Source organism: Rhizobium sp. TBD182 (assembly GCF_001950375.1).
GTDB classification, from domain to species: domain Bacteria; phylum Pseudomonadota; class Alphaproteobacteria; order Rhizobiales; family Rhizobiaceae; genus Agrobacterium; species Agrobacterium tumefaciens.
In genome coordinates, this window is the sequence record NZ_BDLN01000005.1 from 1 (window position 1) to 45,499 (window position 45,499).

Annotated in this window: 50 protein-coding genes, 3 tRNA genes and 1 pseudogene; 24 read left to right on the top strand and 30 right to left on the bottom strand. The window is 58.0% G+C overall.

What is annotated here, in order from left to right; genetic code table 11:
• Positions 1-73: pseudogene (locus tag T18_RS27260) on the bottom strand (elongation factor Tu); the annotation flags it as partial.
• A 432-nt stretch (positions 74-505) separates the two neighbouring features.
• On the opposite strand from T18_RS27260, the gene T18_RS15915 reads away from it, so the two are divergent.
• On the top strand, positions 506-1,138 hold the full coding sequence (locus T18_RS15915) for a TerC family protein (RefSeq protein ID WP_003513029.1): 633 nt from the start codon (positions 506-508) through the stop codon (positions 1,136-1,138).
• Positions 1,139-2,184: 1,046 nt separating this feature from the next.
• On the opposite strand, the gene T18_RS15930 is transcribed toward T18_RS15915, so the two are convergent.
• Positions 2,185-2,634 (bottom strand): hypothetical protein, encoded by a 450-nt coding sequence (locus T18_RS15930; protein ID WP_003513030.1) that lies wholly within the window; start codon positions 2,632-2,634, stop codon positions 2,185-2,187.
• A 324-nt stretch (positions 2,635-2,958) separates the two neighbouring features.
• On the opposite strand from T18_RS15930, the gene T18_RS15935 reads away from it, so the two are divergent.
• Positions 2,959-3,285 carry a BA14K family protein gene (locus tag T18_RS15935; protein ID WP_038491463.1) on the top strand — a complete coding sequence of 109 codons (327 nt, stop codon included), beginning with the start codon at positions 2,959-2,961 and terminating at the stop codon, positions 3,283-3,285.
• Positions 3,286-3,404: 119 nt separating this feature from the next.
• The gene (locus T18_RS15940; RefSeq protein WP_013636443.1) at positions 3,405-3,599 is read left to right on the top strand and encodes a hypothetical protein; all 195 of its coding nucleotides are present in this window, start codon (positions 3,405-3,407) and stop codon (positions 3,597-3,599) included.
• A gap of 69 nt (positions 3,600-3,668) precedes the next feature.
• Here T18_RS15940 and T18_RS15945 read toward each other — a convergent pair.
• A tRNA-Gly gene (locus T18_RS15945) sits at positions 3,669-3,742 on the bottom strand.
• Positions 3,743-3,768: 26 nt separating this feature from the next.
• Positions 3,769-3,853, bottom strand: a tRNA-Tyr gene (locus tag T18_RS15950).
• A gap of 209 nt (positions 3,854-4,062) precedes the next feature.
• Between T18_RS15950 and rlmB the strand changes: the two genes are divergently transcribed.
• The 5 genes from rlmB to T18_RS15975 all read left to right on the top strand — a co-directional run bounded on the left by rlmB (position 4,063) and on the right by T18_RS15975 (position 7,948).
• On the top strand, positions 4,063-4,950 hold the full coding sequence (gene rlmB, locus T18_RS15955) for a 23S rRNA (guanosine(2251)-2'-O)-methyltransferase RlmB (protein WP_003513033.1): 888 nt from the start codon (positions 4,063-4,065) through the stop codon (positions 4,948-4,950).
• 76 nt (positions 4,951-5,026) lie between these two features.
• Positions 5,027-5,419 (top strand): acyl-CoA thioesterase, encoded by a 393-nt coding sequence (locus T18_RS15960; protein ID WP_038491466.1) that lies wholly within the window; start codon positions 5,027-5,029, stop codon positions 5,417-5,419.
• 6 nt (positions 5,420-5,425) lie between these two features.
• Positions 5,426-6,019 carry a hypothetical protein gene (locus tag T18_RS15965; protein WP_003513035.1) on the top strand — a complete coding sequence of 198 codons (594 nt, stop codon included), beginning with the start codon at positions 5,426-5,428 and terminating at the stop codon, positions 6,017-6,019.
• 99 nt (positions 6,020-6,118) lie between these two features.
• Positions 6,119-6,535 carry a DUF2946 family protein gene (locus tag T18_RS15970; RefSeq protein WP_038491470.1) on the top strand — a complete coding sequence of 139 codons (417 nt, stop codon included), beginning with the start codon at positions 6,119-6,121 and terminating at the stop codon, positions 6,533-6,535.
• 48 nt (positions 6,536-6,583) lie between these two features.
• Positions 6,584-7,948, top strand: coding sequence for a PepSY-associated TM helix domain-containing protein (locus T18_RS15975; protein ID WP_038491473.1), 1,365 nt, complete (start codon positions 6,584-6,586; stop codon positions 7,946-7,948).
• A gap of 176 nt (positions 7,949-8,124) precedes the next feature.
• Here the strand turns inward: T18_RS15975 and T18_RS15980 are convergent, their stop codons facing one another.
• A complete protein-coding gene (locus tag T18_RS15980) occupies positions 8,125-8,601 on the bottom strand; it encodes a nuclear transport factor 2 family protein (protein WP_038491475.1) in 477 nt (158 codons plus the stop codon).
• Between the two features lie 12 nt (positions 8,602-8,613).
• Positions 8,614-9,225 carry an NAD(P)-dependent oxidoreductase gene (locus T18_RS15985; protein WP_038491478.1) on the bottom strand — a complete coding sequence of 204 codons (612 nt, stop codon included), beginning with the start codon at positions 9,223-9,225 and terminating at the stop codon, positions 8,614-8,616.
• 154 nt (positions 9,226-9,379) lie between these two features.
• Here T18_RS15985 and T18_RS15990 point away from each other — a divergent pair, with 154 nt between their 5' ends.
• A complete protein-coding gene (locus tag T18_RS15990; RefSeq protein ID WP_038491481.1) occupies positions 9,380-9,763 on the top strand; it encodes a winged helix-turn-helix transcriptional regulator in 384 nt (127 codons plus the stop codon).
• Positions 9,764-9,824: 61 nt separating this feature from the next.
• Here the strand turns inward: T18_RS15990 and T18_RS15995 are convergent, their stop codons facing one another.
• A complete protein-coding gene (locus tag T18_RS15995) occupies positions 9,825-10,178 on the bottom strand; it encodes a DMT family protein (RefSeq protein ID WP_003513041.1) in 354 nt (117 codons plus the stop codon).
• 241 nt (positions 10,179-10,419) lie between these two features.
• On the opposite strand from T18_RS15995, the gene uvrB reads away from it, so the two are divergent.
• Positions 10,420-13,401 (top strand): excinuclease ABC subunit UvrB, encoded by a 2,982-nt coding sequence (uvrB, locus tag T18_RS16000; protein WP_038492873.1) that lies wholly within the window; start codon positions 10,420-10,422, stop codon positions 13,399-13,401.
• A gap of 4 nt (positions 13,402-13,405) precedes the next feature.
• On the opposite strand, the gene T18_RS16005 is transcribed toward uvrB, so the two are convergent.
• The 5 genes from T18_RS16005 to T18_RS16015 all read right to left on the bottom strand — a co-directional run bounded on the left by T18_RS16005 (position 13,406) and on the right by T18_RS16015 (position 16,428).
• A complete protein-coding gene (locus tag T18_RS16005; protein ID WP_038491484.1) occupies positions 13,406-14,074 on the bottom strand; it encodes a uracil-DNA glycosylase in 669 nt (222 codons plus the stop codon).
• Positions 14,071-14,673 (bottom strand): hypothetical protein, encoded by a 603-nt coding sequence (locus T18_RS26670; protein WP_167381493.1) that lies wholly within the window; start codon positions 14,671-14,673, stop codon positions 14,071-14,073. Before T18_RS26670 ends, T18_RS16005 begins: the two co-directional genes overlap by 4 nt.
• Complete coding sequence (locus T18_RS26675) at positions 14,674-15,066, bottom strand: hypothetical protein (RefSeq protein WP_139322512.1); 393 nt, start codon at positions 15,064-15,066, stop codon at positions 14,674-14,676.
• 4 nt (positions 15,067-15,070) lie between these two features.
• Positions 15,071-15,904 carry a nucleoside triphosphate pyrophosphohydrolase family protein gene (locus T18_RS16010; RefSeq protein ID WP_038492875.1) on the bottom strand — a complete coding sequence of 278 codons (834 nt, stop codon included), beginning with the start codon at positions 15,902-15,904 and terminating at the stop codon, positions 15,071-15,073.
• Positions 15,905-16,002: 98 nt separating this feature from the next.
• Complete coding sequence (locus tag T18_RS16015; RefSeq protein ID WP_038491487.1) at positions 16,003-16,428, bottom strand: DUF1801 domain-containing protein; 426 nt, start codon at positions 16,426-16,428, stop codon at positions 16,003-16,005.
• A 140-nt stretch (positions 16,429-16,568) separates the two neighbouring features.
• On the opposite strand from T18_RS16015, the gene T18_RS16020 reads away from it, so the two are divergent.
• The gene (locus T18_RS16020; RefSeq protein ID WP_003513045.1) at positions 16,569-17,024 is read left to right on the top strand and encodes a PRC-barrel domain-containing protein; all 456 of its coding nucleotides are present in this window, start codon (positions 16,569-16,571) and stop codon (positions 17,022-17,024) included.
• 157 nt (positions 17,025-17,181) lie between these two features.
• On the top strand, positions 17,182-17,793 hold the full coding sequence (locus T18_RS16025) for a DUF922 domain-containing Zn-dependent protease (RefSeq protein ID WP_038491490.1): 612 nt from the start codon (positions 17,182-17,184) through the stop codon (positions 17,791-17,793).
• A gap of 19 nt (positions 17,794-17,812) precedes the next feature.
• Here the strand turns inward: T18_RS16025 and T18_RS16030 are convergent, their stop codons facing one another.
• Positions 17,813-18,415, bottom strand: coding sequence for a J domain-containing protein (locus tag T18_RS16030; RefSeq protein WP_003513049.1), 603 nt, complete (start codon positions 18,413-18,415; stop codon positions 17,813-17,815).
• Between the two features lie 317 nt (positions 18,416-18,732).
• Between T18_RS16030 and T18_RS16035 the strand changes: the two genes are divergently transcribed.
• Positions 18,733-19,086: a nuclear transport factor 2 family protein gene (locus T18_RS16035; protein WP_025593977.1), complete on the top strand. Its 354-nt coding sequence runs from the start codon at positions 18,733-18,735 to the stop codon at positions 19,084-19,086.
• A 55-nt stretch (positions 19,087-19,141) separates the two neighbouring features.
• On the opposite strand, the gene T18_RS16040 is transcribed toward T18_RS16035, so the two are convergent.
• Positions 19,142-19,217: transfer RNA gene (locus T18_RS16040), tRNA-Thr, on the bottom strand.
• Between the two features lie 207 nt (positions 19,218-19,424).
• Here T18_RS16040 and T18_RS16045 point away from each other — a divergent pair.
• Positions 19,425-21,164: a sensor domain-containing diguanylate cyclase gene (locus tag T18_RS16045; protein ID WP_038491496.1), complete on the top strand. Its 1,740-nt coding sequence runs from the start codon at positions 19,425-19,427 to the stop codon at positions 21,162-21,164.
• 18 nt (positions 21,165-21,182) lie between these two features.
• Here T18_RS16045 and T18_RS16050 read toward each other — a convergent pair whose 3' ends face one another.
• The 5 genes from T18_RS16050 to T18_RS16070 form a co-directional block, all read right to left on the bottom strand.
• Positions 21,183-22,292 carry an endonuclease/exonuclease/phosphatase family protein gene (locus tag T18_RS16050; protein WP_038491498.1) on the bottom strand — a complete coding sequence of 370 codons (1,110 nt, stop codon included), beginning with the start codon at positions 22,290-22,292 and terminating at the stop codon, positions 21,183-21,185.
• A gap of 166 nt (positions 22,293-22,458) precedes the next feature.
• Positions 22,459-23,487 carry an ABC transporter ATP-binding protein gene (locus tag T18_RS16055; RefSeq protein WP_013636457.1) on the bottom strand — a complete coding sequence of 343 codons (1,029 nt, stop codon included), beginning with the start codon at positions 23,485-23,487 and terminating at the stop codon, positions 22,459-22,461.
• Entirely contained in the window at positions 23,475-25,169 is a 1,695-nt protein-coding gene (locus T18_RS16060) for an ABC transporter permease (protein WP_038491501.1), read from the bottom strand. The genes T18_RS16055 and T18_RS16060 overlap by 13 nt, the downstream gene beginning before the upstream one ends.
• 9 nt (positions 25,170-25,178) lie before the next feature.
• A complete protein-coding gene (locus T18_RS16065) occupies positions 25,179-26,162 on the bottom strand; it encodes an ABC transporter substrate-binding protein (RefSeq protein WP_013636459.1) in 984 nt (327 codons plus the stop codon).
• A 307-nt stretch (positions 26,163-26,469) separates the two neighbouring features.
• Entirely contained in the window at positions 26,470-27,714 is a 1,245-nt protein-coding gene (locus T18_RS16070) for a PLP-dependent aminotransferase family protein (protein ID WP_025593984.1), read from the bottom strand.
• 265 nt (positions 27,715-27,979) lie between these two features.
• Here T18_RS16070 and T18_RS16075 point away from each other — a divergent pair, with 265 nt between their 5' ends.
• Positions 27,980-28,432 carry an RbsD/FucU family protein gene (locus T18_RS16075; protein WP_003513061.1) on the top strand — a complete coding sequence of 151 codons (453 nt, stop codon included), beginning with the start codon at positions 27,980-27,982 and terminating at the stop codon, positions 28,430-28,432.
• 109 nt (positions 28,433-28,541) lie between these two features.
• Entirely contained in the window at positions 28,542-29,573 is a 1,032-nt protein-coding gene (locus tag T18_RS16080) for an endonuclease/exonuclease/phosphatase family protein (protein WP_038491504.1), read from the top strand.
• A 73-nt stretch (positions 29,574-29,646) separates the two neighbouring features.
• On the opposite strand, the gene ilvC is transcribed toward T18_RS16080, so the two are convergent.
• The 3 genes from ilvC to T18_RS16095 form a co-directional block, all read right to left on the bottom strand.
• Positions 29,647-30,666, bottom strand: coding sequence for a ketol-acid reductoisomerase (gene ilvC, locus T18_RS16085; protein ID WP_003507583.1), 1,020 nt, complete (start codon positions 30,664-30,666; stop codon positions 29,647-29,649).
• Between the two features lie 44 nt (positions 30,667-30,710).
• A complete protein-coding gene (locus tag T18_RS16090; RefSeq protein ID WP_003513063.1) occupies positions 30,711-31,364 on the bottom strand; it encodes a TetR/AcrR family transcriptional regulator in 654 nt (217 codons plus the stop codon).
• Positions 31,365-31,516: 152 nt separating this feature from the next.
• Positions 31,517-32,425: an AraC family transcriptional regulator gene (locus T18_RS16095; RefSeq protein ID WP_038491507.1), complete on the bottom strand. Its 909-nt coding sequence runs from the start codon at positions 32,423-32,425 to the stop codon at positions 31,517-31,519.
• Between the two features lie 187 nt (positions 32,426-32,612).
• On the opposite strand from T18_RS16095, the gene T18_RS16100 reads away from it, so the two are divergent.
• Complete coding sequence (locus tag T18_RS16100) at positions 32,613-33,659, top strand: NAD(P)-dependent alcohol dehydrogenase (RefSeq protein WP_003513067.1); 1,047 nt, start codon at positions 32,613-32,615, stop codon at positions 33,657-33,659.
• A 144-nt stretch (positions 33,660-33,803) separates the two neighbouring features.
• On the opposite strand, the gene T18_RS16105 is transcribed toward T18_RS16100, so the two are convergent.
• On the bottom strand, positions 33,804-35,069 hold the full coding sequence (locus tag T18_RS16105; RefSeq protein ID WP_046205568.1) for an NAD(P)/FAD-dependent oxidoreductase: 1,266 nt from the start codon (positions 35,067-35,069) through the stop codon (positions 33,804-33,806).
• Positions 35,070-35,140: 71 nt separating this feature from the next.
• Complete coding sequence (locus T18_RS16110) at positions 35,141-35,896, bottom strand: pyridoxine 5'-phosphate synthase (RefSeq protein ID WP_038491513.1); 756 nt, start codon at positions 35,894-35,896, stop codon at positions 35,141-35,143.
• Between the two features lie 234 nt (positions 35,897-36,130).
• Here T18_RS16110 and T18_RS16115 point away from each other — a divergent pair, with 234 nt between their 5' ends.
• Positions 36,131-36,826 (top strand): MerR family transcriptional regulator, encoded by a 696-nt coding sequence (locus tag T18_RS16115; protein ID WP_003513073.1) that lies wholly within the window; start codon positions 36,131-36,133, stop codon positions 36,824-36,826.
• A gap of 107 nt (positions 36,827-36,933) precedes the next feature.
• On the opposite strand, the gene T18_RS16120 is transcribed toward T18_RS16115, so the two are convergent.
• Positions 36,934-38,061: an ATP-dependent DNA helicase gene (locus T18_RS16120; RefSeq protein ID WP_003513075.1), complete on the bottom strand. Its 1,128-nt coding sequence runs from the start codon at positions 38,059-38,061 to the stop codon at positions 36,934-36,936.
• Between the two features lie 124 nt (positions 38,062-38,185).
• Here T18_RS16120 and T18_RS16125 point away from each other — a divergent pair, with 124 nt between their 5' ends.
• Together T18_RS16125 and T18_RS16130 are read left to right on the top strand one after the other, a co-directional pair.
• A complete protein-coding gene (locus T18_RS16125; RefSeq protein WP_038492877.1) occupies positions 38,186-39,472 on the top strand; it encodes an SDR family oxidoreductase in 1,287 nt (428 codons plus the stop codon).
• The gene (locus T18_RS16130; RefSeq protein ID WP_038491516.1) at positions 39,472-39,954 is read left to right on the top strand and encodes a DUF2269 family protein; all 483 of its coding nucleotides are present in this window, start codon (positions 39,472-39,474) and stop codon (positions 39,952-39,954) included. The genes T18_RS16125 and T18_RS16130 overlap by 1 nt, the downstream gene beginning before the upstream one ends.
• Before the next feature lie 6 nt (positions 39,955-39,960).
• On the opposite strand, the gene T18_RS16135 is transcribed toward T18_RS16130, so the two are convergent.
• On the bottom strand, positions 39,961-40,443 hold the full coding sequence (locus T18_RS16135; RefSeq protein WP_038491519.1) for an SRPBCC family protein: 483 nt from the start codon (positions 40,441-40,443) through the stop codon (positions 39,961-39,963).
• A complete protein-coding gene (locus T18_RS16140; protein WP_019565324.1) occupies positions 40,440-40,799 on the bottom strand; it encodes an ArsR/SmtB family transcription factor in 360 nt (119 codons plus the stop codon). Before T18_RS16140 ends, T18_RS16135 begins: the two co-directional genes overlap by 4 nt.
• Positions 40,800-40,932: 133 nt before the next feature.
• On the opposite strand from T18_RS16140, the gene T18_RS16145 reads away from it, so the two are divergent.
• From T18_RS16145 to T18_RS16155, 3 genes are read left to right on the top strand one after another with little or no spacing between them, the layout of a single operon-like run.
• Complete coding sequence (locus T18_RS16145) at positions 40,933-41,313, top strand: hypothetical protein (protein WP_075807749.1); 381 nt, start codon at positions 40,933-40,935, stop codon at positions 41,311-41,313.
• Positions 41,297-41,854 carry an RNA polymerase sigma factor gene (locus tag T18_RS16150; protein WP_003513086.1) on the top strand — a complete coding sequence of 186 codons (558 nt, stop codon included), beginning with the start codon at positions 41,297-41,299 and terminating at the stop codon, positions 41,852-41,854. Before T18_RS16145 ends, T18_RS16150 begins: the two co-directional genes overlap by 17 nt.
• Positions 41,851-42,639 carry an anti-sigma factor family protein gene (locus T18_RS16155; protein WP_038491522.1) on the top strand — a complete coding sequence of 263 codons (789 nt, stop codon included), beginning with the start codon at positions 41,851-41,853 and terminating at the stop codon, positions 42,637-42,639. Before T18_RS16150 ends, T18_RS16155 begins: the two co-directional genes overlap by 4 nt.
• A 59-nt stretch (positions 42,640-42,698) precedes the next feature.
• On the opposite strand, the gene T18_RS16160 is transcribed toward T18_RS16155, so the two are convergent.
• A complete protein-coding gene (locus tag T18_RS16160; RefSeq protein WP_013636470.1) occupies positions 42,699-43,292 on the bottom strand; it encodes a LysE family translocator in 594 nt (197 codons plus the stop codon).
• Positions 43,293-43,454: 162 nt separating this feature from the next.
• On the opposite strand from T18_RS16160, the gene T18_RS16165 reads away from it, so the two are divergent.
• The gene (locus tag T18_RS16165) at positions 43,455-44,300 is read left to right on the top strand and encodes an aldo/keto reductase (RefSeq protein WP_038491525.1); all 846 of its coding nucleotides are present in this window, start codon (positions 43,455-43,457) and stop codon (positions 44,298-44,300) included.
• Between the two features lie 154 nt (positions 44,301-44,454).
• Here T18_RS16165 and T18_RS16170 read toward each other — a convergent pair whose 3' ends face one another.
• A complete protein-coding gene (locus tag T18_RS16170; RefSeq protein WP_038491528.1) occupies positions 44,455-44,985 on the bottom strand; it encodes an SRPBCC family protein in 531 nt (176 codons plus the stop codon).
• Complete coding sequence (locus T18_RS16175) at positions 44,978-45,346, bottom strand: ArsR/SmtB family transcription factor (protein ID WP_003513097.1); 369 nt, start codon at positions 45,344-45,346, stop codon at positions 44,978-44,980. Before T18_RS16175 ends, T18_RS16170 begins: the two co-directional genes overlap by 8 nt.
• Positions 45,347-45,499 lie beyond the last annotated feature (153 nt).

The window sequence follows — 45,499 nt, forward strand, 5'->3', positions numbered from 1 at the left end:
TGCCGTGGTCGACGTGACCGATCGTGCCAATGTTGACGTGCGGCTTATTGCGCTCAAACTTGCTCTTTGCCATGTGAATTGCTTCCTGTGAACGTGAAGTAGTTTTCCCGGCGAACCGGTTTGGTGTCGCCGTTTAAGGCTTTGTAAGCGAATGCGCAAGACTTAATTGTCAAAGCACGGTCGCGCACGCCTAAGGCGCGCCTCAAGGTGCATATATGGTGCGTTCCGCGCGATATTCAAAGCTGGCTCAGCCTTCCCACGCGACGGGCAGACGGGACGCACGGACGGGACCCTGCCTGTACCCCTCTTCGCACAATCGGATCGTTAAATAAGCTTTTTCTTTATCACAACTTCTTTACCTGGACCCTCATCATGGCTTAAGGAAATTTCATCTCCGGGGGGAGACGGGCGAGCGGGACGATGCGCCCAGGCGCAAAACCTCTATGCCACATATTGATCAGCCGCGCTCTCCGGCGCGAAATTACATCCGTTTCAGGACCGCTCAATGGAAATCTTCACAGCCGCCGGCTTCACGGCATTCATGCAAGTCATTGCGATCGATCTCGTTCTCGCAGGCGACAATGCCATCGTCATCGGCCTTGCCGCCGCCGGTCTTCCCGCCCATCTTCGCCGCAAGGCGATCCTGGTCGGCATCATCGCCGCCACCGTATTGCGCATCGGCTTTGCCGCCGTCACCGTGCAGCTTCTCTCCATTGTCGGGCTTCAACTCTTCGGCGGGCTTCTGCTTGCCTGGGTTTGCTGGAAGATGTGGTCCGAACTGCGCGAAGCCGCAGGCTCCATCGAAGACGAGGTGACGGACGAAGAGGCTGACCTGACCAAAGGTCACAAGACCTTCTTTCAGGCCGCAACCCAGATCGTCATCGCCGATGTGTCCATGTCGCTGGACAACGTGCTTGCCGTCGCCGGTGCCGCGCAGGACCATGTCACGGTGCTGATCATCGGTCTCGTCGTCTCGATCGCCCTCATGGGACTGGCCGCCAATTTCGTCGCCAAGTTGCTGCACCGCTACCGCTGGATTTCGTATCTTGGCCTGATGGTCATCATCTATGTGGCGCTCAACATGCTATATCACGGCGTGATCGAAGTCCTGCCCTACATCAAGCCATATTTCGGCTGAGACTGGCAGTCACATATTCGTCCCGGAAGGCCTGGAAACGAGAGTTTCCGGGCCTTTTCTTTTCGTACCCACACAAATGCACCCTTGCCTGCGCAGCATTGCAAGCGCACGCGCAGGTGAAATCGGCGCACAGGGGAATCGGTCTCCGCATCCGCTGCAACATTCGGATAAGACAGGGAAATCGTGATTTTTTGCCTATGGATTTTGGCAATTGAGGTCAGCCACGGGCAAGCCTAGTGAGCTAGTTAATAAGTCATAAAAATAAAAAGAAAGGTAAAGCTGCCAATGGCTTATGACTGGACCGGCGGTCGCACCCGCCGCCTTCGCAGGATGAAGCTGGGCGCTGTTGCAAGCTCACTAATCCTGCTGGCGCTCTTAACAGCGCTCGTTCTAGGCTGAACGCGCTGCGCGCAATTCAACGCTGACCGGCGGCATGGCAAGGTTTCCCAAAACCGCCCTGCCGCCGCTCCTTCGGGGGCAACGTCCATTCTTTGTTGGCAAGATTTGCCGAATATCAGCCGCGAAGGCATGTCCTGGTTATGCCGCCGATTGAAGCGGGTTCATTTCGGCGCTGAAGCTGCGGCAAGAGCTATCGAAACAGCCAATAAATGACGCCAAGCACCAACGTCCACATCAGTAATGATATGGCGAGTACGGCGAGGTAGTTTCGAAATCGTCTGGTCATCCGCCCACATTGCCGGCCAGCCGCCAAGGGACAGCCGTAACCGTTTGATTGCTGGATGCGGATCAAGCCGCAAGATCAACTCTTTCTATCAAGATGCTGAATCGCAAACCATTCGCAGATTTTACCCGCCCGAAACCGGGGTTGCCTGACCATGTGAATATCAACCCGCCGGTAAGCGTGAAAACGCTGGGCCACGCTTGCCGCAGGATTTGCAGGGCACAGGAAAAACCGCACGTCGTTCTGGACGTGGCTCAGACACGCTCCGGTCAACCGAATCGACAAATTAAGTCCTTCGGTATGATGTCTGATGACGCGTCATTGCTGGGGCAACGGCGATCAGCCGCCGCCCCAAAAAAGCGCGTCAGCTCTTCAAAGCCGTATTGCACAGGCTCCAGTAACCGCCACCCTTCTGAATCCACTTGAGATCGCCGAGCGTGCCGTCATCCTTGTTCTTACGATAAGAATCGACGCAGGTCTTCAGGCGGGCCTTGCCAGGAGTCTCGCTTGAATATTTCTTATCGACAGCACTCGGAAATACGACGCTCTTCGGAGCCTTTATCGTCGCCTTTTCGGGTTCTTTGTCGGTGGTAGCCGCAACTTGCTTGTCGTCGGCAGCGCTTTCGGCAGCAGCATCGCTACCGCAGAACTTGGCGCGATAGTCGTTCCACTTGACGTCCTTCGCGGACCCGTCGGCTTTCGCCGCCTGGTATTTCACGCTGCACTCTTTCATGGTGAGCGCCGCTGCGGGGGAGACAAACGCCGCCGATGCGAGCAGCGCTAAGGATGAGAGAATTACAACCCTGTTGATCATCGAAGACTCCCGTGTGCATGATTGCCGGCAGACTATCCGACCGGACTTTCCGCTTGTCAACGAGCAGTGCAACAAGCACTGAAAGTCGAATTGGCGGGGAGCAAAATGTGCTCATCGGGCGTGGCGTTTTCGCGGTGAGGACGGCATCACACAGTGACCATGGATATCCACAATCAGCCCGCCGCCGGGGGCATCTCCGCCTTGCCACGCGAACGACGGCAAGCACCGCACAACGAATCACGTATTCGTGTGACGTCAACCCTGCATCGGAACGAAATTCCTTAATTTTCGTTAGCATCTCGAACGAATAACGAGGATTTATCGATGTTGAGGATGCCGAAGACTATCTCCGCGCTCGCTCTTGGCGTCGCAATATCTACCGCTTCTACCGTGCCCGCCAGTGCGCTGAGCCTCATACAACCGGCCTACGAACAACAGGAGCAGGCGCAGAATTCCGACGGTCGCGGCTATCCCGCATCCGCCTTTGCCGCGGGCAAGGGTGAAGAGGCGTCATCCAACGGTTACGCCCTCTCAGAATCGGAAATAAACCACGTAAAATGGTGTGCAGCGCGTTACGCATCATACCATCCAACCGACAACAGCTATATGGCAGCCGCCGGCATACGGACGCAATGTCGTTCTCCGAATTGATTCAGCCGTGCCGCAGCGCACCGCGTCCCAGCCAATAAGATAAAATTTACTTTAAATTCTATTGACCTGAACCTTTATCCGGGTTGGCCGTTTGAAGCGCGTGCCAGCGAGGAAACGCGATGATGTGGAATCTTGAAAAACTTGAGCAAGAGCGACTTGATCTGATCGAGGTCATTACTGCCCTGCGCCACACTGAACGCCTGTCGACAGCGGATCGCACCTCGATCTTTGAGAAAATTACGGCGCATATGGTGAGGTTAAGCGAGCTCGACGCAGAGAAAATGCGGATTCAGTCGGCCTTGGAGGCGAGCTGAAAACAGCCAACGCTGATTGGAGTCTGCACATCGGCGCGAGGCAAAATTATCGATCTTTTTGAGAAGTTTTGGAGCGGGTAGCGGGAATCGAACCCGCGTATTCAGCTTGGAAGGCTGCTGCTCTACCATTGAGCTATACCCGCGGTGGTGATTTTGATCCTGCGCAGAATGGTGGAGGGAGTTGGATTTGAACCAACGTAGGCGTAGCCAACGGATTTACAGTCCGTCCCCTTTAACCACTCGGGCATCCCTCCAGCTATCTGCTAGGATCGAGCAACCAAGCTCTTCAGATTTCTCTCCGGCGAAGCGCCGTTGCGTCGTCTGTGGCGCGTATATGACGGCCTCGTTCGCTTCTGTCAACACGCCGTTTCACGAATTTTCGGGAAAAAATTCAAACCTCTTTGCAGGCCTGTGGATTATCGCGGGGGCTGGTGTGCGTCGCGTCCCGGAGATATAAGGCGCCATGAGCAAAGACGATCCAAACGACAAATCCACCCGCGACACGCACTACGCCACCCTGCGCCGTGCCGTGCGCGATGCCAAACGCGAGAGGGGCGAAATTCCGACCCCACAGCAGCCGAAGCGCCGGAATCGTGGCGCGGAAGACTGGAAGCCGCCGCAGCTTGCGCCGGATCAGGTCCACCTTTACGGCCTTCATACCGTGCGTGCGGCGCTTTCCAATCCCGAACGGCAACTCATCAAGCTGTCGGTTACCCTGAATGCCTTTGCGCGTCTGGATATCGGCGAAGCGGATGCGCAGCCCTTCCCGGTAGAGATTGTCTCACCGCAGGATATCGACAAGGTGCTCGGCCCCGAGGCGATCCATCAGGGCGTGATGCTGGAAACCAGGCCGCTTCCGGTCAAGAAACTCGACGCGCTGAAGAAAAGCCCGTTGATCCTCGTGCTCGATCAGGTCACCGACCCGCACAATGTCGGCGCCATCATGCGCTCGGCGGTCGCCTTCAACGCCGGCGCCGTCATCACCACCATTCGCCATAGCCCGACGGAGTCAGGCGTGCTTGCGAAGTCTGCGTCCGGCGCACTGGAACTCATTCCCTATATCCAGATCACCAACCTTGCCGATACATTGGGCGAGCTGCACAAGCTTGGCTTCTTCTCGGTCGGTCTGGATTCGGAAGGCCCCGCCCCCATCGAGCAAACCTTCACCGGCGCAAAGATCGCCCTGGTGCTGGGAGCCGAAGGCAAGGGTCTGCGCCAGAAGACCCGCGAAACCGTTTCGGCGCTCGCCCGTCTCGATATGCCGGGCGAGATCAAATCGCTCAACGTATCTAATGCGGCAGCCATCGCCCTTTATGCAACGCAGCAATTTCTGGGCAAAGCGTCGTCCTGACGCTTACCCTTCCTTGCGAAATCACAAAGCGCAACGCATGCTGCGCCTTTGACATTCGCAAGGAGCAAATCTCGACATGACCGACCTGCCCATCAAACCGACCGGCGAGCTGACGCTGCGGACGCTCGCAATGCCGGCCGACGCCAATCCGGCCGGTGATATTTTCGGCGGCTGGGTCATGTCCCAGATGGACTTGGCCAGCGGCATCCGCGCCGCGGAGCGGTCTCGCTGTCGCGTGGTCACTGCGGCGGTCAAGGAAATGGCTTTCGAGTTGCCGGTGAAGATCGGCGACACGCTGTCCATCTACACCGATATCGCCCGGCTCGGCCGCACCTCCATCACGCTGACGGTTGAGGCCTGGGCGCAGCGCTCCCGTTACGACAAGCTGGAAAAAGTCACCGCCGGAACCTTTATCATGGTGGCGATGGACGAAAACGGGCAGCCGACGCCCATCCCTCCGGCGGAGTAGGGTGCGATGGAGGCCGCCGTCAACGCCGCGGAAGCCTATGCGCATATCCGCGCCGTCATGGGCATGGTGGTCGGCCTCAGCCTCGCCCGCTTGCTGACCGGCCTTGCCGGTTTCGTGCAGCATCCCAAGAAGGAGCGCATCTATCCCTTGCATATCGGCTGGGTGGCGTTCCTGTTTCTGATGCTCGTGCATTTCTGGTGGTGGGAACACCGGCTTTCCGCCACCAGCCACGTCCTCGGCTTCGGCGCGTTCCTGTTCCTGATCCTGTTCTGCTCGCTGTTCTATTTCCTGTGCGTGTTGCTGTTCCCCTCAGACATGAAGGAATACAAGGGATACGAGGACTATTTCTTTTCCCGTAAAAGCTGGTTCTTCGCGTTTCTCGCCGCACTTTTCGTCACGGATATCGGCGATACGCTGCTGAAGGGACAGGACTACCTCTCCTCGCTGGGCGCTGAATATCTCATCCGCACAGCTATTTACGTTGTTCTGTTCACACTGGCGGCTTTCATCGGCAACCGACGCTTTCACAGGTTTCTCGTCATTTTCGCCCTGATTTATCAGGTAGTCTGGATATTCCGGACCTACGACCTGCTGGCCTGAACATTCCCATCCCGACGCCGGGTGACAATTGAAAACAGGCCTCGTCTTTCGCCATCGTGTCGCGGTGACACGGCCCGATAAATATGGCATTTCGCTGCAATGGGATTCATTCGCAGGATAATGCAGGACAGAAGTTCGGCTGGCGCCATCGCCACGCTGGCGGTCCTGCTTTTTCTCCTGCAAGGGCTCGTGAATGGCCTGACCAGCGGCAATATGGCCTCAGCCGCGCTGGCGACCGGTGAGATCATCTGTTCCAGCCACATGCCCGAAGGCGGTTCGGGCAAACCGAACCCGGCCTCCAACCCTGCGGGCAAGCTCACCGACAATTGCTGCGGCACGCTCTGCCGTCTGGCCTCCGTTACCATCGCCGCTCTTCCCGTTACTCCCGTCGAGCGTGCGGACGGGATCGTCCGGGCCGTCGAAGTCGACTTTCTCGACCGCGACACGGCATTGCCGCCGCCACCACCCAATCTGGAATCGCGCCCACGCGCACCGCCTCCCTCTCTGCAAATGTGAAGAGCGATCCGGCCCTGCCGGAAAATCAACTTTTCTGCGGAGACATCCATGTCCGTTACGACCTCTTTCGAGGGCGAGCGCGCGCCTGCGCAATCCTCGTCCGTCAACCTGTACCGCGCCGTATGGCGCTGGCACTTCTACGCTGGCCTTTTTGTACTGCCCTTTCTGATATCGCTGGCCGTCACCGGTGCGCTCTATCTGTTCCGGGACGAATTCGACAATCTCATTCATTCGGACCTGAAGCGCATCGAAGTGGCGCAGAACGTGCCGAAAGCACTCCCCTCCGATATTCTCGCCGCAGCCGTTGCGGCAGTTCCCGGCACTGCTGTGAAATACACCACGCCAGGCGATCCGGGTGCCTCGACGGAAATTACCGTCAGTACGGCCGAAGGGAAACGCGCCGTCTACGTCAACACCTATACCGGGCAGGTTGCCGGTTCACTGCCGGATCGCGGCACCATCATGTGGACGATCCGCTACATCCACAGCCTGAAATATTTCGGTACCTATACCCGCTATCTGATCGAGATCGCCGCCGGCTGGTCCATCCTGCTCGTCGCCACCGGCATCTATCTGTGGTGGCCTAGGAAGCAGAGCGGCGGTGTTTTGACCGTGCGCGGCACGCCGAAAAAACGCGTCTTCTGGCGCGATACCCATGCCGTCACCGGCATTTTCGTCGGCTTTTTCATCGTATTTCTCGCAGTCACCGGAATGCCCTGGTCGGGCGTGTGGGGCGCCAAGGTCAACGAATGGGCAAACGGCAGCAATTTCGGATATCCGGCAGGCGTGCGGACCGATGTTCCAATGTCCGGCGAACATCTCGATCACATGGCCAAGACCAGCTGGTCACTGGAGCAGGCGAAAATCCCGGAATCCTCCGCATCCGCCACCGGGCAACCAATCGGCATAGATGCGGCCATCGCGCGTTTCGACGGGCTCGGTCTTGCCCCTGGTTATACCGTCGTGCTGCCGACCAAACCGACAGGCGTCTATAGCGGCTCCGTCTATCCCGATGACCTTTCAAAGCAGCGCGTCGTCCATCTCGATCAATATAGCGGCAAACCGCTGATCGACATGAGCTATTCCGACTACGGTCCGCTTGGAAAGGTGCTGGAATGGGGGATCAACGTGCATATGGGCCAGCAATTCGGCCTCGCCAACCAGATCGTGTTGCTGGCAGCCTGTGTCGGCATCGTCCTGCTTGCCGTTTCCGCCGGCATCATGTGGTGGAAACGACGCCCCAGAGGTTCGCTCGGCGTGCCACCATTGCCGCAGGATAAACGCGTCTTGCGCGGCCTGCTGGCGCTGCTCGCCATCGGCGGCATCCTGTTCCCGCTGGTTGGCGCAAGCCTGCTGGTGATGCTTGTTCTCGATCTGATCGTGCAGTCCCGCGAAAAGCAACGCGCTGCCTGACAAAAAACACGGCCGGGAGATATCCCCCGGCCGTGTCCTTCTGAATTCCGGGCGGTTGGCAGAAGCTTGGCCTTAGAGCACGTCCTGTTTAAACAGAATTGTTTGACGTGCTCTAACTGTTTGTTTCTACGAATTTTCCGGACGTAAAACCGCTACGCACTCTTACTGGAAATGCTCTAGAACATCGTGTTATTGTTTGCAGCCTTTTCCGGAACCGGCTGGATCACGTCCCAATGTTCGGTGATCTTGCCGTCGGTGACCCTGAAAATATCGACGATGGCGGCTCCGCGAGCACCTTCTTTATCCGTGGAATGGATGTGCAGATAAACCAGATCTCCATCCGTGGCGCTACGCACGATCCGGGATTTCGCCTGCGGGTTTTCCTTGAAGAAGCCGGTGAAATAGTCGACGAATGGCTTCTTGCCATCAGGCACCATCGGATTGTGCTGTTTGTAGCTGTCGACGATGACGGTAGCGCCCTTCGCCACCTCGTGCTGGTTGAAGACGGTGTCGTAAAAATCGATCACCAGCTTGCGGTTGGCTTCTTCCTGAACCAGATCGCGCTTGGCGGTTTCCGCCAGAACGGGCGCGGCCATCAGCGCGGGCGCGAGGGCAAGAGCAGCGATGGCAAGACGACGTGTCATGAAATTCATGGATGAGACCTCTCAGTAGCCGACGGTGAAACGCTGGCGGGAATGCTGCGGCTTTTCGATTTCATCGACAAGCGCGATGGCGTAATCCTCGAAAGAAATGCGGCTGCCAGCTTCGTTGCCCAAAAGGCTGTCCTTGCCGATACGGAATTTGCCCGTTCTTTCCCCCGGCACGAATTCGGCCGATGGCGACAGGAAGGTCCAGTCGAGCTGCTTTTCCCCTTTCAGACGGTCCAGAAACTCCGCTCCCTTGGTCGCCTCGGCCTTGTAGGCGGCCGGGAAGTCCGGCAGGTCAACCACGCGTTGGCCCGGCGCAATTTCAAGGCTGCCGGCGCCACCCACGACGAGATAACGGGAAACGCCCGAGGCACGGACGGCCTCGATCAGCGTCACCGGATCGCTCGCAGTGAAGTGCACGGCGCTGATCACGGCATCGTGACCCTTAAGCAGTTCCGAAAGCCCTGCCTGATCGAAGACATCGCCCTTTTTTGCCACTACGTTCGGCAGGCTGGCGATCTTTTCAGGGTTGCGGGCGATCGCCGTCACCTGGTGCCCCCGGTCGGAAAGTTCCTTCAGAATACGGGATCCGGCATTGCCGGAGGCTCCGATGAGCGCGATTTTAGCCATGGCTTTTTCCTTTATGGGCATCGTTGTAGGTCTAGATAATAGACCGCTAGGGGAAGCTATGGTATCGCAGCCCCGGCTGCAAGAAGTCAGCCGACGCTGATCAGGTCACACGGCGATGACCTGAAAGGGCACGAAAATGGAAAGAGCAGGGAAAATGCCGGATACGCAAACCAAGGAAATCTTCGCCTTCGACCAGCCCTGCCCCATCCGCGACGCGCTGGATCGCATCGGCGATCAATGGAGCCTGCTGGTTTTGGAAGCGCTTCAGGGCGGGGTTCTGCGTTTCAACGAATTGAACCGCAAGATCGACGATATTTCCAAGCAGATGTTGTCACGCACGCTGAAACGGCTGGAGGAAGACGGTTTCATTCGCCGCACGCTCTATGCGCAGGTGCCGCCGCGCGTGGAATACGAACTGACCAATCTCGGCCGTTCGTTTCTGGTGCCGATGCAATTGCTGGTGCAGTGGGCGGACGAGAACCACGTCCGCATTTGTACGGCGCGGTTGGACTATGCCAATGGTGGAACGGGATCGTAATACCGTTCCTCGTGCCGTGGCGAAACCTGTCCGCCACGGCAATAGAAAGGCACTATGGCAATCAGGAGCGGAAGATGAAGGAAGCGCCGAAAGCGATGAGCGCAAAACCGATCACGTGGTTGATCGTGATGCTTTCCTTCAGCCAGAAGACCGAGAACAGCGCAAAGACCGCAAGCGTGATAACTTCCTGAATGGTCTTGAGCTGCGCGGTCGAATAGACCTCCGATCCCATGCGGTTCGCGGGGACTGCGAGCATGTATTCGAAGAAAGCGATGCCCCAGCTTGCGACAATCGCAAGGAAGAGTGCGCTGCCCTTGTGCTTGAGATGCCCATACCAGGCGAAAGTCATGAAAACATTGGAGACGATGAGCATCAGGACAGGCCAGATGTGGGCAGGGCTGATCGAGAACGGCATGATTGTTCCTGAATGAAGAAGGGAGGGATGTCACGAAAGGCAGTTTGAAAACGCAACCGTCATTTTTGTCTTTGCTTTAACTTACCGCCGTATGAAACGGAACCGGTTTCTATCAAAGCGTATTCGGCCGCTATGCAACGTATCCGGCCAAATTTTGTTCCCCGCGCTTCGTTTCCTTTTTGTACTCATTTTTTCTTGGCCTCCCCTTCCCTTTGCGCGTGACTCCCTCCATATTTCGCGCATGGCCAGATCACCCAAAAATTCCAAACCCTCGAATTCCGGCTTCGAGGAAGCTCCGCAATCGTCGTTCGAAGGCGCGCCGCTCAGCGGCAGCGTTGCCGATTGGGTAAAGCAGCTCGAGGCGGAAGCCGAAGCCGGCTCGGTGGAAACCCAGCGCGAAGTCGCCTCGAAAGCTGGCAAGCACCGCAAGAAGATCGAGATCGAAGCGCGCAAGGAAGCGGAAAAAGCGGCCAACAAAACGGCTAAAAACACCACGGCTTCCAAGACAGCGCGCGGCGTTTCCATCGGCGCGTCGAGCGATCCAAAAACCCGCGCCGCCGCCGGTCTCAATCCCGTGGCTGGCATGGACGTTTCCCTGGAGGAGGCGGCCAATCTCGCACCGGGTGCCGTCACCGCCACCGTCGAGGCGCTATCGGCGCTTATCGAGAGCGGCAATCCGCTGTTCAAGGACGGCAAGATGTGGACGCCGCACCGGCCGGCCCGTCCGCCGAAATCCGAAGGCGGCGTTACAATCCGCATGGACTCGGAGTATCAACCGGCAGGCGACCAGCCAACGGCGATTGCCGATCTCGTGGAAGGCATCAATTCCGGCGAGCGCAGCCAGGTCCTGCTCGGCGTCACCGGCTCCGGCAAAACCTTCACCATGGCCAAGGTGATCGAGGCAACCCAGCGCCCGGCCGTCATCCTTGCGCCCAACAAGACGCTGGCCGCGCAGCTCTATTCCGAGTTCAAGAACTTCTTCCCCGACAATGCGGTAGAGTACTTCGTCTCATATTACGATTATTATCAGCCGGAAGCCTATGTGCCGCGCTCCGACACCTTCATCGAGAAGGAATCCTCGATCAACGAACAGATCGACCGGATGCGCCACTCCGCCACCCGCTCGCTGCTGGAACGCGACGACTGCATCATCGTCGCTTCGGTTTCCTGCATCTATGGTATTGGCTCGGTGGAAACCTATACCGCCATGACCTTCCAGATGCAGGTGGGCGACCGGCTGGACCAGCGCCAGCTTCTGGCCGACCTTGTGGCCCAGCAATACAAGCGCCGCGACATGGATTTCCAGCGCGGCTCCTTCCGCGTGCGCGGCGATACCATCGAAATCTTCCCTGCCCACCTTGAGGATGCCGCCTGGCGCATCTCGATGTTCGGCGACGAAATCGATTCCATTACCGAATTCGACCCGCTGACCGGCCAGAAAACCGGCGATCTGCAATCCGTCAAGATCTACGCCAATTCGCACTATGTCACCCCGCGCCCGACGCTGAACGGCGCGATCAAGTCGATCAAGGAAGAGCTGAGGGTCCGCCTCGCCGAGTTGGAAAAGGCGGGACGCCTGCTGGAAGCCCAGCGGCTGGAACAGCGCACACGTTACGACATCGAAATGCTGGAGGCGACCGGCTCCTGCGCCGGTATCGAAAACTATTCGCGTTATCTCACCGGCCGCAATCCCGGTGAGCCGCCGCCGACGCTGTTTGAATATATCCCTGATAATGCGCTGCTTTTTATTGACGAAAGCCACGTATCGGTTAGCCAGATCGGTGGCATGTATCGCGGCGACTTCAGGCGCAAGGCGACGCTGGCCGAATATGGCTTCCGCCTTCCCTCCTGCATGGATAACCGCCCGTTGCGCTTTGAGGAATGGGATGCGATGCGGCCGCTGACGGTCGCAGTTTCGGCCACCCCCGGCTCGTGGGAAATGGAACAGGCCGGCGGCGTCTTCGCCGAACAGGTCATCCGCCCGACAGGACTCATCGATCCGCCGGTCGAGGTGCGCTCCGCCCGCAGCCAGGTGGACGATGTTCTCGGCGAAATTCGCGAGACCGCCGCTAAGGGTTATCGCACACTCTGCACCGTGCTGACCAAGCGCATGGCTGAAGACCTGACCGAATATCTGCACGAACAGGGCGTTCGCGTGCGTTACATGCACTCGGATATCGACACGCTGGAACGCATCGAGATCATCCGCGACCTGCGCCTTGGTGCGTTCGACGTGCTTGTCGGTATCAACCTTCTGCGCGAAGGCCTCGATATTCCCGAATGCGGTTTCGTCGCGATCCTCGATGCCGACAAGGAAGGCTTCCTGCGTTCGGAAACTTCGCTGATCCAGACCATCGGCCGCGCCGCCCGTAACGTCGACGGCAAGGTCATCCTTTATGCCGACAATATCACCGGCTCGATGAAGCGGGCGATGGAGGAAACCTCCCGCCGCCGCGAAAAGCAGATGGCCTATAACGCCGAACACGGCATCACGCCGGAATCGGTCAAGGCGAAGATCTCCGATATTCTTGATTCAGTTTATGAGCGTGATCACGTAAGGGCCGATATTTCAGGCGTTTCCGGCAAAGGCTTCGCCGATGGCGGCCATCTGGTCGGCAACAATCTGCAGTCCCATCTCAACGCGCTGGAAAAATCCATGCGCGATGCCGCAGCCGATCTGGACTTCGAAAAAGCCGCCCGCCTGCGAGACGAAATCAAGCGCCTCAAGGCCACCGAACTCGCCGTCATGGACGACCCGATGGCGAAGGAAGAGGCGAAATCGCTTGAGGGTGGCGGCAGAAGCAAGAAAAAAGAAACGAACGCCCGCAACGGGTCGATCTCCCCTCTTGCAGGAGACATATCGGGCGGGACAGAGGACGGTGCCGCTTCCGCAAACGAAAGTGGAAAATCTCTCTTCGCCAAACCTTCGCTGGACGAAATGGGTCCCGGCTCGGACACGGGCAAGCCGCTGTTTCGCAGGAACACGCTGGACGAGATGACCGTTGGCCGCACCGAGAAGCCGGTGCGTGGCGAAGTTCCCGGCAAACCCGAGACGGAAACCGGCAAACGTTTCTCACCGCTCATGGAAGGCCAACCTGAGCGAACCAAGGACGATCCCCGCCCCCTCGTGCGCGGCAAGATCGGAGCGGGTTCCTATGAGGATGCCGGCGAACAGAAGCGCAAAAGCCGGACGAAGGGGAAGACGGGGCGTCCGGGGCAGTAATATGTCAGATCAACTGGAGCTGCTGCTTCTCTTCAACGCGATCTAATGAATAAATTGATCGCATTTGATCTAGAAACTGCGTTTGACCACCGTAACTTGGATGCCTAACTTGATAATTCTCGCATGAGACCTTACGAGCCCATTTTGCCGCGTCGTTTCCGATCGCGACAATACGCCCGACTTTAAATAAGGAACACAATTCCTCTAGGAATGTAAATCCGACCTCAGCTTCCTCTTTCGTATGTTGACGATTGCTGAATGGATCGCCCGACAAAAACGGATGTAATGGGAAAACATTCCACGTCAATACGGGAATACTAACGCCTTCCAAAATGCGGAATATATTTGACGCAGTCCTTTCCTTGACCGCAGGGCCATTGGTAGCACGCCGGAGGGATTTCAACCTGAGATGAGCGGCATAGAGATCCAGAGAGCACTCATCAGTCAACGCGATGCCTGTACGACGCCCTCCCTTGTAGCCCAAGTCGCGACCCACCCAAATATCTATGGAGGATACAGAGGTTAGCGAGAAAAGAATCTCTGTAAGATTATCCCTGCGTATCTTAGGAGCCGATTGTTGGTCGAAGATTGGACAAGTGTCAGTGTAAGGATTAAAGCAATTATCAAATTTTACGCCCGAAACCCGCTCAACAAATCCCTCAACTGTAGTCATTTTGGTATCTCCTTCCAACCTGACGGCTCACCACAAAAGCCGTTCGGAGTATCCTGCAAAAGCCAATTTATCACAGCATCTCTCAATTCATGAGAATGCGCCGTCCGGTGACCACGGCCTACCGCAACAATACCAGAAAAACAGTCCGGAACGGAAAGCGCGCGCTTTCCGTAATATCCGAATATGTCAGCTACCAAGACTTTATCTGTGCTACCTGTATCCGTATTTATATTCCTGATATTTGGTAAACCATTGGGAAGACTGTGAAAAGACGGCTCTTGAATTACATTTCCAGATGCATCGTAACGATAAATATTGTCCCCGTGAAATTTAAGATGACTTCCGTTCACGATCGGCTTTTTTTGTTCAAATCGTAAATCGTGCCAATATTCGTTAAAAGTCATGATCTGACCCACCCTCATCCAATATATTAGGCGATAACGAATATCTGATTTGGACGAACCAAACCCCATAACGAAGTCACCAATATTAGCAACGCGACGAATTACGGGTTTACAGTTCGCGAGGGTACACACACCGTGAAACGGATTAGGCGAGAAGCCCATGTCATGGTCGATAACGTATCGGTAAATCTTCATCTAACAGTTATGTGGTTTTTGCGGGTTTCGTGACGCTGGAGCGCCGCTCCCGTCTTGCTGGATTCGATCATTGCCTTGCAATGCCTCCACCAACGCCCCACCTTCTAAGAAAACTTTAGCTGAACAGTACTTCTGGGCGATTTCACTTATATTTTCTATATCTTCAACAAAGACACAGATAATTCGCATCACTCCATTGATAAGATTAATTACTCGATCCTCTTCTATCGTTGTACTTTCTTCTCGAACTAGATATATGCCAGCACTGGCGTCAGAAGGAACACTTGATGAGTGCGGAGGCCAAGCTCTTATTTCGTAAGCGTTATCAGAATAAGAACGCAATGCTTCGAGCTCATTAGAACGAAAATTTTGATTTATAACATAAACCACCATTCTATCACTCCACAATTAGTGTTGAAGACTGCATATCGATCTCGATTACACCTCCACCATTTTTGCAAAGTGAATTGAAAGCTTGGCAGCCATCAAAAATAGCAAGACGCCATGATGCTGAACTACATTTACTGACTTCGAACTTTGATGTCATTTTCTTCAGCAGGGTGACCAACTTTAGAGGTATGGATTCTACTGTTGGAAAAAAATCTGCTTCCTCAGCATGCGTGAATATTATAGCCGCCACCGCTTCCTCAACGATTGCGGCTCTTGCACCATCCTCATTTTCGTCGACATCTGGAACAGATTTTCTTTTTCTTTTTAAAAGGCGCCGCATTACGGGCGACCAGTGAAGGTGAGCTAAAAAGGCCATATGAAAAGCATCGTGAAAACGATATTTGTCTTCCAAGTACGAATTGTCTGAAAGGGAGTCGCCCAGAGGTTTGCCATCAAAAACCATCTGGGAACGCCCCTTTCCATCCAAGCTAAATTCAACGCGCATGTGGTCCGGCAATCTTTCATGGGCAGGATATGCTGAGTCAAACATTGGAGACTCGGGAGGCCCAAAAAAAGCTTGGGTTTTCTCTAGATTTTCAATTGCAACATCATTTAGACTAATTTTATGTAGAGTGGCTAAGGCTGATAAATACCAAAGAACATCGCCTAGTTCCTCAGCAAGCTCAGAACGGAATTGTTCTTCTGGAGGCTTGTCTCTCAGTCGCTTTTTATAGACGGTATACAGACTCCCAATTTCCCCTGCGAGACCGAGTATGGCGATCAGGGGTCGTTTGTTTGTATCGGTATGCGACGCCTTTTCCTGATATTCATCGATGTCCATGATTGCCCCCATTTTGAGAATCATTTTACCGAAAGTTGTATTTCTGTATAGCGCAATAGTAGAAAAATATCCGCCACCAAACATATATTACTTATAGGTCATTCCTTCATACGCTCCTCTCCAGCCTTCCCCGCCACATTTAACGCCACCGCCGCGCGGATCAGCGCCACCAGTGCCTCCTCGTCGATCTCATCTCCCTCGTGAAAGTCGATGGCGCGCCGCGTATTGCCCTCAAGGCTCGAATTGAACAGGCCGGCCGGGTCTTCAAGCGATGCGCCCTTCGCAAACGTCGTCTTCACGGCTGTCTTGTAGGTTTCGCCCGTGCAGATGATACCGGCATGCTCCCAGACGGGCACGCTGCGCCATTTAACCTCCTCCGTCACCTCCGGATCGGCCTTCCTTATCAGCGCCCGGATGCGCGCAAGCGTCTCGCCACGCCAGTCGCCAAGCTCCGCGATCTTTCGATCGATGAGAACCGACGGTGCATTCTCCTCCGCTTCCTTGCTGTCAGTGTTTTTTGCCATAACGTCCTCCGGATTTGGCGTGCCAGTGCTCCTGCTACCAGCATAAACCAAAATTTCCTGCGCTCCCACGCGGAACCAAATCCGGCCTTCACCGTTTCTTCCCCGAACGAAACGTTCAGCATACAAAGGGAAGAAACATCATGAAAATCAACGTCATCGCTCTCGCTGCCGCAGCAGCCCTCTCCTCTTCCGTGGCTTTTGCCCAGACGGCTGCGACTGCGCCTGCTGTTGGCGCCGATGCGACTTTGTCCGGTCCCGGCATCACCATGGGCACCAAGGCTAACGGCCCGCTGAAGTTCGTCAATGTTCAGAAAACCGACCTCACCGCCTCCCAGCTCGACGGTCTGGATATCTATAACGCCCAGAACGAAAACATCGGCGAAATCGAGGACGTCGTCATCGGTGATGGCAAATCGGTGATCGGCCTCGTTGCCAGCGTCGGCGGTTTCCTCGGCATCGATAAGAGCTATGTGGTGCTCGACCCGGCCTCGGTTGCAGTCCACAACGACAACGGCACCTGGAAGGCCTATGTCGATACCACCAAGGAAGCGCTGCAGAACGCACCGAAGCTCGACTACGACAAGCTGGACGACTGATTCCCCTGCAGTCGCAAGCTTGACCCCCGCGATCCGTCGCGGGGGTTTTTCGTGTGTGGAATTTCGGCGCAGTATCCGACAATCCCTCTCTCACGGCGCTTGCCTAGCAGCCCAGCTCTCGCCTATCTTTGGCGCGCAAGACACCAAGGATCGATGCGTGCCCGCCAAAACTCTCTCTTCCCTCACCATCAGCGCTGTGGCGATATTGCTGAGCACCCTTCCGCTATCAGCACAGTCAGCCGGCTGGAAACCAGCCGAGCAGATAAAAACCTATGCGATCAGCGGTGATACGGGTGGAGCGCTTTACCAGTCCATAGGCGAGCGCGGCCCGACCGCCGGTGTGCAGGCCATCGCCCACACCACCTTCAAGCTGACATGGCGGCGCGATTATCGTCCGCAACCGGACGGTGCCTGCGTACTGGCCACCGCCAAGCCCAATCTCACAATCATCTATACCTGGCCGAAAGCGCCGGCCAGATTGCCGCCCGCGGTCGCCGCCAGCTGGAAAACCTTCATTTCCGGTGTGGAAACCCATGAGCGCGTTCACGGCGAGCACATTCTCGACATGGTGCAGAAGATCGAGGCATTCAGCACCGGTCTGAGAGCGGAAAACGATCCGAAATGCCAGAAAGTGCGCGTTGTCCTGCAACAGCGGCTTGGTGAGCTATCCAACGAGCAGCGCCAGCGCGGACGCGATTTCGACCGGGACGAGCTTTCCCCCGGCGGCCGCGTGCATCAGCTCATTCTGGCGCTCGTCAACGGTCCCTGAGAACTCCAGGGGGAAACGGCTATTCCGCCGCCTCGCCTTTCAGCAGCGGTTCGGAGAGCGATATGCTTTCCAGCTCGTAGGAATAGCCTTCCAGCATCGTATAGGCCTGCTCGATCGCCTCTATCTGCGCTTCCGCATTGCGGATGGCTTCGGCGATGGACTGGCTGCGCGCGCGCAACATGGAACTCAAAACATCGGTCTCCGGCTTTCTGCCCAGCCGGTCCATATGTTTGCGCACCCGCGTGCGGTGACGCTCAAGTTCCAGAATGTGAAAGCGGCTTTTCAGGATATCATCGGTCAGCTTGCGGCGCATGGCGGCCACTGGGTCGAAGCTGCCGGGCTCGCGCTCGTCCAGAATGAATTCGTTGACCAGAGTTTCCAGCATCAGCAGGCCTTTGAGGTCCTTGGCATCGGCAAGCTGCGGATCGTAACCGGTATCGTCGAACACCTTGCGGCGCACCGGATCCTTCAAAAGCTCGTAAGCGGTTTGCAGGCGTGCGAATTGGTCGGTATCGCCCCCGCTGTCGGGATGGGCGGCTTTCGCCACCTTCCGGTAAGCGGACTTGATCGCCGCCTCGTCGGCATCACGCTCCACGCCAAGCAAAACATAGGGATCGATCACTAAAACACCTTCAAACGCAAACTGTTACCGCATGCCATACGCCACCCCCGTGCGGCTCGCGCACAGATCATAAGCGAATTCCGCCCGCGCGGCACCCCCGCGCCGGCGCAAAAGCCCTTGATCCTCAAATTTGTCGGACCCATGGCGACTATAATCACGGGCGGGACAAAATTGTGGAAAGTCATGGCAAAACATGCCGGGCCAAGCTGCCTACCCATGCGGAAAAACGTGCAACCCGCAGGTTTTACGGTGCTTATGGTGGAACGGCTCCAACGGGTGTAAGCTTGACTTTTGGATCTGAAGGGAGGGACGATCCGATGCCGCAAACCATTACCCAGACAGTGACGGATTATGTGCACGCCATGGCCTATGCGGATGAGGGCCTGATGCGTGATGTTTTCGATCCGCGCGCCAGCATCGTCGGGACGTTTCAGGGTGAAACGGAATGGCTCTCACTGGAGGACTTCGCCGAGCAGATACGGAAAAGCGAACGCGGCCTGCCCGATCACGACCCCGTCTTCGAAATCCTCGGCATCGACAAGGAAGGCGACAGCGCGTCCGTGAAGCTGACGACCCGTTTCGACGGCATGGATTTTAGCGAATACCTGTCCTTGCTGGAGCGCGATGGCAACTGGGCAATCGTGCACAAGCTATATCACATCAAGCCATAGGCGTTGTGCGAATGCAGGAATAATAGCGGGGAAATGGCCAAGCCATTGAAAATACTGGTGCCCCCGACAAGGTTCGAACTCGTGACCCCCTGATTACAAATCAGGTGCTCTACCAACTGAGCTACAAGGGCAATCCAGTGCCTTGCCAACTATCAGATTCTCACTTCGTGTAAAGCAAAAATTGATTGCGCGCCGTTGGGAGACCTCTTTTCCACACCGTACCTGTGGGTTTCAATCACCAGGTCGCGGCAAAAGGCCTGCAAAATAAGCGAAGTATTTACGCGATGTAGCTAAAATGGCGATAATTCATAACCATCCCACCGGGAATAACGCATCGCATGCGCGCAAGCATACAGAAAATCCAACTAACCGGTACGATCGTCATAGCGGTAAGTTCCATCTTGTTGGCAACCCTTGCCGCCCTGCCGAGCGTTTCCAGTTACTTACGCTACCGGACCAATGCGCAGCAACTCAGCCGCTTCGAAACGGCCCTCCAGTCCGCATGGCTGGTATCGGCCGAGCGTGGTCCTGCCAATAATTTGATGGGCGCGTCTTCCCCCGATGCAAAACTGGTCCAGGAGCTTGCCGCAGCGCGCAAGGCGACGGACGACAAGCTGGTGGAACTCGAAAAGTCCTTTGCCGCGGAAATCAGGGCGCAGCCAGAATTGGCAAAATCGCTGGTCGATACACGCCGAAAACTGGCGCAATCCCGAGAAGCGGTCGATCAGGTTGCCGCACTTCCGGAATCCGCGCGCAGCTACACGGCAATGTCCAACGCAATTTTTGCGATGTTCAAGGCGGCGGACAGCGTCAACATGCTGCGCGGCAAGACCGCCCGCGCGATCATCAAGGTAACGCCCAATGTAGCGATCGACATCGCCATGACCGGGACTGCCGGAGTGATGCGGGACCGGATCGGTCGCCTCGGTTCCTACGTGGTCATGAGCCTGCGGGCGAACAGGCAGGACAAGTTGAGCCTCCGCGCTAAATTCGACACGGAAATACAGAGCCTCACACTACTGAAATCGTCGCTGACGAACTACACCGCCGCTTACCTGTCCACACCACGCGTCGATGCAGCGTTTCGCGATATTGAAATCTTCTATTTCGGCCAGGCACTTCCCTATGCGCAGAATACGATTGCGATGGTGGTGCCGTCCGCGCAGCCAAGCGTTCGCGAATTCTCCGAAAACTACATCAAGGGCATGCGGTCCTCGAGCACGTTGCGCGACCTTATTCTCGCCGAAACACGGGCAAGGATAGAAAGGAACAAGGAACAGGCGTTGATCTATGGTGGAACGTCTCTCCTCCTCGCTCTCATCGCGGTTCTGGTATTGCTGCGGCTTGCATCGGTTTACAGAACGGCACTGTTCCGCCCCATGCAATCCGTCCAGACGCAGATCGCCGCAATCGCCGCTGGCGATCTTTCAGGAGCCCTGTATCAGGACAAGGCTGCTCCGGAAGTGAAGAAAATGTTCAAGGAACTGGATTTCCTGCGCGAGCAGCTTCGCCAGAAGGAAGAAATGGAAAAGCAGCAGTCTGCGCTGGCCGAACAATTACGCACGCTTTCAGAAACAGATGCCTTGACCGGTGTGTCCAATCGCCGTGCGCTGGAAAAGACCGTTCGTGCCATATTGAGCGGCGAGGAGCAGTTGCAGGCGCTTGGCGTGATGATTGTCGACATCGACCACTTCAAATCCATCAACGACCGCTATGGCCATGCCATGGGCGACCTCGCGCTACAGAAGACAGCGACTCTTTTAAGAGGCGCCCTCCGTAAAAACGATATTCTGGCGCGCTATGGCGGCGAGGAATTCGTGGTCGTGTTGCAGGATGTCAGCCACGCGACGGCGACCGCCACCGCCGACCGCCTGCGCCGGCTGATTGAAGCCCAGATCATTGATGAACAAAGCGGGCTGTCACTGACGGCAAGTTTCGGCGTGGTCTGGCAGGAGGCACGGGCGATCAACAGCTGGGACGAGCTGATCGCAATTGCCGACGACCGGCTTTATGAGGCCAAGCGTGCGGGCCGCAACCGGGTATGGGCGACCTACTTCCCCAAGGTTGCCAACGGCTAGGCGGCCCGGAGCGGCAGATCAGATCAGATCGAGCGTCATAACGACAGGGCAATGGTCGGAAGCCTTGGGGCGGTCCCAGCCGGTGCGCGGATAACGATCCACCTCCTGCCCCGGCGGAAAGACCGTCCTGTAAGGCTGGCCAGCGCGGATGATTTCGGGAACCCTTGTCGCATTGATCTGCGCAAGATGTGGGGAAAGCCAGATATAATCGAGCTGGCAGAGATGCTGTTCCTGTGGCCCGCGCGAATGATAGAGCGTCCAGCGATCCATGACGTCACGGCGCGACATCGGATTGGTCACAAAATCATCCGCCGTGAAGATATCGAGCGCGCTCCGCTCCTCTTCCACCGGCGTAAAGCTGTAGCCGCTGCGCCGGTCGCCGGAAATCGAAATGCGTTCCTGATAATCATTCATGTCGCCGCAGATGGCAAAATTCTTGTTGCGGGTATTGTTTGCGCCCCAGCGGTTTTCGATGATGCGGCGAACGGCCATGGCTTCCGCCTCGCGAATCGGCATGGTGGCGAGCCGGGCATCTATGGCGTCACGGGCATTGGTCATGGATTTGAAATGCGTGACGTAAAGCGTCAGCGGTTTGCCGCCGACCCTCAGATCGATTTCCAGACAATCGCGTTTGAAAATCTTGTCGTCTATCTGGTTGGTCGCGGCAAGTGCGGGATTGAAGAGATCGAGATTGCGGTAGGTTAGCGCGGCGTGGCTCTTGATGTCGATGACCTCGATCTTGTCGCCGTCTTGGGTCTGCTCGCGCATGACGACGGCGACATCGATGCCGCGGCTGTCATTGCCCTCGACCAGATATTTCTGCAGATAGCCGTTACCGACCATGCGGTAGAGATAGCCATATTCGAAAGCCTGCAGGGCCGCCATGTTGTCGACTTCCTGCAGGCAGAGAATATCGGCATCCGCATCCGCAATGGCCAGCGCCGAAAGTTGCCGCGTATCGTCTGTGGAAGAGACTGCCCGCGCACTTTCCAGCGCCTGATAGGTCGCCTCGTCCCTGATATCGAAAAGCTGGATCGCCCTGTCGCGCCGCGTCTGGTTGCGAAAACCGGTAAAGTCGAAACGAGTGAGAAGATTTTCGATATTGAAGGTGGCGAGCCGAAGCGACATGTTTCATTCCTGTTGCTGGAATGGGAGCTTAGCCGCTCCCGTTCGGTCTCGCCAGTGGCCAGTCGCGTCGATCAGATTTCCCTATTCACGATGTCGGATTTTATGTCGGGGATATTCCCCACCCTCATTCCTGTGACGAGCCCAGGGATGAGGGAGCAAGCAAATGCTAAAGACGCCACGCCGCACGAATCGCAACCGGCAACCGGTCACCGACCGCAACCGATTCTCGAGAATAAGCCCGAAGCGCCTGCCCGTCCGGCAGGTCGAGACGCAAGGCATAACGCTCGCCCTCGTAGAGAACCGAGGTCACGGTGCAGGTGATTCCATCCGCATCCCGCACCACGTCCTGCGGCCGCACGAGAATATCCGCCCGTGGTAATTGCCCACCGTTATCCATCGCTGTGCGGAGCGCGTCCCAGTCAATATCCCGCGAAGAACCTTCCGGCATCGGCACGGAGAGAATGGCGCCCTGCCCCACCAGCGAGCCGACAAGACGCCCCTCGGGTCGTGCATAAAGCTCGGCGGGCGGCGCGACCTGAAGCAGCTTGCCCTGAGACATGACGGCGACATCGGTTGCCAGCGCCATGGCTTCCGCCTGATCGTGGGTGACATAGATCATCGTCGCGCCGGAGCGGATGTGGAACTCGCGAAAGGTCTCCTCCATCTCCTGCCGCAAATGCCGGTCGAGATTGGCGAGTGGCTCGTCGAGCAGCACCACATCGGGTTCGGTGACGAGGCAGCGGGCCAAAGCGACGCGCTGCCGCTGGCCACCGGAAAGCTCGGCGGGACGGCGGTCCGCAAAGCCTTCAAGGCGTACGGCTGCCAGCGCTTGGGCCACCTTCTCGCGATATTTCTCTCCGGAAATGCCGCGAACTTTCAGGGGATAGCCGGCATTGTCGGCAACCGACATGTGCGGCCAGAGCGCATAGGACTGGAACACCATCGCCATGTTGCGCCGCTCCGGCGGCACCATGCTGCCTGCATCGGCCAGCACCCGCTCGCCGAGCAGGATGGAGCCATCAGTCGGTTGCTCGAAACCGGCGATCATGCGCAGCACCGTCGTCTTGCCGCAGCCGGAAGGCCCGAGCAACGCGAGGAAACCTCCCTCACGCACCGTGAGCGAGACGTCGTCAACGGCGGGTTTCGACCCGGCCCCAAAGCTTTTCGTCAGACGATTGAGGATCAGTTTCGCCAAGGGACCACTCCTTTCGGCAGATAGCGCCCCAGAATTTCGAGCAGCAGCATGAGGAAAATCACCATGATGACGACAAGTACCGAAAGTGCGGAGGCAAGATCGAAGCTGCCGCTGTCATCGAGGTTATAGATGAGCACACCGAGCGTCTGCGTGCCGGCGGACCAAAGGAGCGCCGAAACCGTCAGCTCATTGCAGGCGATCAGGAAAACGAGGATGACGGAAGCGCCAGCCGCAGGCCCGACCAGCGGCAGGAGGATGTCCTTCAACCGCCGCCAGAAACCGGCGCCCGAAAGCCTTGCCGCCTCTTCCAGCGACGGATCGAATTGCAGGAAGGCGCTGACCATCGGTTTGAGGCTGACGGCGAAAAAGGAGGAAAAATAGGCGAGCAGAATGATCCAGATCGTGCCGTAAAGCGTGATGCCGAGCAGCGGAATGGGGGCCGCGAACAACAGGACGAAGGATACGGAAATCACCACACCCGGCAGCGCATAGGGAATATCCACCAGCGCCGACAGCAGGAACATGAAGCGGCTTTTGCCGCGCACCAGGAAATAGGCGGTCAACACCGTCACCGCAAGCAGGCAAAGGGATGTGACCGTCGCCAGAAACAGCGAGTTGCGGAAGGCTGTGCGGGTTACGCTCTGCCGGTAGAGCAGCTCCTCATAGGCGTGCATCGTAGCGGTCTTGAGACTGAGCGGCACGCCATAGGCGGGGGCAAGCGAGCTTGCCACCAGCGCAGCAAGTGGTGCAACCAGCATGAAGAACAGCACGAGCCACAGGACAAGCTCAGCCACTACACGCCAGCGCGACAGCTTGAAAGTCGCGGCCTTGCCGGAAAGACCGATGATGCGATAGTCCCTGCCCTTCATTGCCCGCTCTTGCAGCGCAAGACCGGCCACGGAGATGATGGCGATCATGGTCGAGAGAATGGCGATATCGCCGAAGGTGCTCGCACCAAAACTGGCGAAGCGGCTGTAGATCAGCGTCGGCAGGGTGAAGATCGAGGCCGGAATACCGAGGATCGCCGGAATACCGAAATTACCGACATTCGATACGAACGAGATCGCCGCCCCGGCGATCAATCCCGGCGTCGAAAGCGGCAGGATGATATCGAACAGCACGCGGCGAGGCGAAGCACCGGAAAGCTTGGCTGCCTCGATGCCATCCTGCGGCAAAGCGAGCAGGCCGGCGCGCAGCGACAGATAGACGAGCGGCGCATGCTGCACACCGAGCAAAAGCGCGATACCGGCAATGGAATAGAGCGGTTGCGGCGAGCCCATGGGCGGCGCAAGGCCGATGGCTTTTAAAAGCGTGCTCGACGGGCCGGTCATGCCGATCCACGACAGCGCCGTCACCTGCGGCGGGATCATCATAGGAAGCATGAAGAGGAAGCTTAAGATCGACTTGCCGCGTATGTCGCAAAGCGTCAGCGCCAGCGCGAAGCCCCCGCCGATCATGAGTGAAATCAGCATGCCGAAAAACGAGGTGGACAGCGTGTTCAGCGCCGCATCCCAAAGGGCGGGATCAGCCAGCAATCGCCATATGTCACCGTTGAGTGACGAAACAATGCCGGTATAGGCGAGCCGCCCGAGCGGCAGGGCGCTGAGCGCAAAAACGACGCTCACCACAAAAGGAAACAGCCAGCGCGGCTGGCTGTTTCCATAGGCACTTGATCGGGACATGCCGCTATATCAGCCCTTGGAGCCGAAAATATCGGAGAAGGTCTTCAGATCCTGCTCGGAATTCTTCAGCGCGTCCGCGGCGTTGAGCGGCAGGACCTTGAGCTTGTCGCGGGCGGGGAAACCTTCCGGCATGCCAGCGTCAGCGCGCGCGGGGATGTAACCGAGCTTGACGAAGCCCTGCTGGCCTTTTTCCGAAAGCACGTAGTCTACGAACTTCTTAGCGGCTTCCTCATGCTTGGTACCCTTGAGGATCGCGACCGGTTCGGTCACGGCCGAAACGCCCTCTTCCGGGAAGACGAACTCCACCGGGGCGCCCTTGGCCTTTTCGCGGATCGGCATGTAGTCGACGACAACGCCGTAAGCCTTCTCACCTGATGCAACCGACTTCAGCACCGCGCCGTTACCGCCGCCGGAAATGGCTTCATTGGCCTTCAGCTGCTTGTAATAGTCCCAGCCGAGGCCGTTGGCAGCGGCCAGCGTCTGCGCGTGGATCAACGCTGCACCAGAGGTCAGCGGGCTCGGCATGGTCACGAGACCCTTGGCTTCCGCCTTGGCAAGATCCTTCCAGCTCGTCGGCTTCATCGCAGCGGCAGTGTTATACATGATGCCGGTGGTGATGAGCTTGGTGGAATAATAATAGCCGTCCGCATCGTAGAGCGAGGCGTCGATGTTCTTCGCTTCCGGGGACTTGTGGGCCATAAGCTGGCCAGCCTGCTTCATGCGCTCGAGTGTGACGGTGTCGGCGATCAAGAGCACGTCGGCAACCGGATTGCCGGCGCTGATCTCAGCCATCAGCTTGGCCATGATCTTCGGCGTTCCATCACGCACCCATTCGACTTCGATACCGGGATTGGCGGCCTTGAAACCATCAACGGTCGCCTGCGCGTCCTCGTTCGGCTGGCTGGTATAAAGCACCAGATCGGCGGCATTGGCAGCGGTGGCGATGAAGCCGAGCGATACGATGGCGGTAAAAGCGGAAAGCAGCGTTTTCATAGGTCCAGTCCCTGTTGTTTCGTGGGACCGCTAAAACATGATTGCATAACATGTATGTGACAGGCAGGATTTTAGGGGGTGTGATCTCGGTAGCCAAGGTGGAGACCGGGGCTTACCCCCCCTCTGCCCTGCCGGGCATCTCCCCCACAAGGAGGGAGATCGGCAAGACGCTCTTTCGTCACTTAATTTTCAAACGTTGAGATGGGCGAAACCTCACCACGGGTCGATCTCCCCACCTGTGGGGAGATGTCCGGCAGGACAGAGGTGGTAAGCCGCACCCCCGTCGCTGCCGAAAACCTCGCAACCCTCAAATCGCCGGAACCACTTCGGTCGTCTCCGCCTGCGCCGTCGCAATCAACCGGCCAAGCCGCTTCATGCCTTCTTCGATCATCGCCTCATTGGCGCAGGAGAAGCTGATGCGCAGCGTGTTCGTGCCCGAGCCATCCGCAAAGAAGGCGCGACCCGGAACGAAGGCGACCTTCTCCGTTGCGATGGATTTTGCCAGCAGTGCGGCACCATCCATGCCTTCCGGCAGGGTGACCCAGATGAACATGCCGCCTTCCGGCTTGGTCCAGCGCGTGCCCTTCGGCATGTATCTGTCGAGCGCAGCCAGCATCGCATCGCGGCGGGCGCTGTAGGCAGCCTTGATCTTGGCGACCTGCTTGTCGAAGCCGCGCGAAGCGACACGTTCGATGGCGATCTGGTTGATCGTCGAGGAATGCAGGTCCGCGGCCTGCTTCATCAGTACCAGCTTGCGGATAACAGGCGCGGACGCAACGATGTAACCGACGCGAAGGCCGGGTGCGAGCGTCTTGGAGAAGCTGCCGCAATAGATGGTGCGGGTGTTCTCGATGCCGCCCGAGCGGGCGATGTCGAGCGCCATGATCGGCGGAACCGCCTCGCCGTCGTAACGCAGCGACTGATAGGCGGCGTCTTCGATGACGGCGATATCCAGCTCATCGGCCAGCGCCAGAACCTTTTCGCGGCCGGCAAGATCAACGGTTTCCCCGGTCGGATTGGAGAAATCGGCAGAGAGATAAGCGAACTTCACGGCGCCGCCGAGCTTGGCCGCAGTTTCGCGGTAAGCTTCCGGCGTGCGGTTGCCGCCGGGATTGAGCTGGTCGTAATTCGGCTCATAGGCGTTGAAGGCGGAAAGTGCGCCGAGATAGGTCGGCCAGGTTACCAGCGCGGTATCCTTCGGCGACAGGAACAGCTTGCCGAGGTAGTCGAGACCCTGCTGCGAACCGGAAACGATGAAGACGTTGTCGGCAGTGCATTCAATGCCGATCTCGGCCATTTCGCCCGCCAGCCATTCGCGCAGCGGCTTGTAACCTTCGCTCACCGAATATTGCAGCGCCGAGTTGACCTGCGAACCCGAAAAAATTTCCGCATAAGCCTGCTGGAACTCCTCTGCGGGGAAAAGAGCCGGGTCCGGAATACCGCCGGCAAAGGAGATGATATCGGGCTGCTCGAGCAGCTTCAGCAGCTCGCGGATTTCAGACGCTTTCATGCGCGAAGAGCGCGTGGCGAAAATTTGTTCCCAATCAAGCATGGGTACGTTTCCTCTTGTGTCGTTTTTATGCGTGCATCTTTACAGAAATGTCGATACGTCAGCAATACTGACTTATCAGTTTTTCGAATTATTTCTGCCTCCCTGCACGTTACCCGCATTTGGGCCCGCCTTTGGCGGACAAAGCCAAATACACCCTTGCGCAAAGCTTCACAATCTTCCGTTTGCGATTGACGCGGCAAGGTTTTCCGGCTGGATTGCGGCCACGCGCCGCGACACGGCGAAAGCATCATGGGAGTTTGACGACATGCTGAAAAATATCGACCCGGCGCTGAATGCCGATGTTCTTCACGCCCTACGCGCCATGGGTCACGGCGATACGCTGGTGATTTCCGACACCAACTTCCCTTCCGATTCGGTGGCTCGCCAGACAACGGTCGGCAAGGTGCTGCGCATGGACAACATTTCCGCCGCCCGCGCCATGCAGGCGATCCTCTCGGTGCTGCCACTCGACACGCCGCTGCAGCCTTCGGTCGGACGCATGGAAGTGATGGGCGCGCCGGACCAGCTGGAACCCGTACAGGTCGAAGTGCAGAAGGAAATAGACGCGGCGGAGGGAAAATCCGCCCCCATGTACGGTATCGAACGCTTCGCCTTCTATGAACAGGCAAAAAAAGCATATTGCGTCATCACAACAGGTGAGACCCGTTTTTACGGCTGCTTCCTGCTGACGAAGGGCGTCATCCCTCCGGGCAAGTAAGATCGAACGGCAAAATGGGTCGTGTGCTAAACCCGTCATGACAATTTCAAGTTGTTGTGGCAAAAACTTCCACTAGGTTTTGTAAAACCAACCGGAGGTGTGAGGTATCATGACCCAATATGTCCTGGCGTTCTGGAATGTCGAAAACCTGTTTGCGCCGGAAGGTTATCCGGCGCGCGAACCTTGGATTGCCGAGCGGCTGAAGAACGATCTGAAAGGCTGGACCGAAGATCTGTTCAAGACCAAGCTCAGGCAACTCGGTTTGATCATAAGGCAGATCGGCGGCGCCGGGCCGGATCTGCTCGGCGTGTGCGAAGTCGAGAACCGTTTCGTTCTGGAGACGCTCGCGGAACATCTGAACGACCTCATGCCCGAGCGCGCCTACCGTGTGGTGCATGCAGATTCCAGCAAGGACCAGCGCGGCATCGATACGGCCTTCATCTATGACAGCAAGAAGCTACTGATCAACGAAACCGAGATTTTCAGCCATTTCGTGATGCGCCGCACCGGTACCCGCGACATTACCCAATGCACCTTCATCACCAAGGGCGGACGCCAGCTTATCGCCCTTTCCAATCACTGGCCGTCGCGCTCCGGCGGCGCGGTGGAAAGCGCCGGTTTTCGCATGACCGCCGGTGAGACGCTTGGCTACTGGCACCAGCGGATCAGGGAAGAAAAAGGAAACGACATCGCCGTCGTCGCCTTCGGCGATTTCAACGACGACCCTTCCGATGCATCGCTACGCTATCACGCCAATTCCACCCGCGAGCGCGACGATGTCGAAAGCTCGCAATCGGCAATGTTCTACAATCTCACCTGGAACTACCTGCGCCAGCAGGTGGTGGATTCAGTCGGTACGGCAAGAACAATCTATGGCACGCTCTATTTCAACGGCGACGCCAATATCTTCGACCAGATCCTCGTCTCAAGATCGCTTCTAACCGGGAGCAGCGGCTTCGCGGTGCGCGAGGAAACCGCGAAAATTGAAGCCATTGCCGCCATGGTCAGCCACAGCAAGAATGAGGGGCCGATCCGCTTCGGCCTGTCGAAAGGCGATGCAGTCAAAAACGTCAATCTCGGTGGTTTCTCCGATCACTTTCCCGTATCGGTCATTGTCGAGGAAGCCGACGCCATCGTGTGATCCTAGCCAGGCGCAATGCAGAAAGGCCGGAGCTCTCGCCCCGGCCTTCCAATATTCTGTCAAGCAATGAAGCTTAGTTGACGGCCTTGTCGACCAGCTTGTTCTTGCCGATCCAGGGCATCATGCCGCGCAGCTTTGCGCCGACTTCTTCGATCTGGTGGGCGTCGTTGTTGCGACGGATGCCCTTGAAGCGTGCGCCGCCAGCCTTCCATTCCTGCATCCACTCGGTCGTGAACTTGCCGGTCTGGATGTCGTGAAGAACGCGCTTCATTTCAGCCTTGGTGTCAGCGGTGATGATGCGAGGACCGGTGACGTATTCGCCCCACTCGGCCGTGTTGGAGATCGAGTAGTTCATGTTGGCGATGCCGCCTTCATAGATCAGGTCAACGATCAGCTTCACTTCGTGCAGGCATTCGAAATAGGCCATCTCCGGTGCGTAACCGGCTTCGACCAGGGTTTCGAAACCGGCGCGGATGAGTTCTACGAGACCGCCGCACAGAACGACCTGTTCGCCGAAGAGGTCGGTTTCGCATTCTTCCTTGAAGTTGGTTTCGATGATGCCAGAACGGCCACCGCCAACGCCGCAGGCGTAGGAGAGAGCGAGTTCAAGTGCGTTGCCGGAAGCGTTCTGGTGAACGGCAACGAGGCAGGGAACGCCGCCGCCCTTCTGGTATTCGCCGCGAACCGTGTGGCCGGGGCCCTTCGGTGCGATCATGACGACGTCGAGCGAAGCCTTCGGCTCGATGAGGCCGAAGTGAACGTTGAGGCCGTGTGCGAAAGCAATCGCCGCACCGTCACGGATGTTACCGGCAATGTCGGCCTTGTAGATGTCGGCCTGCAATTCGTCAGGCGTCGCCATCATCAAAAGGTCGCCCCACTTGGCGGCTTCGGCAACGGTCATGACCTTGAAGCCGTCGGCTTCCGCCTTCTTGACGGTCGGCGAACCGGCCTTCAGAGCAATGACGACGTTCTTGGCGCCGGAATCCTTGAGGTTCAGCGCATGGGCGCGGCCCTGGGAACCGTAGCCGACGATGACGACATTCTTGGACTTGATGAGATTGAGATCCGCATCACGATCATAATAAACGCGCATTTTATGGTCCTTCCCTAATGCTTGTCTCTGTGTGAACCGGAACCTCAGGCGACCTTGCCGCCCAGTTCCGAATGTACCTTTTCCGTGCCGTAGAGTGTTAGAAAGGCGACCACCGCCTTCTTTGCCCGGGCGGAAAAATCCTTGTCAGGCGCCTCGCCCAGCAGCATGCGCACATGCAGATCCGAAACGATGAGGCCGTAAAAACTGCGATACGCCTCTTCGGCGTCATCGAAACGCAGGTAACCCGAACGGCGACCCGCCTCGATCAACCCGCGGGCGCGGCGGTCGATCTGGCGACGGCCACGTTCCAGAAGAAGATCGCCAAGCTTGGAACCATCACGGCTCGCCTGCCCTATCGCCAGACGGTTGAGCGCCAACGACACATCGCCCGCCAGCACATCAAGCAGATCATGTGCGAAAACCTCGAGATGATCGGCAAGCTGCGGCGCAGACACGCGGTCGCCCGCCTTCTCGAAGGTGCGAACCTTGCTCTGCTGGAAGGTGATCATCGCAGCCAGCAGGCCGTCCCGGTCGCCAAACCATTTGTAGAGGCTTTCCTTGGAACAGTTGGCCGCGCGCGCAAGACCAGAGGTCGTCAGCGCTTTCTCGCCACCCTCGACCAGAAGACGCAATGCCTGATCCAGAACGGCGTTCTGGCGCGGCGAAAATTCCTGCGCTGTGATCGGGTCGGAGGCCACTTATTTCCACTCCAGAGGCTCGATTAATGTACCGTACGGTACGGTTCGAGCGCCATTTAAGCGGAGGCAGCTTGCCCGTCAAGCGCTTTCTTCACAGTGATGTACGAATTGACGCGATGCGGCAGCAGGATGCGCCGCACCATAATGCCGCTTTATCCGGACGCGCTTATCTCACGCGAGGCGTCGACGTCGCGTGAGGGCGACATCCCGTAAAAGCGGCTGTATTCCCGGCTGAACTGCGAAGGGCTCTGGTAACCGACACGATGGCCGGCCGTGCCTGCATCCAAGCGCTCCAGCAGCATCAGCCGGCGCGCCTCATGCAGCCGCAGCTGCTTCTGGTACTGAATGGGCGTCATGGCCGTGATCGTCTTGAAATGGTGATGGAAAGACGACACGCTCATGCCGATATGCTCCGCAAGTTCCTCGATACGCAGCTGGCGCGCGAAATTCTCGCGCAGCCAGGCGATGGCGCGGGCAATCCGATTGCCGTGGCTTCCGGCAGCGACGATGTTCATCAGCTGCCCACCCGCTGGTCCCGTCAGGATTCGATAGAGGATTTCCTGCTCGATCAGCGGCGCCATGGCCGCAATGTCCGCCGGGCGGTCAAGCAGGCGCATCAGCCGGATGGCCGCATCAAGCAGCTCCGGTGTGGCGGCGTTCACCACGATGCCGCGCTGGCCGCTCACCGGCTCCTGAGGCCGCTCGATCGGCATGCGGCTCATAAGGTCGAGCAGCTTTTCGCTGTCGATCGCAAGCCCGATGCAAAAATGCGGTACTTCCTCGCTTGCTTCCACCACACGCCAGGCAACCGGCAGGTCGAGCGAGGTCAGAAGATAGTCGCCGGCCCCGTAATTGATGGTGTCCGTTCCCAGCTGAACGCTTTTCGACCCCTGGATCACCATTGCCAAACAGGGACGATAGCTGCCGTGGCACGGCGCGCTGGGTGTGGACCGGCGGCTGATGCCGAGGGTTTCGATTGCCGTCTGGACCTCGCCATCGCGGGTGGCATGCCGTGCGGCGATGGAGGCGATCTCCTGATAGAGATTGAACGGCATGGTCATCTGGGAAACCCTTTAGGGAAGGAAGCAGCGTATCTGTTTGCATTATCTAGAAAGCCGGGCCAGTTTCCGCAAATAGCCCACCGCAATTTTTTGCAGGATCGTGCAAAAAGCTCGGAGGATCGCTCTAACGCCGCGGCACCCTTCCATTGCATATTCCGCCGTCCCCAACTCCCGAAAGGATATTCAGATGGCCATTGCAAGAGGTTATGCTGCGACCGATGCGTCGAAGCCGCTTACCCCGTTCACCTTCGAACGCCGCGAGCCTAACGATGACGACGTTGTCATCGATATCAAATATGCCGGCATCTGCCACTCGGACATCCACACCGTCCGCAACGAATGGAAGAATGCCGTCTTCCCGATCGTTCCCGGCCATGAGATTGCCGGTGTCGTGAAAGCCGTTGGCTCCAAGGTCACGAAATTCAAGGTCGGCGATCATGTCGGCGTTGGCTGCTTCGTCGATTCCTGCGTCGGTTGCGCCACCCGCGACCTCGACAACGAACACTACATGCCCGGCCTCGTCCAGACCTATAACGATGTCGATCCGAATACGAAGACAGCCACCCATGGCGGTTATTCCGACTCGATCGTCGTCAAGGAAGGTTATGTCCTGTCGATCCCGGACAACCTGCCGCTCGACGCTTCCGCGCCGCTTCTATGCGCAGGCATCACGCTCTACTCGCCGCTGCGCCGCTGGAACGCCGGTCCCGGTCAGAAGGTCGCAATCGTCGGCATGGGTGGTCTTGGCCACATGGGCGTCAAGCTCGGCGCTGCCATGGGCGCGGATGTCACAGTTCTTTCCCAGACCCTGTCTAAGAAGGAAGACGGACTGAAGCTCGGCGCGAAGGAATATTACGCCACCAGCGACGCCTCGACCTTCGAAAAGCTGGCCGGCACCTTCGACCTGATCATCTGCACGGCAGGTGTCGCAATCGACTGGAACGCCTATCTCGGCCTCCTGAAGCCCAAGGGCAGCATGGTCGTGGTCGGTGCACCGGAACATGCGATCCCGGTCCACGCCTTCTCGCTCATCATCGGTGCGAAGAGCCTCTCCGGCTCGATGATCGGCTCGATCAAGGAAACCCAGGAAATGCTGGATTTCTGCGGCGAGCATGACATCGTCTCGGAGATCGAAACGATCAACATCCAGGATGTCAACGAAGCCTATGAGCGCGTGCTGAAGAGCGACGTTCGCTACCGCTTCGTCATCGACATGGCATCGCTCGACGCTTGAGCCCTAGATTGGCACAAGCTCGCCACATCCGCACTCCGTCACCCCGCACTTAATACGGCGTGACGGAGAAGTGGTTTGGCGCACTGACCATAAGCAAGCGCGGGAAGCCAATGCTTCCCGCGCTTTCCTTTACCCGCCCTGCCCTCAGGCCTCGTCCTTCAACGTCTCTTTCTGGGTGATCAGCCGCGCGCTGTGCTGGCCGCTGAGGTAAATCCACAGCCAGCTCCACGCCACGGCCAGCCGCGAGCGCGTTCCGATCAGGAAATAGATATGGGCAAGCCCCCAGATCCACCATGCAAGCACGCCCTTGAGCTTGAACCTGCCGAAATCGATCACCGCCGCGCGTTTGCCGATTGTCGCCAGATTACCCTGATGGCTGTAGCGGAACGGCGCGGGCTCCGGCTCTCCGGATAGCCGCGCCTTGATGACCTTTGCCACATGGGCGCCCTGCTGCTTGGCTGCAGGCGCAATGCCCGGCACCGGTTTGCCGTTTTCCTGATTGACGGCGGCCGTATCGCCGATGACGAAGATATTGGGGTCGTCTTCCAGATTGAGATGCGGCCCGACGACAGCGCGTCCCGCCCTGTCGGCAGCAGCATTCAGCCACTTTGCAGCGGGAGACGCCTGCACGCCGGCGGCCCAGACCACCGTGCGGCACGGATAAAAGGTCTCACCCACCGTCACGCCCTCATCGGTGCAGGCCGTCACCGGTGTGCCGAGCAGAACCTCGACGCCGAGCTTTTCAAGCGCCTGCTTGGCATAGGCGGAAAGATCGTCCGTGAAAACCGGCAGAACGCGCGGACCTGCCTCGACAAGCAGCACGCGGCTCTTTCTGGTATCCACGTTGCGGAATTCCGGCGGCAGCGCCTTGTGGGCAAGCTCGGCGATCATGCCCGCCATTTCCACGCCCGTCGGGCCTGCCCCGATGATGACGAAGGTCAGCTGCGCCTGCCGTTCCTCTTCGCTGGTGGCAAGTTCCGCACGCTCGAAAGCCAGAAGCAGGCGGCGGCGGATCGTCGTTGCATCCTCGAGCGTCTTGAGGCCGGGAGCGGCACGCTCCCATTCGTCACGGCCGAAATAGGCATGACGGGCGCCGGTGGCCAGCACCAGCGTATCGAAGCCGATGACCTGACCGGAACTCAGATGCACGGTGCGGGCGTCACGGTCTACGCCGTTCACTTCCGCAAGCAGCGTCGTCACTTCCTTGCGGTCGCGGTAAAGATGGCGGATCGGCCAGGCGATTTCGGATGTCGCAAGAGCCGTCGTCGCAACCTGATAAAGCAATGGCTGAAATAGATGATGGTTGCGGCGGTCAATCAATGTGATGCGGACAGGGGCCCCCTCCAGCCCGTGTACCATTTGTAAGCCGCCGAAGCCTCCACCCACGACGACAACGTGATGTTCTTGCATGTGTCTCTGCCTTTAAAAGCTCGCGCACGGAGCATGCGCAAGCAGATTATAGGCAAAAAAATTGACTTTGGTTATGAAATAGCCTGACCGCAGGCGCGACAAAAACGCCGGACTGTTTCAGCCATGCCATATTCCAGCGCATCCGCCGTCAACCCGTGACCGATGGAGACCTCTGCAAGATAAGGTATACGTTTCATAAGCTTGGGCAGGTTTGCTACAATCAGGTCGTGCCCGGCATTGACGGCAAGCCCGAGCGCTGCGGCGTAGTCCGCCGTCTGTCCGAGTTTTTCCAGAAGCGCGTCACCCTTTTGCGGATCGTCAAAACAGCCGCCATAGGGACCGGTATAGAGCTCGATGCGGGTAGCACCCGTCTCAGCCGCCAGCTCCACCGCTTCGCGCTCGCCGTCACCATCGGCAAAAAGCGAAACCCGCATACCGCCAGCCTTCAGGCGCCCAACGGCTTCTCTCAGGAAAACCGCGTGCTTGCGGAAATCCCAGCCATGGTCTGATGTCGCCTGCGACGGATCGTCGGGCACCAGCGTCACCTGCTCAGGCTGGGTCTGTTCGCACAGAACTAGAAAATCCTCCGTCGGATAACCTTCGATGTTGAATTCCGCACTTGGGAAACTGTCATCGATGAGCGCACGCAGCACCGGCAGGTCCGAAAAGCGGATATGGCGCTGGTCCGGTCGAGGGTGTACAGTCAGCCCGCTAGCACCCGCAGCGAGTGCAATATGCCCGAAATGCGCGACATCCGGCCATGGGAGATCGCGACGGTTGCGCAGCATGGCAATTGCGTTCAGATTGACGGAAAGTTTTGCGGGCATGACAGTCGAGGCTCCGGTTCGGAATTGACATCCTGTTTCACGCAGGTTGACGCCGACCGCAAGGAGGCCGATAAAATTTTTTAAGGATACGGGAACGAAAGCAGGCAATACAGGTTACGGTTCTCATGCAGCATCGGCAAAATGTCTTGATCAGAAGACAGGTCTGCGGTGGGGAACAAGTAACGAATGCCATAAAAAGCAGGCACACTGTCAAAACGCGCGAAGGGGGAAACGATGCAGAATGGCAGGATGCCGTTTGAACACGGCGACGAGGACAAACCCAATCTAAGGATCAGCAGCTTTTTACCGGATATAAGCCTGCCCTCCTCCCTGCCCGCCGAACCGGTTCCCATCGCCGACATGGCCAACATTTTCGGCGTAACGCACCGGACCCTGCATTTTTACGAAGAAAAGGCGCTGCTGACCTCGAAACGCATCGGCCAGATGCGGGTTTATTCCCACCGCAACGTGCAACGCATGGCGGTGATAAATGTCTGTCGCGAAGTCGGCATTTCCGTCGCAGCCATTACAGACATCATGGAAAAACTTGCCCGCTCTCTCTCGCAGGAAGAAGCGGACGAGATATTCCACTCCGCGCTGCGGCAGCGAAAAAGAGAACTGACCGCGGAACGCTCCACGCTTCAGCGCCAGGCCCAGCAGATCGAGGAACTGCTCGCCACCGATAACGATACTGATGGCCTCGACGCGGCTGAGCGGGGACCGGGCAAGGATATCGCGCTGACAGACAACGAGCGAAAATGCCTGGAATTGATGGCGGAGGGGTACGCCCCGGTAAGGCTCGCGCGCGCTCTCGGCCTTTCAGGTAACGACCTCAACGAACTGGAGGCGAAGATCATCGGCAAGTTCAGTGCAAGCAACCGCTTTCAGGCGGTCGCCAAAGCGGTTCTGCTGGGCGTCATCCGCGCCTGACAGAACATTTCCACGAATACTGCACAGCGGTTTTCCGTCCGGACAATGCGCAGACAAAAGAAATGGAGCATTGAAGGTGTCCCGCTATTCACCGGAAATGCTCTATCTCAGCGAACGATTGTGAGTGTTTCTGCGGCGCGGGTGATGGCGGTGTAAAGCCACCGCTCGCGCGAATCGCGGAAGGCATAGCTCTCGTCAAAGAGAACCACATTGTTCCACTGCGAACCCTGCGCCTTGTGCACGGTCAGCGCATAGCCGAAATCGAACTCGTCATAACGCTTGCGGGTGGTCCACGGAATTTCCGTTTCCACATCCTCGAAAGCCGCCTTCAGCAATTTGATCTTGGCCGCGCCCCGATCCATATCGTCGTCTTCAGGCCGGATCATCAGGTTGATGCCGGGTTTCACCGTCTCGCGCGACGAACTCATGACCTGCCAGAGAGAGCCGTTCAGCAGGCCCTTGGCCGGATCGTTCCTCAAGCAAACCAGCTTGTCGCCGGATTGCGGATAATCGGCCGTAAATCCCTTCAGCTCGCGAAGCCGCTGGTTATAACGGCGTCGCGTGCGATTTGTGCCGACGAGCACCTGATCGGCATCGAGCACGAGCGACTGTGTCACCTCGGACTTGGAAATCACCTGCGCGGCACCGTAATCGCCACGCATGATCTCGCGGCCTTCCCGCACATCCATGGCAAGGTGGATGATGGGATTGTCCTTGGCCTGCCGATGAATTTCGGAGAGCAGGTAATCAGGCTCCTGCTCCGTGAAGAAGCCACCGCCTGAAACTGGCGGCAACTGCCCGGGATCGCCGAGCACCAGGATAGGCGTGCCGAAGCTCATCAGATCCTTGCCGAGCTGCTCATCCACCATCGAACATTCATCGATGATGATGAGTGCCGCCTTGGCGAGCGGGCTCTGGCGGTTGATGGAAAACATTGGCGCGACCGAGGTCTTGCCGGTCTCCTCGTCTTCCACGGTCTCTTCGCCGCGCGGGCGGTAGATCAGCGAATGGATGGTGCGGGCATTGGTCGCCCCGCGCGAGCGCAGCACCTGCGCCGCCTTGCCGGTGAAGGCCGCAAACAGCACTTCGCCATCGACATTTTCCGCGAAATGTTTGGCAAGCGTCGTCTTGCCGGTTCCGGCATAACCGAACAACCGAAAAACCGGCGTCCGGCCTTCCTTCAGCCAGCGGGAAACAGCCTTGAGCGCTTCGTCCTGTTGCGGTGAAAATAACATGCGCCCTCATCGCAGGATTCGAGCACCGTGCGCAACAGAAAAAGAACGAAAGATGAATCACACCATCAGAATGCGGCAATAAAACACGGCTGGTTTTTAAACCATGGCGGGTATCATGCCGCGCATGAAGATATTGATTCTGGGCGCAACGGGTTTCATCGGTTCCGAAGTGATCCGCAGCCTTCACGGCAAAGGTCACACCGTTACTGGGCTGGCTCGCATCATTGCGCGAGCTAAAGATAAATGGCCTTTCGCCAGCTGGGTTCCCGCCGATCTCTCGCGTATGACCAGCGCTGCCGACTGGGCGGCACTCGTTAGCGACCATGACGCCATCGTCAATTGCGCAGGTGCGCTTCAGAACGGCCTGTCGGATGATCTTGCCGCGACGCAGGAAAAAGCGATGCTGGCGCTCTACCAGGCAGCGGTAGATGCGGGCGACAAACTGGTGACCCAGATATCGGCCCGCACTTCCGGAGCCGCTTCCCAACTGCCCTTCCTCGCCACCAAACGCCGAGCCGATGTGGCACTTGCTGCAAGCGGCCTGCGCTTTGTCATTCTCCGCCCCGCACTGGTTGTCGGGCGCAACGCCCATGGCGGCACAGCACTCGTGCGCGCGCTTGCAAGCTTCCCCTTCGCTGTACCGCTCGTAAACGGCAAGATGCCTGTACAGACCGTCGCAGTCGAAGATGTCGCGTTGGCAGTCAGCGCGGCAATAGATGGCGAAATCCCGTCAGGTAGCGATATCGAGCTGGCAGCAAACGAAACGCTGACATTGCAAGGCGTGATCGCTGCGCACCGGCAATGGCTCGGCCTCGCCCCTGCTCCCGCGCTAAATCTTCCGGCTGCCTTCATGCGCCCAGTCGCCCTCACGGCGGATATTGCGGGAAAACTCGGCTGGCGGTCGCCGTTGCGCTCAACCGCCATGAGGGTGATGTCGGAAGGTATCGTGACGGAGAACAGCGCGCCAAAAGCGACGACGTCGCTTAAGAGCTTGAGGGACACGCTGGCAGCTCACCCTTCCGGCGTGCAGGACCTGTGGTTTGCCAGATCATATCTGCTCAAACCCGTCCTCATTCTCTGCCTGTCGCTGTTCTGGTTATTGTCCGGCCTCGTACCGCTGCTTGATATCGACAGCTCGGCGGCGCATTTCCTGCCCTTCATGCCGCAAGTGCCGGCCGTCACCCTCACACTCGCCACCTGCATCATCGATATCGCCCTGGGCGCCACCGTCCTGATAAGACCGCTTGCCAGAAAAGCGCTGGTCTCCATGCTCCTGGTCACCGCCGCCTATCTGACTGGTGGCAGTCTGCTGGAGCCGGGTCTGTGGCTCGATCCGCTCGGCCCCCTCGTCAAGGTCCTGCCCTCCATCGCCCTGACACTTGTCGCCCTTGCCACATTGGATGAACGCTGATGACACCTGAAGACCTTCTGCGGCTCGCCCATATCATCGGCGCAACCGTGCTGTTCGGCACCGGGGCTGGCATAGCGTTTTTCATGGTGATGGCGCGGCGGACGGCAAACCCAGCGCTGATCGCCCATGTTTCGGGCACGGTCGTCATCGCCGACACCATCTTTACCGCCACGGCGGCGATCATCCAGCCGGTCACCGGCTACTTCCTCGCCCGCATCATCGGCTGGCCGCTGAGCGAAGGCTGGATCGCCCTTTCGCTCTGCCTTTATGTCTTCACCGGCATTTTCTGGCTGCCGGTAGTGTGGATCCAGATCAAAATGCGCGACATCGCCCGCGATTGTGTCGCTGCGGACGAGGCCCTGCCGCCGCAATGGTTCCGTCTCTACCGCATCTGGTTTGCCTGCGGTTTTCCGGCTTTCTTCGCGGTTCTCGGCATCATCTGGCTGATGCTGACCAAGCCGGATATCGCCCTGTTCGGTTGATGCGCCTCAATTGACCGCCTGTCTTTCGACAAGCTGCGCCAGTTGCTCGGCAACCGTGTTCCAGCCATCGAAAAAGCCCATCTCCGCATGCTTGTCGCGATCCCCAGAATTTCTGTGCATGGCATAGGCCACGTACTCCATGCCTTCAGGATGATCGCGAAAACTCATCACCGCGGTGAGGAATGGGCGCGCGGACGGGCGAAAGCCTGAAGTCAGTGCATCGGTGAAGACCAGACGCTCCTCATGATCCACCGCCAGGAAACATCCGCTTATGTGATCGCCAAATGCCTTACCGTCTTCGCTGTAGCGGGTCTCGAAAGCGCCGCCGGGGAAAAGCTCCATTTTCTCGACACGGCATTTGCCGGGATGCGGCACCCACCACTGTTCGAGGCTGTTTTTGTCGACCCAGGCGTTCCAGACCAGCTGGCGCGGCGCCCTGATGATCCTTGAAATCTTCAGGTCGAGATCGGGATTGAAAGTGTCGGTCATTTGTCATTCTCCCCTTTATCGGAGGTTCTGTCCTGTTGCGCCATGACGAACTGTTCAAGCCGGTCCGTCCGGCCTTCCCAGATGGCATGCTGTTGCGAAAGCCAGCCCTCGATCATTGAAAACCGTTGTTTCTCCAGCGAGCAGAACCGCACCCGGCCCTGCTTGCGCGTCACGATCAACCCCGCTCCTTCCAGCTGGCGGATATGTTTCATGAACGACGGCAGGGCCATGGCGAAAGGTTCCGCAAGCGTGCCGACGCTCGCATCCCCGCTGCCCAACCGCAAAAGCACGGCCCGTCGTGTCGGATCGGCAAGGGACTGAAAGATATCGTCAAGTGGGGCTGAATAGTTATCCATAAGGCTAACTATCACGGCGAAACACTTAGCTCAACGGATAAGTTTAAAAATCGCACCGGCGGAGGGAATAAAGTGGTGACCTGCGGTGTCTTTTGATGTGCTGGCGGCAGAAGCCGCCCGAACCAAGGAGGATATGTCCATGAAAATCCGCTTTATCGTTCCCGCCCTCGTTCTGGCATTTGCCGGAACGGCCTATGCGGCACCCGCGGTCGAAACGGTCAAGACCGCCAAAGGCAATGTGCTTGCGGGCGAAAAAGGCATGACGCTCTACACTTTCAAGAACGACAAGAAGGGCGTATCCAATTGTTATGACAAGTGCGCCACCAACTGGCCGCCGTTCTTCGCGGCCACTGGCGACAAGGCCGAAGGCGCCTATTCTCTCGTGACGCGCAAGGACGGCAAGATGCAGTGGGCAAAGGACGGCATGCCGCTCTACTACTGGGCCAAGGACATGAAAAAAGGCGATGCAACCGGCGACGGTATGAACGGTGTATGGGATGCCGCAAAACCATGATGGCATGAATGGCAAGACGCGGGGGAGCCTCTCCCCCGCAGCCGGCTCCTTCGAGGCGGAGATGCTGGCGCTGATACCCATGCTGCGGCGTTATTCCCGCAGCCTTTCCCGCTCCGACGCCGATGGCGAGGACCTTTTGCAGGACTGCGTGGAAAAGGCGCTGACCAACAAGAGGCAATGGCACGGAACGGCTTTGAAATCATGGGCTTACGCGATAATGACGAATCTTTATCGCAACCGCCACCGCGCCGCGAAACGTCACCCGTCCGAAAGTCTCGACGGCCATGAGAGCCTGGCCGTTGCCGACACACTCGGCGACACGCTGGAAAACGATAGGCTGCACGTCGCGCTCGGGCTGCTTTCGCCAGAGATGCGGGCGGTGCTGATGCTGGTGACGGTGGAAGGCTATAGCTATCAGGAGGCAGCCGAGACATTGTCGATCCCGGTGGGTACCGTCATGTCCAGACTTTCCCGCGCCCGCGAAACCCTGCGCCAGCACCTGGCGGCGGACAATATCATTCCCCTGCGGAGACCACGATGAAAAGGCCCGATGCCATTACCGAAGACGATCTGCACGCTTATGTCGATGGGCTTTTGTCCGACGACGACCGCGCGGCTGTCGAGGCCTGGCTGACCGAAAGGCCGCAGGAGCGGGAGCGTGTGGAAGACTGGAAAAAACAGGCTGAAACCCTGCGAGCCGCATTCGCCGCCTATGCCGCCGAACATCCGCACGACACCGCGATGCTTGCCGAAAGAAAACAGGCACCCGCGTGGCGGCTGAAACCGGTTCTTCTGCGAACGGCAGCTGTGTTGCTGATCTTCGCGGCAGGTGCCGCAGCCGGAAGGCTTGTGCCGCCGCCGCTCGCCACGCCGCAGGACGTGGTTCTGGCATCGTTGACGACTGACATTCCCGCGCAGGCGAAATCGGCCTATCTCATCTATGCAAGCGAGGTGCGCCACCCCGTTGAAGTTGGAGCCGAACAGCAGCAGCACCTTGCAACATGGCTCGGCAAAAGGCTCGGTTATCCCTTCGCCATCCCCGATCTTTCCAAGATCGGATATGATCTCGTCGGCGGGCGCCTGATCCCCGTCAGCGGCAAGCCAGGGGCGATGCTGATGTATCAGGACAAGACCGGCCGCCGGGTAACGGTGCTGGTCGGCCACAACGAGGAAAACCGCACCACCAGCTTCCGCATGGCGAGCGCCGATGGCGTCGAGACCTTTTACTGGATCGACAACGAACTGGGCTATGCGGTTTCTGCCGAGCTGACGCGCGCCGAGGTGCAGAAGATCGCCGAGGAATGTTACCGCCAGTTCCCTGCGTAGAATAACCTATACCCCCACCCCACATCCATGCGACAGGCACAGGGATGAAGGGAGACCCCCTATTTCAACATCGGCCAGAGGCTGACGACGAGAAGGACGGCCATGGTGATGTTGAACCATTTGAGCCGCACGGGAACAGAAAGCCAGTCGCGCAGGGCCGAGCCGAAGCCCGCCCAGGTCGAAACGCTGGGAAGATTGACGGCGGCGAAAACCACGCCGACGATCAAAACGGTGACGAGATATTGCCGCTCATCCGTATAGGTCGCCATCGCGGTCACGGCCATTACCCAAGCCTTGGGATTGACCCACTGAAAGGCTGCGGCGGCAAGAAAGCTCATCGGCACCGATGCGGCAGCACCCTCGTTCAGGCTGCGGGACGTGCCGATCTTCCACGCGATCCAGACGAGATAAAGTCCGCCCGCGAATTTCAGCACGGTATAGAGCAAGGGCACGGAGTGCAGCAGCGCGCCAAGCCCAAATCCGACGCCGATCAGCAATGACAGGAACCCCGCCCCGATGCCCAGCATATGCGGGATCGTGCGGCGGAAACCGAAATTCACGCCGGAGGCAAAAAGCATCATATTGTTCGGGCCGGGCGTGATGGAGGTTGTGAAGGCAAACAGCACCAGCGCAACGAGGGTTTCGACAGTCATGATCTCTCCTGTGAAAAGACCCTATCCGCCGAACCACCATCAAACCAGTCCGATCAACCGATAGGCGTAGTCAAATTTTTTGATGGATCGATCCTTTTCATGCCGGGTTTGAGAAGTCGGAACAAAGGGCTATTCTCCGTCAACAACCGCTGGAGCGAACCGATGTATGACGACATTCCTTCCGTCACCCTGCCATCCGGAAAAGAGATACCAGCCCTTGGCCTCGGCACCTGGAACATGGGCGAGATGAGATCATCGGCTCCGCAGGAAGTCGAGAGCATTCGCAAGGCGATCGATCTCGGCATGACGCTGATCGACACGGCCGAAATGTATGCAGACGGCCGATCCGAAGAGGTGGTGGGCACGGCGATTGCCGGCCGGCGCGACGAGGTGTTTCTGGTCAGCAAGGTCTATCCCTGGAACGCCAGCGCCCGAGGCACGATTGAGGCCTGCGAGCGCAGCCTCGCAAGGCTCGGCACCGACCGGCTCGATCTCTATCTGCTGCATTGGCGTGGTGATCACCCGCTGGACGAAACGGTGGCCGCTTTCGAAAAGCTGAAAAAAGCCGGCAAGATCGGCGACTGGGGCGTCTCGAATTTCGACACCGACGACATGGAGGAGCTTTTCGCTGTTCCCGACGGTAAGAATTGCGCCGCAAATCAGGTGCTCTACAATCTCTTCCGGCGCGGACCGGAATTTTCGCTTCTGCCCTGGTGTCAGTGGCACAGCGTGCCGCTGATGGCCTATTCGCCAATCGAACAGGGGCGCATCCTCAACAACCACGAACTCATCCGCATCGCCAAGGCCTATCAGGCTACGCCTGCGCAACTGGCACTGGCCTTTCTTCTGGAAAGAGAAGGCGTCATCGCCATTCCAAAATCCGCCAGCGCCGCACGCGTGGAGGAGAACCGAGGTGCCACCGATCTCGAAATCACCGATGAGGACTGGGCCGCACTGGATGCCGCCTTCCCTCCACCGACACGCAAGACGGCGCTGGAAATGTTGTGACTTAACAAAGCATTAAAAGGTTTTTCGGAATCAGGCACTCAAGTAATTGAATCGAAGTGTGAGCCCTGCGAACTGATGCTTTGGGCTGCACCATTTCAATTCAATAACGGCGCAGCGAACCGCGCCGTCAGTCTCCCAGACATGCTGCACCCAGTTACGGTATGCGGCGCTCATATTCCTCTTTAAGCCCCAGCCAGCTATCCCAGAAAGGCCCCGGCTCCCTTTCCTGAAGACGGGCGGCGAGAATGTCGAGATGCGCATGCCAGCCGGCGCTGACATTGAGCTTGGTCGTGCGATCCGCAAGCCGGCGGTGAACCAGTGTCAGAAGCACATCCTTGCCCAGAGCCTGAAGCTCGATCGACACCTCTGCGCTCTCACCCCAGGTGAAGACGAGGCGATGCGGCGCAACGACGGTGATGATGCGTGAGGTCATCCTGTTCTCTTCGGAAAAACCTTCCGGGCGGCTACCCGGCGGGTCGGAAAGCTCGTCGTTGCGCCAGACGAGTTCAAATGGTGCGTCGGGCGCAAGCCGCATCTCGCCGGACGCCAGCCACCGGCGGCGAAGTTCGCTCTGTGTCAGATAGGCCCAGACCCGCTCGATTGGTCCCGGCAGGAGCCGTTCTATCTTCAGGGTTGTCGGCTCGACGAGCCGGCCATAGGCGTCAGGCATTGCAATATCAGCCATTGTCATTTCCTCCATCTGCAGGGGATTTTCCCTGATCATCCTCCCTGAGCATCTGCTCAAGAATATCGAGGCGGCTGTTCCAGAACTGCCGGTAGAAATCCAGCCATTCATGTGCCTCTGCCAACCGTTCCGGCGCAAGGCGGCAGACATGGGTACGCCCCCTCACCTCACGGCGAATAAGCCCGGCGTTTTCCAGCGCCTTGATGTGCTTGGATGCCGCAGCCAGCGATATGTCGAACGGCTCGGCCAGCTGGCTCACCGTTCGCTCGCCACGGGATAGATCGCGCAGCATCGTGCGCCGCGTCGCATCGCCAAGGGCATGAAAGACAGTGTCGAGATGTGGAACAGATAATTCAACCATGTTGTTGAATATAGGCCGCCAGACTAGAAAGTCAACCATATGGTTGAATATCAATTCACCGGAGCGCAGCCCATAAAAAAAACCCGCGGCGAACCGCGGGCTTGGTATTACAAGGATATTCGAAAGGCGGAGGATCACATCCCCTGCGAACCG

What these genes read in the sequence shown, in the direction of transcription:
- T18_RS16110 (WP_038491513.1), bottom strand. Translation starts at nt 35,896, where the DNA reads ATGCCCGCAAAACTTTCCGTCAATCTGAACGCAATTGCCATGCTGCGC.
- T18_RS16100 (WP_003513067.1), top strand. Translation starts at nt 32,613, where the DNA reads ATGGCCATTGCAAGAGGTTATGCTGCGACCGATGCGTCGAAGCCGCTT.
- T18_RS16080 (WP_038491504.1), top strand. Translation starts at nt 28,542, where the DNA reads ATGACCCAATATGTCCTGGCGTTCTGGAATGTCGAAAACCTGTTTGCG.
- T18_RS15975 (WP_038491473.1), top strand. Translation starts at nt 6,584, where the DNA reads ATGTCCGTTACGACCTCTTTCGAGGGCGAGCGCGCGCCTGCGCAATCC.
- T18_RS15970 (WP_038491470.1), top strand. Translation starts at nt 6,119, where the DNA reads ATGGGATTCATTCGCAGGATAATGCAGGACAGAAGTTCGGCTGGCGCC.
- T18_RS16070 (WP_025593984.1), bottom strand. Translation starts at nt 27,714, where the DNA reads ATGCTTGATTGGGAACAAATTTTCGCCACGCGCTCTTCGCGCATGAAA.
- T18_RS15930 (WP_003513030.1), bottom strand. Translation starts at nt 2,634, where the DNA reads ATGATCAACAGGGTTGTAATTCTCTCATCCTTAGCGCTGCTCGCATCG.
- T18_RS16155 (WP_038491522.1), top strand. Translation starts at nt 41,851, where the DNA reads ATGAAAAGGCCCGATGCCATTACCGAAGACGATCTGCACGCTTATGTC.
- T18_RS16170 (WP_038491528.1), bottom strand. Translation starts at nt 44,985, where the DNA reads ATGGCTGATATTGCAATGCCTGACGCCTATGGCCGGCTCGTCGAGCCG.
- T18_RS16010 (WP_038492875.1), bottom strand. Translation starts at nt 15,904, where the DNA reads ATGGACATCGATGAATATCAGGAAAAGGCGTCGCATACCGATACAAAC.
- T18_RS16105 (WP_046205568.1), bottom strand. Translation starts at nt 35,069, where the DNA reads ATGCAAGAACATCACGTTGTCGTCGTGGGTGGAGGCTTCGGCGGCTTA.
- uvrB (WP_038492873.1), top strand. Translation starts at nt 10,420, where the DNA reads ATGGCCAGATCACCCAAAAATTCCAAACCCTCGAATTCCGGCTTCGAG.
- T18_RS16120 (WP_003513075.1), bottom strand. Translation starts at nt 38,061, where the DNA reads ATGTTATTTTCACCGCAACAGGACGAAGCGCTCAAGGCTGTTTCCCGC.
- T18_RS16145 (WP_075807749.1), top strand. Translation starts at nt 40,933, where the DNA reads ATGTCCATGAAAATCCGCTTTATCGTTCCCGCCCTCGTTCTGGCATTT.
- T18_RS15960 (WP_038491466.1), top strand. Translation starts at nt 5,027, where the DNA reads ATGACCGACCTGCCCATCAAACCGACCGGCGAGCTGACGCTGCGGACG.
- T18_RS16160 (WP_013636470.1), bottom strand. Translation starts at nt 43,292, where the DNA reads ATGACTGTCGAAACCCTCGTTGCGCTGGTGCTGTTTGCCTTCACAACC.
- T18_RS16060 (WP_038491501.1), bottom strand. Translation starts at nt 25,169, where the DNA reads ATGTCCCGATCAAGTGCCTATGGAAACAGCCAGCCGCGCTGGCTGTTT.
- T18_RS16045 (WP_038491496.1), top strand. Translation starts at nt 19,425, where the DNA reads ATGCGCGCAAGCATACAGAAAATCCAACTAACCGGTACGATCGTCATA.
- T18_RS15935 (WP_038491463.1), top strand. Translation starts at nt 2,959, where the DNA reads ATGTTGAGGATGCCGAAGACTATCTCCGCGCTCGCTCTTGGCGTCGCA.
- T18_RS16175 (WP_003513097.1), bottom strand. Translation starts at nt 45,346, where the DNA reads ATGGTTGAATTATCTGTTCCACATCTCGACACTGTCTTTCATGCCCTT.
- T18_RS16015 (WP_038491487.1), bottom strand. Translation starts at nt 16,428, where the DNA reads ATGGCAAAAAACACTGACAGCAAGGAAGCGGAGGAGAATGCACCGTCG.
- T18_RS15980 (WP_038491475.1), bottom strand. Translation starts at nt 8,601, where the DNA reads ATGAATTTCATGACACGTCGTCTTGCCATCGCTGCTCTTGCCCTCGCG.
- T18_RS16140 (WP_019565324.1), bottom strand. Translation starts at nt 40,799, where the DNA reads ATGGATAACTATTCAGCCCCACTTGACGATATCTTTCAGTCCCTTGCC.
- T18_RS15965 (WP_003513035.1), top strand. Translation starts at nt 5,426, where the DNA reads ATGGAGGCCGCCGTCAACGCCGCGGAAGCCTATGCGCATATCCGCGCC.
- T18_RS16050 (WP_038491498.1), bottom strand. Translation starts at nt 22,292, where the DNA reads ATGTCGCTTCGGCTCGCCACCTTCAATATCGAAAATCTTCTCACTCGT.
- T18_RS15985 (WP_038491478.1), bottom strand. Translation starts at nt 9,225, where the DNA reads ATGGCTAAAATCGCGCTCATCGGAGCCTCCGGCAATGCCGGATCCCGT.
- T18_RS16150 (WP_003513086.1), top strand. Translation starts at nt 41,297, where the DNA reads ATGCCGCAAAACCATGATGGCATGAATGGCAAGACGCGGGGGAGCCTC.
- T18_RS16065 (WP_013636459.1), bottom strand. Translation starts at nt 26,162, where the DNA reads ATGAAAACGCTGCTTTCCGCTTTTACCGCCATCGTATCGCTCGGCTTC.
- T18_RS16130 (WP_038491516.1), top strand. Translation starts at nt 39,472, where the DNA reads ATGACACCTGAAGACCTTCTGCGGCTCGCCCATATCATCGGCGCAACC.
- T18_RS15990 (WP_038491481.1), top strand. Translation starts at nt 9,380, where the DNA reads ATGCCGGATACGCAAACCAAGGAAATCTTCGCCTTCGACCAGCCCTGC.
- T18_RS16035 (WP_025593977.1), top strand. Translation starts at nt 18,733, where the DNA reads ATGCCGCAAACCATTACCCAGACAGTGACGGATTATGTGCACGCCATG.
- T18_RS15915 (WP_003513029.1), top strand. Translation starts at nt 506, where the DNA reads ATGGAAATCTTCACAGCCGCCGGCTTCACGGCATTCATGCAAGTCATT.
- T18_RS16165 (WP_038491525.1), top strand. Translation starts at nt 43,455, where the DNA reads ATGTATGACGACATTCCTTCCGTCACCCTGCCATCCGGAAAAGAGATA.
- T18_RS16020 (WP_003513045.1), top strand. Translation starts at nt 16,569, where the DNA reads ATGAAAATCAACGTCATCGCTCTCGCTGCCGCAGCAGCCCTCTCCTCT.
- T18_RS16115 (WP_003513073.1), top strand. Translation starts at nt 36,131, where the DNA reads ATGCAGAATGGCAGGATGCCGTTTGAACACGGCGACGAGGACAAACCC.
- T18_RS15995 (WP_003513041.1), bottom strand. Translation starts at nt 10,178, where the DNA reads ATGCCGTTCTCGATCAGCCCTGCCCACATCTGGCCTGTCCTGATGCTC.
- T18_RS15940 (WP_013636443.1), top strand. Translation starts at nt 3,405, where the DNA reads ATGATGTGGAATCTTGAAAAACTTGAGCAAGAGCGACTTGATCTGATC.
- T18_RS16095 (WP_038491507.1), bottom strand. Translation starts at nt 32,425, where the DNA reads ATGACCATGCCGTTCAATCTCTATCAGGAGATCGCCTCCATCGCCGCA.
- T18_RS26675 (WP_139322512.1), bottom strand. Translation starts at nt 15,066, where the DNA reads ATGGTGGTTTATGTTATAAATCAAAATTTTCGTTCTAATGAGCTCGAA.
- T18_RS16005 (WP_038491484.1), bottom strand. Translation starts at nt 14,074, where the DNA reads ATGACTACAGTTGAGGGATTTGTTGAGCGGGTTTCGGGCGTAAAATTT.
- ilvC (WP_003507583.1), bottom strand. Translation starts at nt 30,666, where the DNA reads ATGCGCGTTTATTATGATCGTGATGCGGATCTCAATCTCATCAAGTCC.
- rlmB (WP_003513033.1), top strand. Translation starts at nt 4,063, where the DNA reads ATGAGCAAAGACGATCCAAACGACAAATCCACCCGCGACACGCACTAC.
- T18_RS16135 (WP_038491519.1), bottom strand. Translation starts at nt 40,443, where the DNA reads ATGACCGACACTTTCAATCCCGATCTCGACCTGAAGATTTCAAGGATC.
- T18_RS16125 (WP_038492877.1), top strand. Translation starts at nt 38,186, where the DNA reads ATGAAGATATTGATTCTGGGCGCAACGGGTTTCATCGGTTCCGAAGTG.
- T18_RS26670 (WP_167381493.1), bottom strand. Translation starts at nt 14,673, where the DNA reads ATGAAGATTTACCGATACGTTATCGACCATGACATGGGCTTCTCGCCT.
- T18_RS16075 (WP_003513061.1), top strand. Translation starts at nt 27,980, where the DNA reads ATGCTGAAAAATATCGACCCGGCGCTGAATGCCGATGTTCTTCACGCC.